Here is a 57,671-nt window from a genome sequence, read left to right on the forward strand (position 1 = left end):
CAGGAAGCACAGCAGATGCTGGTAAAGTGGGAGGAAGGCGACAAAGAAACTGTAGAGTTGTGGCAAAGACTCAATACCTGGGTGTATACAGGTTTTGCCCAGACGTATACCCGCATGGGTGTGGATTTCGACAAAATGTATTACGAATCCAATGTATACCTGCTGGGCAAAGATATTGTAGAAGAAGGCTTAGCCAAAGGAGTGTTTTTCAAAAAAGAGAATGGTTCTGTCTGGATAGATCTTTCGGCCGAAGGGTTAGATGAGAAACTGGTGCTCCGGGCAGATGGCACCTCTGTATACATCACCCAGGATTTAGGTACAGCCGACATCAAATACAAAGATTTTGGCATGGAAAAATCTATTTATGTAGTGGGCAACGAGCAGGATTATCATTTTAATGTGTTGTTTACCATTCTTAAAAAACTAGGCAAACCCTATGCGGATGGCTTGTATCACCTATCGTATGGCATGGTAGATCTGCCTACCGGCCGCATGAAATCCCGCGAAGGTACCGTAGTAGATGCCGACGACTTAATGGAAGAAATGGTGCAAACAGCCACAGCCCGCAGCCAGGAGTTGGGTAAAATAGAAGAGTTTAGCGAAGAAGGTGCCAGAGTTTTATATGAAATGCTGGGAATAGGCGCTCTAAAATATTTTCTGCTAAAAGTAGACCCTAAAAAGCGGATGCTCTTTAACCCGGATGAAGCCATAGAACTGCATGGACATACAGCCACTTTTATACAATATACACATGCCCGAATTTCTACTATCCTGCGCAAAGCTGACCTGATGGATGTGAAACGGGAGGTTAATATACAAAAATTACAACCGGCTGAAAAAGATGTAATTGCCCTGCTGGCTACATTCCCCGACAGGGTAAAAGAAGCTGGGAGAGATTATGCGCCGTCAGTAATATCCCAATATGCCTATGACCTGGCTAAGGAATATAACCGCTTTTTTGCAGAAGTTTCTATCTTCAATGCAGACACTGCCGAAGAAACAGCTTTCCGGGTAGTATTATCTGAACAAGTTGGTAAAACAATCCGCAAGGCAATGAGTTTACTAGGCATCAGTGTACCAGAACGAATGTAGCAGATATGCTGAAACTTTCGTAAATTAGGCATGGTTATGTGCTAGTACATAACCGTCTATACTAAACAGAGCAAATAAACCCTAAACTCCATATACTATGAAACTCTTTTCGTTCACTTTTTTATTGCTCACTTTTTTTGCTGCCCTTTATACCCAGGCCACTATGGACGACAACAAACCTAAGAAAAACCTCTATAGCTTTAAAATGACCTCTATTGACGGAGAAGAAGTAGATCTCTCTCAATACAAAGGCAAAAAGGTATTACTGGTAAACGTGGCCTCTAAATGCGGCTTTACACCACAATACGGCGAATTGCAGGAACTGCACGATAAGTATGGCGATAAAGTAGTGATTTTAGGTTTTCCGGCAAACAATTTTAATAGCCAGGAACCTGGAACCAATGCCGAGATTGCCGAATTCTGCCAGAAAAACTATGGGGTGAAATTCCAGATGTTCGAAAAAATATCCGTTACCGGCCAGGATCAACATCCATTATACCAGTGGTTATCTAAAAAAGAAATGAATGGCTGGAATGATCAGGCACCTAAGTGGAATTTCACTAAATACCTAGTTAACGAAAAAGGCGAACTGGTAAAAATGTTCGACTCTAAAGTGAAACCTATGAGTCAGGAAGTGATTGATGCCATTAATAGCTAATTGAATTGTAATGAGTTAACATAGAGACGCGGGAAACCGCGTCTTTTTTATATATTTTTTGTATGAATCTGCAAGCCTGGCTTTCAGCTATCCGCTTACGTACACTTCCGCTAGCCCTCGCCAGTATAGGCATGGGAAGTTTTCTGGCTGCTTCATTGGGGCTGTTTAGCTTAAAAATTTTTATACTGTGTTCGCTTACTACGATACTGCTGCAAATACTTTCCAATATTGCCAATGATTACGGCGATTCGGTGCATGGAGCAGACAGTGTGGAGAGAGAAGGACCTAAACGTGCGGTACAATCCGGGCTAATTTCCGCCCGGCAAATGCTACAGGCAATTATTCTTCTGGCCCTACTTTCGTTTGGTACGGGTATTTATCTTTTATATGAAGCGCTGCACGATGCTTCCAGGCAAACCATTTTATTCTTTCTGGGCTTAGGGGTTTTATCTATTCTGGCAGCTATTACCTATACCGCTGGCAAGAAGCCATATGGCTACATAGGTCTGGGCGATATATCGGTATTTGTTTTTTTTGGCTGGGTAGGTGTACTCGGTACGTTCTATTTACATACCAAAGGATTTTACTGGCCAAATCTGCTACCGGCTACCAGTTGCGGACTCTTTGCCGTAGCTGTTCTAAATATTAACAATATCCGGGATATAGAATCAGACAGGAAGGCCGGCAAACGCTCTATTCCGGTGAGAGTCGGAAAAGAAAAAGCCGTATTGTATCACTGGGTGTTGTTGGCTTTGGGTGTTGCCGCGGCGGTATGGTATGTGTTACTCACCTATACCAGTATTTTTCAGTTCCTGTTCCTGCTGATTGTGCCATTGCTATGGAAAAATGCCAGAGGCGTGTGGCAAAAGCACAAAGCGGCTGAACTGGACCCCTATCTGAAACAAATGGCCTTAACCACCTTATTTTTTATTCTTACTTTTGGCATTGGCCAACTGATTCATTGGTAATGAACCTATTAAAAAAGTATTTCCATAAATACCGCCCATACATTCAGGTAGATATGCTCTCTTACCTGGTTATTCTGCTGATCATCGGTATATTTTTTATTTTCTTTGCCTAAGCCTACACAAGACACAGACCATAATCTGTTAAATTAAGTCTATCATTTGGTTTTAGGAAAGTAATTTAAGAACTTCCTCCCTCCAAATCTGCCGTATTTAACTCTACTATACAGTTATGAAAAAAATATTAGTGCCTACAGACTTTTCAGAACAAGCTGATAATGCCTTACAAATAGCTGCGGCCATTGCTGCTAAAAATGGAGCCGAAATTCATCTGTTACACGTATTGGATGTTTCGCTGGGAGGAGGCTTTGGGTTCAATACCATGGGTGAACCTACTTCTACAAGTATGATGGATCAGGTGTATATTGTGCAATTGATAGGTATTACTAAGAAACGGCTGGAAGATGTAGCACAAAACCTGAAGGTAGCATCGAATGTTAATGTTTCGGCTGTTGTGCAGACTGGACATATTTACGGAAGCATTAGTGTATATGCCGAGGAAGAAAAATTCGACTTAATTGTGATGGGAACCAAAGGAGCCAGTGGACTGAAAGAGTTATTAGTTGGTTCTAACACAGAAAGAGTGGTACGCAATGCTACTTGCCCAGTACTTAGCGTAAAAAATATCTTGCCGGAATTTACAGTCAATAAAATAGTATTTGCTTCCAATTTTGAGAGTGATCAGCTGGCAGCGGTTGGCCAACTGAAAACCATGCAAGAGTTATTCAATGCACATGTTCACCTGGTATATATCAACGTGCCTAATAATTTTGTAGGTACCCGGGTTATGCGGGCAAAAGCAAATGAGTTTGTGCAACGCTATCAGCTAAGTAAGTATGACTTTACAGTGTATGATGACAATTCGGAAGAAGAGGGCATTATCCATTTTGCTGAAGAAGTAGGGGCCGATATTATTGCCGTTGCTACCCACGGACGTACAGGCCTGGGGCATCTGCTCAGTGGCAGCATCGCCGAAGATATTGTTAATCATGCCAACCGGCCAGTACTGACGTTCAACTTAAAATCGTGAGTAGTGCTGTTTTAGCCTTGTATGTTTGTAGCCGTCGCCTCTTAGGTATACGGCTTTCTCTTTAATAGATATAGTATACATGTTTTTACATATAACAGTCTAATTTTCTTTGACTTGCAGGATATTCAGCATAAAAAAAGGGTACTGTTTGTTGTAAATCCCAAGTCGGGTACCCGCTCCAAAAAAAACATTAGCCAGTTGATAAAAGATAATGTACCATTGGAGTATTTCGATTATCAAATAAGCTTTACCAAAGCTAGGGCACATGCCACCGAACTCGCAGCCCAGGCAGCAGCCAGTGGCGTAGAATATATTATGGCAGTGGGGGGAGATGGCACCATGAATGAAGTGGCCCGGAGCCTGCTATATACGGAAAGTACCCTAGGTATTATACCCATCGGAAGCGGTAACGGACTGGCCCGTGACTTAACTATTCCTCTGGATTTAATGAATGCTATCCGCTTGCTGGTGGAAGGCAGAACAACCACTATAGATTCCTGCACCATGAACGGCCTGCCTTTTTTCTGCACAGCAGGTGTGGGCTTCGATGCGCATGTCGGGCATTTGTTTGCTCAGCAAAAAACCAGGGGATTTCAAACCTATGTTCAAACCACTTTATGGGAATATACCATGTATCAGCCAGAGTGGTATAAGCTTACTATTGGCAATGAGGTAGTTGAAAAACAGGCCTTTCTCGTGAGTTTTGCCAATGCTGCCCAGTATGGAAATAATGCCTACATTGCTCCCCAGGCGAGCATTGATGATGGACTGCTTGATATTTGTCTGATGCGCCCTTTTCCTACGGTGCAAGCCATGAATTTAGGTATTAAGCTGTTTAATAAAACGTTACATGCTTCTACGTACATGGAAACCTGGAAGGCGGCTGGAGCTACCCTAGAAAGAAAAGCACCAGGCCCTGTGCATGTAGATGGTGAACCCCACCAGCTGGGCGAAGTATTAACCGTAGCCATTAAGCCAGGAAGTTTAAAAGTATTAGTGCCCTGAACTAAAAGCAGCTATAAATTAACCAGGAGTTTAAACAGACTATACCCCAGGGCTGGCAAATTTCCGTTATAGGAAACTAGGTTTGTAGTATTATTTGTTATACAGGAGAAAATATAAACGAACATACATACTTTTTAAATATAACGAACATGGGCTTTAACGAACTGATTAATTCTGATACACCTGTACTTGTAGACTTTTATGCAAACTGGTGTGGTCCCTGTAAAATGATGTCACCAATGTTGGAAGAATTGAAGGATAAGATTGGCGAAAAGGCAAAAATTGTGAAAATTGATATAGATAAGAACCCGCAGGCCGCCGATAAATATGGGGTACGGAGTGTACCTACATTGATGGTGTTTAAACAAGGCAAACTGCTGTGGCGTCAATCCGGCGTAGTGCCTGTCCATCAGCTGGAAAGCATTATCGGGCAATATGCTTAAGTGTATATAACCTAATGCCTGTTTACATGAAATCTACCTATAGCTATTATATGGCTAATAGCTATGGGTAGGTTTTATGGGTTATTTTTGAAGCAGGATTAACTACAAATAAATGCCCTCATTTTGCTATTCCAAAGAATGGATATAACTTACCATTTGTAATTATCCATTGTCCAACATGTTTAATTTCTTCAGAAAGAAAAAACAGACTGAAGAGGCAAAAACGCCTCCCCCTCAATTAGCAGATATTAACCAGTTTCCGCTACAAGAAGGAGATCTGGTAGAAGCCCTACGCTACGACCTGGGCAAATGCAAACTGATCCGGGCAGAAAAAGGCTATGTATATGAGTCATTAGCTACCGGACAACAAGTGAGCTGGCTCCGCATGGTAGATGCCATTACCCAGCTGCAAAAAGTGAAGAAAATCATGGAGTAAGCATCTGGTGTTTCCTTAGTAATTGTCTTCTGTTAAATCGGTAAATATATCTACCATTTGTTTGGAAGCTATAGACTGCCATTGGGCAGAATAAATAATTAAATCTTTATGCAATCTGACAAAAAAACAGCTAATCAAGTACATGTAACATCAGAGGTAGGGACTTTACGCAAAGTAATGATTCATAGTCCGGATAGTGGATTGGGCAAAGTAGTACCCTCTAAAGCGCAGGATTGGCTCTTTGAAGACATTGTTCATCTGGACACGATGCGTAGAGGAGAATATGACTATTTCGTAAAGCTGCTTTTATACTTTCTGGATAGAGACAAGGTAAAAGGAAAACTAAAAGAAATAGATGCACTGGCCAACCAGCGAAACTTTTATAAACCGGAACATCCGGATTATTTTAATTCAAATAAGGTAATAGATCCACAGTATTTGCTGGCACATATTCTGGAAAATGAAAGTGTAAAGACTCGTTTGGTGGCTTCTGTATGTGCGGTAGAGCGGTGTTCCTATACCATTCATGAGCAATTGCTTACTTTGCCCCCAACAGAGCTTACCAAAACCCTTATTTCCGGAACTATGCCGGACAAGTCGATGATTTTTGCACCTATTCCTAATTTTATTTTTACCAGAGATATAGGCATTGTCATCAACGATCATATTCTGCTGAATAAACCGGCTAAAATTGCCCGTACCCGGGAGGCTTTATTAACGCAATATATCTTTTATAATCATCCGGTTTTTAAAGACTTACGCGATAAGATTATTGAAATACCCGAAAGTGAACATCATTTCCTGTTGCCAGATGGCGAGAAAGATAGCAAGAGTGTAACCCTGGAAGGAGGCGATGTTATGATTGTGAGCCCAGATCATTTAGTTATTGGTTGCAGCGAACGGACTTCTCCGTATGCAGTAAACCAGGTGATCAAGATTCTTTTCGATAAAAATATAGTAAATAAGGTTTCTGTCGTGTGGATTCCCAAAAAACGGGACTATATGCATATTGATACCATATTCACGCAAGTGAAAAAAGATGTGTGGGTGCTGCTGGGGTCACTTTCCAGGTATGGCGAAGAAATGGAAAAGCAAGATCTGATGGAAAGCCTGATGGATACAAAGGTAAAAGACCGGCTTAAAATTATTCAGTTTATCAAAGGAAAAGAGGACAAACCTATTCATTTCGAATACCTCGAAGATCTGTTATCAGCTATCAGCGAAAATGATCTGAAATCAGGCAAACCTACCAGATTTGTGTATTCCGGAAATAACGAATTTCCTTTTGGTGCCCGCGAACAGTGGACCGATTCCTGCAATTTGCTGGCATTGAAAGAAGGCGTGGTAGTTGGCTACGACCGCAACGATAAAACGGCTGAAGCCTTCAAACAAACTGGTTTTACGGTTATAGGAGCCGCTGAACTGCTAGGCAAGTTTGAGAATGGAGAAACCTCGCCGGAAGAACTGGAGAATACACTTATTTTGTTACCCTCTGCTGAGCTTTCCCGCGCACGTGGTGGCTCTCATTGCATGAGTATGCCTTTGCTGCGCGAAAGCATATAACTTTACACTATTTATATAGCCTGCTTAGGCTATTATTTATATTCATCACGATGCAAACAACTTCACATATATTAATGATTCGCCCGGTACGGTTTGCTTTTAATGAGCAAACAGCCGAAAGCAATGCATTTCAAAACCCGGAATCACCTAAAGCAGCGGCCACCGTGCAGGAAAAAGCACTTCTGGAATTCGACCGCATGGTAGAAGGCCTGCGCAACTTTGGCATAGATGTAACGGTGGTAGAAGATACGCCAGAACCCCATACGCCTGATGCTATTTTTCCCAATAACTGGGTTTCTTTCCACCAGGATGGCAGCGTATGCTTATATCCCATGTTTGCAGCTAACCGCAGGCTGGAACGGCGAGAAGAAATTATTGAAAGCTTGAAAAGAAAATTTAGAGTAGAACGGACACTTGATTTTTCAACATATGAGCGGAATAATTTGTTTCTGGAAGGCACCGGGAGCATGGTACTAGACCGGGTTAATAAAATTGCCTATGCCTGCCTTTCCCCGCGTACAAGTATAGAGGTACTCCAGGACTTTGCTCAAAAATTAGGATATCGGCTGGTGAGTTTTACAGCTACGGACGAAAAAGGTAAGCAAATTTATCATACCAATGTACTTATGTCTATTGCCGATAGATTCGCCGTTGTTTGCCTGGATACAATTGCCGATGCCAATGAACGTGAGCTGGTACTACAAAGTCTACAGGAAAGTGGCAAAGAAATAGTAGAAATTAGTATAGACCAAATGAAGCGTTTTGCCGGAAACATGTTGCAGTTGAAAAACAAACAAGGCGAAGCGGTTCTGGTAATGTCTACGCAGGCCTATAGATCATTAATGCCCGGACAGCTTAAGATACTGGAGAAATATAATCACATGTTTTATTCAGATTTGTCTACGATCGAAAGCAACGGAGGAGGCAGTGCCCGCTGCATGATTGCTGAAGTACACCTGCCAGCAAAATGACATCAGCCAAAAGTTATTATACTAAAAAGGAGCCAGCTAGCAGCTGGCTCCTTTTTAGTAATTCTCTATCCGTACTTATTTATTAGGCCACGAACCAAAAATGCTGCAGTGTGCTCCTAATGCACTGCCATCTAGCTGCCGCTGCACACCACTGTAGGAAGCATTCATAACAGTGCGGGGAGCAAAATGAAGTTTACCATTAGCACTTGTTTCAAATATTTTTCCAAAGTGGCCCATTTCCAATGCATGTCCATTTTCGTGCAAAGCTACGGTTTGTACATCTATTGTATTACCTGCCCCCGTGTTAGACCATGCAAAGCCATCATTATACCAGACTTCTTTCAAAGCGGTGTCTACATATCCATCTCTATCAGCGTCTAGCGGTTGGCCATTTTCATCTACGAAGGTAAGTGTCCAGCAAACAGCTAATACAAAGGGTGCGTCAGCTGGGCCAAATACGCCTTCAAATGCTTCAAAAGGAATAAAACCTGTGTTCACAATATCGGCAACAAAAGGGTTCGCAGGTGTTTTTTCCAGTTCATTTAAAAAAGCAAGCCCGTTAAAAGCACCTAAACTGGCAAATAGCTGCAGAACATAATTAGGATTTGTGGTCTCATTATCTGTTCTTTTTACAATAGGCAAATCAGAGCAGTTGGTAGAAGTATTCCATGTGCTCATGGCCGCGTCTATTTCAGGGGCTGCATTAAAATCTGGGGCAGAGTTATACTTGTTGGCGGTTTGGTAAGTTTTGTCTACCAGATACGTTATATTATTTCCATCGGCAAAGCGGTTCGGATCATTGGGCACCCACTGCGTTGTTAAGCGTTTCTGACGGTCGTTGGCATAAACAATTTGCCCGGCTTGTTTACCGTCCGGACTGGTGAGGTATTCTGCATACAACACCCGGATGCGCGATTTTTGTTTTGTTAAGGAAGAATTTATACTGGCTAGCGCCTGTGGTAGCTTATTAGTAGAGCTGGCACTAATTCTGGCATTGGCATCTGCCGGCGCAGGATGGTGTTCTTTTTCAATGGTACTTGTTTCTTTCTCACAAGAGAAACAAAAAAGCATGGCGAAAAGGCAGATAAAAGCTTGTTTCCGGTTCATAGGTATAAGGTTAAGTTGATAGAAGTAGGTATAACTTCCCGGAAAATATATAAAATATATTGAAAAAGAAACAATTTTTAGCACTTATATCTGCAGTTAGCCTTAGGAAGTCAGCATGTTCTACTCAGCAATTGAAGCACAAACAATGACTGGGAAAATACTGAAAAAAATAAAGCCGGATGTTCGTCCGGCTTCTGGTTACTCATCTCTTCCGTATATCTGCGATGGCGGATAGGTGGCCTCAACAGCCGTAAATGATTCGAGTATTTTGTAAGTATGCCGGGCTCCTTTGGGTACAACATACGAATTTCCTGGCTCCAGCACCACTACTTGTCCTTCGGTATGCAATTCTGCCCGTCCGCTGATTACATAGCCCACTGTTTCATAATCACGGCTTACTTCGGGCTTGGCTTCGTTAGGCTGTTCGTTCTCCCATAAGCGCATAGATATATTCTTGCCAGAGGCCAGATATTTTTCTCCATGTTCTCCTTTGGGTGAATGTGCTGAATCAATTTTAGTTACGGTGGTGTCTCCTTTAGCTTCTTTCATAGTTAGCAGGTTTTAGGTTTATTTACTGGCTTTACGTAGATGTAGGAGATGTGTTACAATTTTACTTTATGTATTGGCCTGGCAACTACATCAGCTGTGATAAGTTGGCTTTAAAGCAGAATATAAATAAAAACAAAAAGCTAAGAGGTATTTCTGCCTCTTAGCTTTTATTATATTGAAAAATATAGTCCCTACTTTTCGTAGCGGTACTGGTCTATGATCTTATAGAGGGCTTTCTGCGTTTCCAGCTCCGGGAAGAATTCAAATAATACCGTGTGCAGATCAAAGTTCAGCACAAGGGCACTTTCCAGGTAATGAAAAGCTTCTTTGTACTTGCCGGAATGAATCAGATAGGCCGTAGCCCGGTAATAAAGCTCTGCTTCGTCTGGTAATTCTTCAATTCCTTCTTCAATCAGATCTATCGCTTTGGTATAATCGCCTTGTTCGTACAACACAAACGACCAGTTAAGCCAAACTTCCGGATTGCCAGGCTCCAGCTGGCTTGCCTGCTCATAGGCTTCCAGACTGGAAACAATATTGCCAATTTGTGCTTCTGCTTCAGCTAACGACAACCAGTACTCGTAATTTTCGGCATGTAAAGCTAATGCTTTTTTGAAATAATGAATTGCCTCATACCATTTGTCTTGTGTATGCAAGCAAGAGCCTATTCCATACCAGCCTTCATCCCACAAACTATCCAGTTTTACGGCCTTCTTGTAATAAGAAATAGCCAGTTCAAACTGGTTCATGCGTTCGTAGGCGGCAGCCAGGCAGCACAATGTTTCCGGATTGGGTTCTTCATGTTCCAGCGTTTTTTTATAACAGGTAACAGCCTGCTGGTAATCTGTCAGATTCATGAAGGCATTTCCCATGTTAAAATGGGCAGAGGCAAAATCATCTTTAATCAGCACGGCATATTCATACGCTTTAATGGCATCTTCAAACCGTTCCAATTTGCTGTAAGCAATGCCAATGTTATACCACGCGTTGTGCGAATAGGGATCGTTATCTATAAACTGCTGGTAATAAGAAAGGCTTTCTTCCAGAGCACCGGTCAAATCCAGGCAGTAGGCTAATTCGTATAAAGCATTTTCGTTGGTAAGGTTATGGTTGATGGCATTTTTGTAATTTTCTATGGCCAGATCAAACTTTCCCCAGCTCTGATACGCCAGCCCTATATTATAGTATACATCGTCTTTTTCTTCCGACCACATCAGTACATTCTCCAGCACTTCCACCGATTTTTCATATTCGCCGGTAAGCGAAAGAATGGTGCCCTTTAAGAATAATACTTCTGTGTCGTTGGGGTTGAATAAGGAAGCTCTTTCCAGCAATTCCAGGGCTTCTTCAAATTTTTGCGTGTTGGCCAGTAGCTGTGCTTTGTCCATCATCAGCTCGGTAGAATAGGGATATTGTTCAAGGGCAAAATTACAGGCGGTGAGGGCTTTACTGTATTTTCCTTCTTCCATGTACTGCCCGATAATTGTTTCATAGGTTTCTATGTCCAGAAAAACAGTTTCGCCGCTTTTGAGCATCTCCTCGAACTGCTGCACCGAATTCCGTCCTTCTTCTTTATCTTTAAATTCCTGTCCCATTCGTTATAAATTAAGGGTGTTACGCAATCTTCTGTCAGAAACAAAAAGATTACAGATTATTTACTGTGTTGAATAAGCTCATTACACGTCCAGGCAATAGTTTCGTCTATTGGGTAGAACGAATAGTGAAGCGTTTGTTTTACCTTTTCATTCATATATATATAATTTTTTCTTGCTGCTTGTGCGGTTTCTCGTGTTATAAGTGGCTCTTTACCAGTAATCAGGCTGCGTATATGTTCTATCCGCCAGGCTACAGAAGCCACTAAGGAATTTACCTGTAGGTAAGGCGGCTTTTTTCCAAAACGGGCAGCGATCTGCTCAAAAAGCTCTTTAATTTTAATACTTCCTCCATTCAATATAAATCTTTCTAACGTAATTTCTGAACGAATCAGCTGAAAAATAATTTGGGCAACATCCCGTACATCTACATAATTGACGGAACCGTCTGTGTAAAAGGCATGTCCGTCCCATACGTATTTAAAAAGTTTTGTGCTGCCCAGCTCCCAGTTACCCGGCCCCAGGATAATAGAGGGATTCACGATCACAGCCGGCAACCCTTCTGCCATTCCACGCCAAACTTCCAATTCAGCCAGGTATTTGGTTTGTGCATAATACGAATTATACGGAGAATGCTCCCATTTAGCCTCTTCATTAATCAGGTGGTCGGTTTTCTTGCGGCCAAGGGCAGCTACAGAGCTAACATAGCATAATTTACTAACACCATTTGCCAGACAAACATTCACTATATTGGCAGTGCCTTCTACATTACTTTTATGCATATGTGCCCGGTCGGCCGGGTTAAACGAGATAACTGCCGCAGCATGAATAACTTCTGTAGCTCCTTGTATGGCCTTGGCAAGCGAAGCCAGATCAAGTATATCTCCTTCTATCCATTCAATGTGTCCGGCTATGTCTTGTACCAGCGTTAAGTCGCTACTGGGTCGTTTAAGTGCCCGTACCTGATACCCCTCCTGTATAAGTTTTCGAGCTACAAAACTTCCTACTAAACCATTACAGCCGGTAATAAATATCATATAAAGTATCTGTCCTAATCTTTAGTGCCTGATTTTTAGCATTATGTAAGCAATACGCCTATTGGGCATCCAAGTTGGTTGTAAAGTTAAGCTATTTCAGCTACTTATTGTTACAAGACAGAGACAAGGCCAATTGAATAGAATGCAGGTTAGTAGGAAGGATAAAATTGAACTACTTTCAGAAAGATAGATGAAGTAAAACCAGTATAATTTGCAAAAGTGCTGGCAGTGTAGATATCTTCCATAAACTTTATAAACCTGTTGCCTTTCTATGCCTGCAAAATTACCGTCTGCTTCTTCTCTTACGCCTTCCTATATTCGAATGAGCCAGGAGTTTTTATATGCGGTGCGTACCGGCAAACCCGCAGATAGCTACCTGTCTGCGTTCAAGATGGCCAACGAAACTTCATTGCTTCAACAGCTGGATGGAGATACTGCCAAAGTGGCTTTTTGGTTGAACGTGTACAATGCCTATGTGCAGGTTTTTCTGAAAAACAAACAAAGCTTATATACGAAAAGAAATCAGTTTTATGCTGCCAGGATGATAGAGTTTACTGGCTATAAAATCAGTCTGGACGATATAGAACATGGAATTTTGCGGCGTTCTATGTTTAAGTGGAGCATGGGCTACATCCGGAATCCATTTCCTGCGGCTTTTGAAAAAAAGTACCGCGTAACCCAGCCAGACTGCCGCATCCATTTTGCCCTCAATTGCGGAGCGGCCAGTTGTCCGCCCATTGCATTTTATAAGCCCGAAGATTTACCAGGCCAACTAGATATAGCAGCTGCAGCGTATTTATCCGGCGAATGTACATATGATGCGCTGCAGAACAAAGTGACGGTTCCCAGGATACTCTTATGGTTCCGGGGCGATTTTGGCGGATCTACTGGAATACGGCAGCTCTTGCAGAAGCATGAAATAATCCCGGCTGATTCTACACCAGCTATCCGCTACAAAGACTATAACTGGGATATGCAACTGGATAAGTACTACTAGGCACTTATAGCCGGCGTATTCCAGATAGGTGATTTTTTCCTTGCGGCTTGTTTAGTAAGTTTACATATCAATGGAAGTAACATTTCCCTTACCCGGATGGATTACCAAGAAACCTTAAGCTATTTATATAACCGGCTCCCTATGTTTCACCGCTTGGGGAAAAAAGCCTATAAAGCTGACTTACACAACACACTTGCTTTATGCAATCACCTGCAAAACCCGCAGAACCACTTTAAATCGATACACATAGCTGGCACAAATGGTAAAGGGAGCACCTCCCATATGCTGGCGGCTATTTTACAATCGGCTGGCTATAAAACGGGCTTGTACACCTCACCCCATCTTAAGTCGTTCACCGAGCGCATTCGTAACAATGGACAGGAAATAAGTCAGGAAGCAGTAGTACGGTTTGTAGAAAAGAATAAAGAATTTATAGAACAGTTGCAGCCCTCATTTTTTGAAATGACTGTAGGAATGGCCTTTGATGAATTTGCCTCGCAGCAAGTAGACATAGCGGTAGTTGAAGTAGGGCTTGGCGGCCGGCTGGATTCCACGAATATTATTACCCCTCAGGTATCGGTTATAACTAACATCAGCTGGGATCATCAGGATATTCTGGGAGATACATTACCCCAGATTGCTTCAGAAAAGGCCGGTATTATTAAGCCTGGTATTCCAGTAGTTATTAGTGAATATCAACCGGAAGTAGCAGCCGTTTTTAAGGAAAAAGCTTTTTTACAACAAGCTCCTTTGTATTTTGCCAGCGAAACCTTTACTGTTGAACTAAAAGAATATACATCTGAAGGCATTATTGTCGATATATGGAAGGATAAAAGCCTGTATTTACCTAACCTGCTAAGTCAGCTTGCTGGGGAATATCAGCTAAAAAATCTGGCAGGGGTGTTGCAAACAGTAGAAGTACTCAAAGCACAAGGGTATGGTATAACTGAAGAGCATATACGGAAGGGGATAGGACAGGTAAGCACCTTAACTGGGCTAAAAGGAAGATGGCAGATTCTGGGCCGCAATCCTATGATTATCTGCGATACTGGGCATAATGAAGCAGGCATTAGGCAGGTTATGGGCCATATCAGTAAGTTATCGTATAAGCAGCTCCATATTGTACTCGGGGTGGTAAACGACAAAGACTTAAGCCATGTGCTACCGCTTCTCCCTAAAAATGCCCACTATTATTTTTGCCAGGCACAGATCCCCAGAGCCTTACCGGCAACGGCGTTACAAGCCCAGGCCGTAGATTTTGGTTTGCAGGGTGTGATTATACCTTCGGTAGCCGAAGCAGTAAAAAGAGCGCGTAGCCAGGCTTCGCCAGATGACTTACTATTTATTGGTGGCAGTACCTTTGTGGTAGCAGAAATAGAAGAGTTATAATAGTCCCTCGCATCATTTGTCAACTTAACCTTACCGGCCTATTGCCGTTAACACCATACAGAACAATGGCTAGAAAAAAATTGATACGATTTCAGGAAAATACAGAAAAACCTAACTTACTGGAACCCGGAAAACCCTTGTATGAAACCATTAAGGGTAACTGGCATACCGCTTATTTTAATAATGAGCACCCAATTGTTGTAGAGCTGGCTTGTGGCAGAGGGGAGTATACCACCGGGTTAGCCGCCCTGATACCTTCTAAAAACTTTATTGGGGTAGATGTAAAAGGCGACCGTTTATGGAAAGGAGCCGTAGTGGCAGAGTCGCAAGGGCTACAGCAGGTAGCTTTTTTGCGTACCCAGATTCAGCAACTGGATAACTTTTTTGCTCCGGAAGAGATCAGTGAAATATGGATTACCTTCCCAGATCCACGGCCCAAAGACCGGGATGATAAACGGCGGCTGACGCATCCGAAATTTTTGCAACTCTATCAGCAATTATTGGCTCCGGATGGATTGGTGCACTTAAAAACAGACAATGCAGATTTATTCGCCTTTTCGTTGCAAGCAGTAAAAGAATTCGGAGTAAGAGACCTGCAGTTTACAGAAGACCTCTACCAATCCGAATTAATGACTTACCATTATGGCATAAAAACCAAATATGAACAGAAGTATGCATCAGCAGGAGTGAAAATTAACTATTTGCAATTCAGGTTCAAGTAACACGGATAGCATAAGTTAATCAATGCGTTTTATATAAACTCTATCTATACCAAAACGTACTTTCCCTGAAATGATGCAAATCATCAGCAGCATGAACTATATTTTTACACCTATTTAGTTTGTTTTATACTCAACCACTTAAAATTAACAGCTATGAATATGAATAAAACCGTTGCAGGAGTATCCGTAGGAGCACTGGCAGGTCTTGCCTTAGTGGCCTATGTACGCCGGAAGGAAGAAAATAACTATCCAACTTTACCTGTGGCCCGCTATGTAGACCTAACTAAATATGCAGGCGATTGGTATGAAATTGCCAGAATGCCTGCCCGTTTTGAGAAGGAGTGCTATGCTTCCAAAGCCCATTATACACTCAACGAAGATGGTACAGTAAATGTGCTCAATACTTGTCACAAAAAGGGGGTGCAGGGAAAGGTGAAAAAAGCTACTGCTAAGGCATATGTAGTAGACCCGGTAAGCAATGCAAAGCTGAAAGTGCAATTCTTCTGGCCTTTTTCTGGCGATTATTGGATTATGGATGTAGGCGACCAGTATGAGTATGCATTGGTGGGCGAACCATCCAGAAAATATCTGTGGATCCTTAGCCGCACGCCGCAACTGGATAATACAATCTTAGATAGTTTGCTGGATAAAGCTAAAAAGCAAGGTTTCGATATAAGCAAGCTTATTCATACCAAGCATTTTGATTAGCATTTGATAGAAGTAGCATTTCTGCCTCTCACTTACAATTAAACAAAAAAGGTGCTTTACAGGAGCACCTTTTTTGTTTAAAGAAAGCATAGTGGCTTTAATTGTATTTACTTAAAATACATCTGTTATCTTATAAGACCTGTCTCTGAAGTTAAAGGATTCCCCTTTTTTCAAACCTACCATTGCCTGAAATATAGGGGCAGAGGTAGATATGGTAAAGTAGGTTTTTCCATCTACGGTAACTTTACCAATGCTTACCGCTATAAAAAAATTCTGTTTATCGGTTACGACTACAGCGCCATTTTCTATAGTAGGTGTCAGGGAATTTGCCGGCACCTGCTGCAACGTCTCCAGGTCGTTGAGTGTATTCTGCAATTGCATGGTAAACATATCACGGGCATGCTGTAGTTGCTCCCGGTAAGAGACAAAGCCCTCTTCCATGGAGTCGTCACTCGTGTTGGCATTTTCCTGCGCTTCCTTTACAGCCATCCTGGCATTTTCTACCATCTGGTTCTGCATACGCAGGGCTTCGTTGTATACTTTCGTTTTCAGCGATAACTTATCTTCCATCTTTTCTGTTCTTGACGATTGGGATTGAGACATCTCACAATTTATTAAATTTTGTTAATCAATTTATCTCTTTCTATGATTATTTGACTATATGCTTCATCGCAGCCTTGTTTTAGCTGTGCTAGCATGGCCGATATTTTTTCCAGATTAACTCGATCTTTGGCAGATTCTTCGATGACAAGCAGTTCCTTTTGTAAGTGGATAAGGCCCATGCACGCAAATACAGACTTTATGCGGTGTGCCACAAAACATACAGCCTCCCAGTTCTCTATCTCTAAAAACTGATCCATTTGCACCAGGGCCTCCGGCGTTTTTTCCAGAAACATATTCATTAACTGGATCATAAAGTCGGGTTCGCCCAAACCTGCCCTTTCTACGTGTGCAATTTCAAACTTGTTGCCTCTCAATGAACGCCTGTCGGCTGATATCGGCAATTTTTTTATTTTTCCAGCCAGGGTTTCTATATCAAAAGGCTTGGATACATAATCGTTCATGCCGGCAGCTATGGCTTTTTGTTCATCCTCTTTCAAGGCTCCTGCTGTCAATGCAATTATAGGAATATTTTTTTTCGAAACATCCATTTTCGTCCGGATATAGCGGGTAGTTTCATAGCCATCCATTTCCGGCATTTGTATGTCTACCAGCATCAGGTCGTAATTTTGTTCCTTCAATTTGTCTATTCCTTCTTTTCCATCGCCAGCTACATCTATTTTTATATCGGGCATCCACTTTTGTAAGGTATTTACTGCCAGTATCTGGTTAATAGGATTATCTTCTAACAACAGGATGCTCAGATTGTTTGGTAAAGTATGAGTAATAGATGCATTTCTTGCTTGTACATGTTCACCGGTAATTCCTTTTTGGAAATGCAGGTATACCGAAAAAGTAGAGCCTTCATCCGGATAGCTTTCTACAGTTACTTTGCCGCCCTGTAGCTCTACCAACTGTTTAACAATACTCAGCCCCAGACCAGTACCTCCATATTTTCTGGTAGTTTGGTCACTTGCCTGGGAAAAGCTGTCGAAAATCACCTGGAGTTTATCTTCCGGAATGCCTATACCTGTGTCTTTTACCTCAAAATGCAGATAAATCTGCTCGGTTGTTTCCTCCACCAGCTGTATTTTTAAAAAAACACTTCCCTGATCGGTAAATTTTACGGCATTGGTAAGCAGATTTAATAAAATCTGCGTAAGCCGTGTAGGGTCACCTAGAAATACGGTAGGGATACGGTCGTCTATATAATATCCCACTTCCAGGTTTTTCTCAGCAATGCGCAGTTGCAGGGTATCTATAATTGAATGGCAAAGGGTATCCAGGTGAATATTTACTTTCTCCAGCACAATTTTTCCGGATTCTATTTTCGAGAAATCCAGGATGTCATTAATAATTACCAGCAAGTTTTCGGCTGATGTTTTTATCAGGCGCACGTACTCCTGCTGCGGAGCATCCAGGTCTGACTGTTCCAGCAAGCGGGTAAACCCTAAAATGGCATTCATCGGGGTCCGGATTTCGTGGCTGGTGTTGGCCAGAAACTGATCTTTAAACCGTTGCGATTGCTCGGCTTTCAGCAATTTTTTTGTAATGCTATCCTGGTTTTCGGTAAATACATTAATCCGCTGTGCCAGTACCGTTGCAAGAATAATACTGTGCAGCAAAGCAAATACTAAATACAGGTGCACAGTTACCGCGTGTACAGGTATCCAGGCCAGATAAATACCCACCATCAGCAGCAGGCTGATCAGCAGAAAGATACTTCCCCAAATAAAGGAAGTCATTGAATTTTTTCGCTGAAAAATAGATGGAGTATATGAAATTAAAACGATACACATAACCAGCAGCAAGAGCAGACTAAAAAAACTGCCTACCCAGCTATTGAAGGCAAATAGCACAACGGTTACAAAAGCCGCGCCTACAAAAATCTGAATAAAATGCTTGCTAACTACAGCAGGTAATTGCACAGCTGGCAAGCCTTCTTTAAACAATTTATAGTTTTCGAATATGGCCAGCAACGAAAAAACCATAATACCTGCTTGTAGCCATTTTTGCGTAGTGTAAGATTCACTTGCCGGTATAGCCTCGCGGAAGTACAATAAAAGCATCCCCAGGCTTAATACATATAACCCATAATACAAGTAGGCCGAATATTTAACGCGGATAATCAGAAATAACAGCACATGGTATACACCTAGCACAAACAACCCTCCACTATAGAGTGCCGTAGTCCAGAACGCTACATTTTCCGGGGGCAAAGCCGAAAAAAGTGGCAGAAAACCCAAGGAGCCGGCAAAATAAGGAAAGGGGATAGAAGCAGAAATACGAGAGATAAAGGGAGTAAAGGAATATAATCCACTTGCCTGGCAAGCAGAAGATATAAGTAGCAACAAGAGTATTGGCAAGCCTATGGAGAAGGCCGGGCATACAAAGAGTTTTTTATACATTTACTAGTTAAAAGTAATCAGTCCTTTTGCGGTATGTATACAAATATCAAGCAAAATTCAAAAAAAATAATAAAATAATGAAAATATTACTCTAATTAGAAGGCAGGCGGTTCCTTAACAAAGGATTCATTCAGAAAGCTACTAAATCAACTATCCGGAGAAAATAAATGCTGTTAGTATTAAAAATAATCCCGTAATTTGAGGGTTTAACACAGTTTTTATAAGGACAACAGACTATAAAGCCATCGCTCAATTTATGACAGAATCCCAGGCCCAGGAACGGATTTCTCAATTAACAGACCTGATCAATCATTATAATTATCAATATTATCAGAATAGCCTTTCTGAAATATCAGATTATGAGTTCGATATGCTGCTGGAAGAGTTGATACGGCTGGAAGCTCAATATCCACAGTTCAGGCATCCTTATTCGCCTACGCAGCGGGTAGGAGGTACAATTACCAAACAGTTTGCTACCGTTATTCACAAATATCCCATGCTCTCGCTGGGCAATACCTATTCAGAAGCCGACTTACAGGAGTTTGATGCCCGAATCAAACGATTAATAGGGAATGATTTTGAATATTTCTGTGAATTAAAGTTTGATGGAGTTGCTGTAAGTCTTACCTATAAAAACGGGTTACTGCATACGGGAGCCACCCGGGGCGATGGTGTACGGGGCGATGACATTACCAACAATGCCCGCACAATCCGCAGCATTCCTTTAGATATACGTACCCGGGCCAACGATATACCAGAAGAATTTGAGGTAAGAGGCGAAGTATTTATGCCGTTTGAATCGTTTCAGCGCTTAAACAAAGAACGGGAAGATATTGGCGAAGCCTTACTGGCGAACCCCAGAAACGCAGCTTCCGGTACTTTAAAAATGCAAGATTCCGGTGTTGTTGCCAAGCGGAACCTGGATTGTTATATGTATTTCTTACTGGGAGACAACCTGCCTTACCAGACGCATGAAGAATCTGTTAAACAGATGGAAAAATGGGGATTTCATGTATCCAGAACTTACCGGAAATGCCCGAATATAGACGAAGTATTCCAGTATATCCGGGATTGGGAAACCGAACGGTTTAAACTCCCTCTGGGTACAGATGGTATTGTTATTAAAGTAAATAATTTCAGTCAGCAAGAAGAACTGGGCTATACGGCCAAAAGTCCCCGCTGGGCCATTGCCTATAAATACAAAGCAGAAGCATCGGTTACCCAGCTACAATCCATCCTTTATAATGTAGGCCGTACTGGTGCTGTTACGCCTGTTGCCATGCTGAGTCCGGTATTACTGGCCGGTACAACCGTGAAGCGGGCTACCCTGCATAATGCCAACGAAATAGAAAGGCTAGGCCTACACGAAGGAGATTATGTATTTATCGAAAAAGGCGGAGAAATTATACCCAAAATTACCGGGGTAGACCTTTCCAAACGCCAGCCAGACAGCAAAGTTATTCAGTACCTTACTCACTGTCCGGCTTGTGGTACCCAGCTGGTCCGGCAGGAAGGAGAAGCTGCTTATTACTGTCCGAATGAACGCTCTTGCCCTCCGCAAACTAAAGCCAAAATTGAGCATTTTATTCAGCGGCGGGCTATGAACATCGAGAACCTGGGTCCCGAAACCATCGACCAATTGTTGCAAAAAGGGCTGATCCGGACGCCGGCAGATTTGTATAGTCTCCAGTACGAACAATTGCTGACCCTGGAACGAATGGGGCCAAAATCGGCTAAGAATATTATTGAGGGAATAGAGCAATCTAAAAAAGCACCCTTCAAGAATGTACTTTTTGCCATTGGTATCCGTTTCGTAGGAGCTACTGTGGCTGAAAAACTCGCTGCTTATTTCGGCAGTATAGAAGCTATGCAGCAAGCTAGTTTTGAAGAATTGTTAGCAGTACCGGAAATAGGCGAACGGATTGCCAACAGCATCGGGCAGTTTTTTGCTGATCCGGCCAACAAACAATATATAGAACAATTGAAACAAGCAGGTTTGCAGCTACAAAGCGACAAGCAACCTGTAGAAAAAGAAAGTACTAAACTGGCCGGGAAGACTTTTGTAATTTCGGGGGTATTTGTTAACTATGAACGCGACCAGCTCAGAGATAAGATAGAAGCGAATGGTGGCCGGGTATTGTCGGGAATTTCAGGTAAATTAGACTTTTTACTGGCAGGCGATAAGCTTGGCCCTTCTAAGCTGGAAAAAGCCCAAAAGCTGGGCGTAACTATACTGTCGGAACAAGAATTTGAAAAAATGTTATAACCGTCCCAGCGGGTAGTTCACTAATTACACATGGGTACTAATCAAAAGCAGGTTCTTTATCCATTCGTGGACTATTGCCAGTGGACTAACTAACATAGCTATGCAAAAGAAAATACAGTCTTTTTTTCTGAATCTGAAGAATAAAAAAGCAGCAGCTGAGAAAACGACACCCCGGAAAAACGTGCCGTATTCGCAAGCCAGGCAGGTGGGTATTTTATTTATGAATGAGCGGGAAGAAGACTATGCAGCTATTAATAAATTTGTGCAGAAGCTGATCAGAGAAGGCAAAAAAATAACGGCCCTTACCTATTTTGAGCATATACAGAGTAATGGCTATGACTTTTATTTTGATTCCTTCACCAAAGAACAGATTTCGGCTACCGGCGTAATTACTTCGGATAAAGTAGAACGGTTTATCGAATCTGATTTTGATTACGTATTTTGCATCAACAAACATTCATTTTTGCCTTTTGATTATATTTTGCTGCGAAGCAAAGCAAAGTGCCGGATCGGAATGTACCTGGAAGAAAAACCAGAGTGTTTTGAGCTGATGATTAAGCCAAAACCGGAAGATACTTTAGAGAGTCTGTTAGACCAATTGTTAAAATATTTGCAAGCATTAATACCGGATGGAAAATAAATTTGCAGGAACAGGTGTTGCCCTGGTTACCCCTTTTAAAGAGAACCTGGAGGTAGATTATACGAGTCTTAGCCAATTAGTAAGACATGTGTCGCAGGGCGGAGTCGAGTATCTGGTTGTACTTGGTACCACTGGCGAATCGGCTACGTTATCAGCAGAAGAGAAAACGGAAGTACTGGCTTTCATAAAAAAGAACAACCCAGCCAGATTGCCCATTATGTATGGCTTAGGTGGAAATAATACCAGAGAAGTCCTGGACCAAATAAAACATACCGACTGGCAAGGAATAGAAGCGGTGCTTTCGGTAAGCCCGTATTACAATAAACCTTCACAAGCCGGCATATATGAGCATTACAAAGCCATTGCTGATGCTTGCCCGGTACCAGTAATGCTGTACAATGTGCCGGCACGCACCAGTTCAAACATAACAGCCGCCACAACACTTAAACTGGCAAAACACCCGAATATTATTGGCACCAAAGAAGCATCAGGCGACATGTTTCAGTGTATGGAGATTGCCAGAAGCAAACCGGACGATTTTTTATTGATCTCCGGCGACGATCTGCTTGCCCTGCCCCTGATCTCTTTCGGAGCTGTTGGCGTAATATCTGTACTCGCCAATGCGTTTCCGGCACCCTTCTCACAAATGATACGCAGCGCCCTGGCTGGCGATTTTGTAGAAGCTAGACACGGATTATTTAATTTTTTACAGATCAATCCGCTAATGTATGAGGAAGGCAATCCGGTGGGTTTAAAACAAGCCTTACAACAATTAGGTATATGTGCTAACCATGTACGTTTGCCCCTGGCACCAGCTTCAGGCCCGCTCAGCAGCCGTATACAAACCATACTGAATGAAGAAAAAGCGTTAACAGCGGCTTTATCACAATAAGCAACATGGCTACTTATTTATTGGGAAGCTAACCGGCTTAATTTTTATCTTTTATCCGGATTTGGAGGCCAGGGAGAGTAAGTTTGGTACAAATACCAGCGGGTAGTTTTATATTTCCATGATAGCGGAAAAAATAGTTGTTTTCTTAGCCAATTTGCCAACGTATGTGCCTGAAAGCAGGGATCTACCTATTTTCAATTATTCCGCTTATCTTGCACAAATTCAATTGATAAAAAAACCGGCATACTGAACTAATTAGGATATTTTTAGTTCTATGAACGTGCCCTTAACTTACGATAACCGTACTACCAGAGACCAATTTTTTTCTGGGTATACCTATGTTAGATAAACTTTCGCTGAACAGGTTTTTACTCACCCTGCTTTTTAGTGGTTCATTACTGCTCCTCCTGGCCATTGGTCTTCTTTCGTACAACACTACCCAGCTATGGATAGCTAACCGGCAGAAGGCAGCTACCCTACGGCAGAGTTTATTTCTGTACGAACGCCTGTTTTCTTTATTAAAAGATGCAGAAACCGGTCAGAGAGGATATATTCTTACCAACGATAGTACATACCTAGCCCCTTATCAGTCTGCTATAGATACTATAAAAAATTATCAGCAGGCAGTGTTGCAAATGCCCTTGGAGGAAGAAGAAAAAGCTGAGGTGGCTTCTATTAATAACCTGATTAATAGCAAATTAGCTAACCTGAAGAGTACGCTTGAAATACGCCAGACCCAGGGAATGGCTGCCGGCATAGCAGCTATGCAGAACACAAATGGCCGTTTGCTAATGGATAGGCTCCGGTCTGGCATTACAGAACTTCAGCAAGATGTAACCAGGCAGATACGCACAGCCGACCGTACCATGATTCTCAAAAGCCAGCAAGTGGTGTACTTTCAAATAGCTGGTTCGATCTGTAGCATTCTGCTGGTAGCATGGGCTTTCTGGTTAATATTCCGGCAAATGAAATACAGGCAGAAAGCCATGGAAGAACTGGAGAATTTAAATCTTAATCTGGAGCAGCGGATTTCCGAACGGACTAATGAGCTGCAAGCAGCTTTAGAAGAATTAAATGCCAGTAATGAAGAGTTGAACGCCAGCAATGAAGAACTTTTTACCAGCAACGAGCACCAGAGCGTGCTGCTGGATAAGTTGAATCAGACACAGCAGGAACTACAAATGGCCCTTCGTGCCGCCCGGATGGGAAGCTGGCAATGGCACCTGAACACTGGGGAACTGCACTGGTCAGCCGGGCTGGAAACTATCTATGGTTTACAGCCGGCAACCTTTGATAAACTGTATGGAGGTACCTTCGACGGCTGGAAAACATTCATTCATCCTCAGGATATTGATTCTTTTCAGGCAACTATTACTGAAACTATTCAAGAGAAAGGTTCCTATTCCCTGGACTTTAAAATAATAAAGCCAGATGGAAGCATCAACTGGGTAAATAGCCAGGGAAAAGTGGTGACTGATAGTTATGGAGAACCTGTACGGATGATTGGCATAGATACAGATATAACAGAGCGTAAAACAACTGAGGAGAAATTACAGCAAAGCGAAGAACGCTTTCAGATAGCTATTAAAGATTCGCCTATTTTGGTGTTTAACCACGACCAGCAACTCCGCTATACCTGGATATACAACAACCCTGCTATAGGCCGTTCGGAAGAATACATGCTCGGAAAAACAGATCAGGAATTACTCATGCCAGAAGAAGCGGAGCCCATTGTAGCCTTAAAAAAAGATGTGCTGAAGACTGGCATAGGTAAGCAAGCTGAAATGAAAGTAACCTTAAATGGGAAGCCTACTTATTTCAGCATGACCATAGAACCCTTAAAAGATGCAGATAATGCCGTTATCGGATTAACATGTGCCGGATATGATATTACTGCCCGTAAGGAAGCGGAAGAACAGGTATATAAAAGTGAGCAGCTGAAGAAAGCCATTTTTGAAGGGTCGGCGGATGCTTTGTTTTTGGTAAATGCCCAGACAAGTACTATTGAAGACCTAAATAAGCAAGCCATGCAATTGTTTGGCTACAAAAGCAAACAGGAGGTTATTGGCAGGCAGGGGGAGGCACTACAGAAATATCCTTATACGGAAGAGCAGATACAAGAAATTATGCGGGAGATACAGATGAAAAAATTCTGGTCCTCTGAGATAGAATATATTAGTAAAACAGGACGGGAGTTCTGGGGAAATGCCGCAGTTTCGCTCATATCTGTAGACGATAATTCTTATTTCCTGATCCGAATAAGAGATATTACAGACGCGAAGATATGGGAGCGGGCTATTGCACGCGGGCAGCAGGAATTATTGCGGCAGAAGCAGAAAACCGAACAAGTACTGGCTATTCTGGAAAAAGACAACGAACGCAAAACCAAAGAGCTTGAAGAAGCCCGTGCCTTACAAATGTCTATGCTGCCCCAGAAGCCGCCTCAACTGCATAACCTGGATATGGCCATGTATATGAAAACCAGTGTGGAAGTGGGTGGCGATTATTATGATTACAAGGTAGAAGCAGATGGTACCATTACGGTTATTGTTGGCGATGCAACCGGGCATGGCTTGCGGGCAGGTATTGTGGTGGCTACCGTAAAAAGTTATTTTCAGACCCTGGCCAGCCAGTGTACCGTAAGTGAATTGTTGCATCGCATTTCTGAAGGTATTCAGAATTTGCAGATCCGGGGTATGTATATGGGTGTGACAGTCATTAAAATTAAAGAACGGAATGTATCTATTGCCTCCTCTGGTATGCCTCCCTTATTTCTCTACAAGCAAGAGGTATATGCCGTAGAACGCATTATGTTAAAAGGATTGTTTCTGGGCTCGGCTCTGGAGTTTCCCTACCAGTACACATCCATGATTTTTGAACCTGGCGATACCTTGCTGGTTATGTCAGATGGGTTGCCTGAGTTATTTAATGCCGGAAGGAAAATGCTCGATTACGACCGCATAGAAGACCACTACCGGCAGGTAGCACATTTATCTGCCCAGCAAATTGTAGACAACCTGGTACAGCTGGGCCATCAATGGGCTCCCGAAAAAGACAATGAAGATGATATTACGTTAGTGGCCATTAAAGCCAGATAAACTCTATCTAGAGCCATATCCTTTATCCATGTGAGAATATGCGTATTGGAGCAATGAATAGGACTGGTTCTCCTGAACACAAGGATACCTGAGACAAAGCTTTGGCTCAGGCCGGAAAAAGTAATTTGAAAATAGTGCCTTCCCCCTTCGTAGATTGAACGGTAATATTCCCTTTGTGCAGCAACATAATCTGCTTGGATAAGCTAAGCCCGATACCAGACCCCTTCTTTTTCGTGGTAAAAAATGGCACAAACATCTGCTGCTCTACCTGCTCATCCATTCCTGTTCCGTTATCTTTTACCTGTAGCACTGTTTGGCCGCTGCTATTGATACTGGCCGTTAGATCAATCGCCGGATTGGTTTTCAGTTCTACGGCATCTATGGCATTTAATAAAAGATTAATTAATACTTGTTCCACTAATTCAGGATCAGCTGTGAAATGCAAGTTTTCCTGCAAAAGCAGCATGGTAAATTTTATATGCTTCTTTTCTATCGTAGGACGGAGCAAGGTATATACCCGGGTAAACAACGATGCTACCGGCACCACCTGCATTACTGGTTTAGCTGTCTGGGTGAAGCTAGAGTAAGCCCTTACAAAATTTACCAAACCCTTACTCCGGTTCTCAATGGTTTGCAGGCTGTTGCGGATTTCTTGTTCCTCTTCATCATCCTGGTAGATAAGATGCGGATTCCGGATGGCTCTTTCCTGCAACATTTCATTAATTACCGAAGAAAGCGTAGCAATGGGAATAACCGAATTCATAATTTCATGGGTAAGCACCCGGATCAACTTTTGCCAAGATTCCACTTCCTGTGCTTCCAGCTCACTGCCAATATCCTGGAAAGACACCAGCTTATAGGATTTCTGCCCTAGTTTAAACGCAGTTGCCTGCACCGATAAATGCAATGTGGTACCTTGTTTTGTTATTTTGATAAGTTCTTTCTTTCCTGCGGCTAAACTTCGAACGGTTTCCAATAATTGTTTATCAATTTGCTCCAACGCTTTTATGTTCTTGATGTAGGGCTTGCCAAAAAGGGTATAGGCTGCCTCATTCATCAGCTGTACGTCTTCTGCTTCGTCATAACAAATAAGGGCTACTTTTACATGTTCTACTACGGTCTGTAAATATTGGTGGCCAAATTCTTTTTCGCTTCGTAAGTGTTGAAATACCTTTAATATCTCGGAGTAAGCTTGTTTTAAGCCATCGTTCGAACCCTTGTTTCGGAGGCTTGGGAATAAAGTAGAAAAATCGCTTTGCCGGATAGATAATAGGAAGTTCTCCAGGTCTTTATGAGACCGTTCGATGAAATAGATAAGTTCAGAAATAAGCAGGATAATAGCCAGACCTATCCAAAAAGCTACCAGCCAGAAATGAGTCTGCGTTAGAATATAAAGCATGGCATGGCCCAGTGCCAGTATCAGCAGTATCCGGAAAATGATATGTAAGCGGAATTTTCTGAACATTAGAGATTTAAGTCAGTATAGTATATTAAATACCTTTTTTATTGTAGCCACTTTCTACAACCCATATTTCTCCATTCTCCTATACAAAGTGCTTCTGCCAAAACCTAACTCTTTAGCTGCTAAAGAAAGATTACCCTGGTGTTTTTTAATTGCCTGTTGAATAGCCGTTTTTTCGATTTCCTCCAGATTATATGTCAGGTTCTTTTCATCCAATTTTTTGGAAGGAGCGGTAAGCAGAAACTCATCTAGTGTCAGTTCATAAGAATCACTCATGATTACGGCTCTTTCTATAGCGTGCTGCAGTTCCCGGATATTTCCCGGCCAGCTATAGTGCTGTAGTTGCTTAATGGTTTCTTTGCTGATGCGCATGCCAGGCTTCCGGTATTTTTGAGCATATAGGTTCAGGAAATGTGTAGCCAATACAGGTATATCTTCTGTACGTTCCCGCAAGGGAGGCAACTTAATTTCTACCGTATTGATGCGGTAGAGCAGATCTTGCCGGAAAGTGCCGTCGGCAACCATAGCATATACCGATTGATTGGTAGCACATATCAAGCGGATGTCTATTTTAATAAGTTTGTTGGAACCTACCCGCGTGATTTGCCGGTTTTGCAGAGCAGTCAGTAGTTTAGCTTGTAAAGGCAGAGGCAAATTGCCAATCTCATCCAGAAACAAGGTACCTCCGGAGGCTATCTCAAAGCGGCCGGCCCGTTCTTCTTTGGCATCTGTAAAAGCTCCTTTGGCGTGGCCGAAAAGTTCTGATTCAAATAAAGTTTCTGAAATAGCACCTACATCCACTTTTATGAAATCTGCATCGTCCCTGGGCGATTGCCTGTAAATGGCCCTGGCTACTAATTCTTTCCCAGTGCCATTCTCCCCTAAGATCAACACATTCGCATCGGTGGCGGCTACTTTCTCGATGGTAGCAAATACTTTCTGCATAGAAGCCGATACAGCAATCATTTCCGGAAACTGGCTAGCGGCATCTTCACTCAATAAGCGTTGCTTATGTTTGAGCTGCTTTACTTCTTTCTTCGATTGGCTTAATTGATATACAGTCAGGACACTCGACAAGAGTTTCTCCTTCTCCCATGGTTTTACCAGAAAATCAATAGCTCCCTGCCGCATAGCTGTTACGGCCAGGCCAATATCCCCGTAAGCGGTGTTCATCATGACGTGTGCAGTAGGGTCTATTTTCAAGATTTCATTCAGCCAGTGCAAACCTTCCTGTCCGCCGGTTTGCCCATAAGTAAAGTTCATATCCAGAATAATGACATCAAAGGTTTCCTTTTGCAGGAGTTCGTATATGTTGCCCGGATCAGATTCGGTACGAACGATGGAAAATTGTTTTTTCAAAATCAGGCGGGCTGTGTGCAATACATCTATATCATCATCGATAATGAGTATCTTACCAGTAAGTTGAGACATGAGGAAAGGAGTAGAGAATAATGATTATTGACGAATAACTAGAAATTTGATGTAGACTATTGGGTGTGAACTAATATACGTATTGTTTCAATCTGATACAATTTTATGTGCCAGGATGAAACATAAAGCGATAGTAAATTCTGTTGCTATTAATTAATATATTGATAATCTGTAGTTTATATTTTTGGTATACTTGTTGGATTTCTGGGGCCAGGAGCAGCTGGCATTGTGCATGTTAATTTTATGCGCCATGCCCTTTGCATAAACCTATATATCCTATACGTATTCATTCGTCAATAATCATTACTCTTCTCTCATATGTTCCGCAACCACCTGACCATCGCCTGGCGAAATTTTAGCAAACACAAAGCATTTTCATTAACCAATAGCCTGGGCCTGGCAGTTGGCATGGCGGCTTGCTTACTGGTATTGCAGTACGTAGTATTTGAGATGAGCTACGATACCTTTCATAGCCAGGCTGACCGTATTTACCGGGTAGCTGGCAACCGATATGTAGCCGGACAACTGGATGGGCAGACCGCGCAAAGTTATCATGCGGCTGGCCCGGCCATGAAAAGAGAGTTTCCTGAAGTAATGCATTATACGAGGCTTAGGCCCTGGTATGGCAATACGATGGTAAGCCATACGGCAGGTATGGAGGCAAGTTTTCTTCAACCAGTTACTATCCGTACCAAACGGTTTGCCGATTCTACCAAGGTTTCTCTAGCCGGCGATTTTAACGGGTGGAACCCCAACCTCCAACCCATGACTAGAGAAGGGGATGAATGGGTTGCCAAGCTTACCCTGACGCCAGGCCGCCACATGTACAAGTTTGTGGTAAATGGCAATTGGCTTACCGATCCGGATAATCCTTTGGTTGATACGGCTGATCATGATAACTCTATTTTTATGGTTGCGGAAACAGAAGCTTACAAAAAAGCGGCCCAGGCTTTCCGGGAAGTAACTTTTAAAGAAGAAGGTATTTACTTCGCTGATCCTACTTTTTTTAATGTATTCTCTTTTCCATTAACTCAGGGGAATCCGGCTACGGCTCTGATAGGGGCCAATGCAGTGGTATTATCAGAATCTATGGCCAGGAAGCATTTTGGCAAAGAGAATGCTATGGGGAAGCTCATTTATTTGCAGCAAGGCAACCGGTCTGAGCCTAAGCTAATAACTGGCATATTTAAAGATGTGCCGGCCAACTCCCACCTTCAAGTTAATTTTTTGCTATCATATAAAGCGCTGGGAATGGAAATGGATACAGAATGGCGAGGCTTTCAAACATATACATATCTTTTACTATCTCCACAGGTATCTCCAACTGCGTTGGAAGCAAAGTTTGCTGATTTCATTCAGACATATAGGGGCAAAGATCTGGCTGCTGAAAATGCCCGGGAAGAATTGTTTTTACAACCGCTGCAACGCATACATCTGTATTCTGATCTGAGGAATGAAATTAGTGTAAATAACAGTATCCGCACGATCTACTTCCTCCTGATTATTGCTGCCTTTATTCTGCTACTGGCTTGGGTAAACTATATAAATCTCTCTACGGCGCGTTCTATCGAAAGAGCCAAAGAAGTAGGGGTCCGTAAAGTAGTGGGAGCCAGCCGCTGGCAGTTGATCCGTCAGTTTTTAACAGAAGCTCTATTGCTAAATACCATAGGTGCCATAACGGCTATTACCCTGGTACAACTGGCGATGCCTTATTTCAATGACTTTACCGGTCAGCAAATACAGATTACCTTCTGGAAGAGTTCCTACTTCTGGCTGCTATTTATAGGACTATTCATCAGCGGAACCATACTGTCGGGCTTATATCCTGCCTTTGCGCTTTCCTCCTATAAGCCGGTATTGGTAGTAAAAGGAAAATGGCGGAGTTCGGCTAGTGGTATTCTCCTAAGAAAAGGCCTGGTTATATTCCAGTTTGTCGTTTCTGTATTACTTATAACCGGAACTTTTGCCGTATTCCGCCAGATACAATTTATGCAAGAGCACGACCTTGGTCTGAATGTGGAGGGTGTGCTAGTGGTAAAAACTCCCTTCATTATAAAAGATTATGCCCAGTTTGATACTAAACTGGAATTGTTCCGCAATAAAGTCCGGCAATACCCGGCGGTGAAAAATGTAGCTACTACCGATGTAGTTCCTGGGATGGAGAATATGTATTCAGATAATGGCATTAAACGGGAAGGAAGCAACGATAACGGCATATCTATGTTCAGCCTCATCTGGGCAGATTATGATTTTGTAAATACCTATTCCATCCCTTTACTGGCTGGCCGGGCTTTCTCTAAAGCCTATTCAACAGATAATAAAGGAGCTATTATCAATGAAGCAGCTGCAAAAGCATTAGGCTTTAAGAACCCGCAAGAAGCTGTAAATAGTAAAATTACGTATGGAAAAGATTTTCCCTATACGGTTATAGGCGTGGTGAAGAACTACCACCAGAAATCGTTGAGAAGTGATTATGTACCCATGATTTTTATACTGAATCCGAATGCTGGCCGTTGCTTTTCCCTGAAACTGGACATGAAAGATGTACCAACTACCATCAAGGCTATTGAAGAAACCTATCAATCTGTTTTTCCTGGTAATCCTTTCGAATACTTTTTCCTGGATGAATTTATTGATTCACAATATAAAGCCGATCGTCATTTCCGTCGGATATTTACCTTATTTGCTCTGCTGGCTATATTTATCGCCTGCCTGGGTTTGCTGGGTCTCGCCTCCTTTGCTACCATCCAACGCACCAAAGAAATAGGCATCCGCAAAGTGATGGGGGCTTCTGTAGACCAGATGATCTACCTGCTCTCCAAAGATTTTATGCAATTGGTGCTAATAGCTAACCTGATTGCCTGGCCACTGGCTTACTGGAGTATCCGGCAATGGTTGCAAAACTATACCTTCCGGATAGATATAAGTCCCTGGTTGTTTCTGCTTCCTAGTATACTGGTTATTGTCATTGCCCTACTAACTGTAAGTATGCAAACCATCCGCTCGGCAAAAGCAAATCCTGTAAAAGCCTTACGGTATGAATAATGTAACCCGGTAAGCACATACTCATTCAGACAGTTCACTAATTATTTTTCTATGCTTCGCAACTACCTTATTATCACCTGGCGAACTTTATTAAAGAGTAAGGTCTTTTCGTTTATTAACATTGTTGGCTTTGCAGCTGGTATAGCCGTTTGCCTGCTCATTTTGCTCTACATTGTAGAAGAAACCCGTTTCGACCGTTTTAATAAGAATTTTCACACCCTTTACCGGGTAGCCCAAGAGCAAAACCAGTCTGGTATATGGTATAATGTTGGCCGTACGCCTGCACCCTTAGCAACTGCCCTCCAGCAAGACATTCCAGAAGTGGTGAATGCTACCAGGTTTGCCTTGTGGGGAGATGTGCTGCTGAAATATGGAGACAAACTGATTGAAGAACCTAGCGGAATATATGCCGAAAAGAGCCTATTTCAAATGTTTGATTTTCCGTTTGTACAAGGCACTTACACTACAGCCTTCACACATCCGCATTCTATTATACTCACCCAACGCTTGGCCAGTAAATACTTCGGCAGCGATAATCCCATAGGCAAGCAAATTCAAATAAATAATCAGTATACATTGGTGGTAACAGGGGTAATTAAAGATATTCCGGCACATTCGCATCTGCAGTTTGACTTTGTTATTCCTTTTGAGTTTATCAAAGAGTACGGAACAGATTTAACCAAGTGGGGAGCCAATGCTTTTTATACCTATGTTCAGCTTTCAGAAGAAGCTACTATAGAAGAGGTACAAGCTAAAATACGGAATTATTTTCACACGAAGCCGGATAGAAATGAGGAGATATTGTACTTACAAGCCCTTAAAGATATACACTTGTATTCACAATTTGATTTCAATACCGATTTTGGTGTACGGGGCGATATCCGGTATGTCCAATTCTTTTCACTCACGGCTGGTATTGTATTGCTGATTGCCATATTCAACTTCATGAATTTGTCTACGGCCAAAGCTACACGCCGAGCTAAGGAAGTAGGCTTACGCAAAGTGGTAGGAGCAGACCGAAAACAATTAATTTTTCAGTTTTTAGGTGAGTCGCTACTATTTTCGCTGATTGCAGGAATACTTTCGCTTACGGTAGTACAACTAGCTTTGCCTTTTTTTAATGAACTAACCGGAAAGCAGCTGACCATCACTACTTTTGACCCCACATACTTGGGGTTATTCAGCGGGCTAATTATTTTAGTTGGCCTTGTGGCGGGTATATATCCTGCCTTTTACCTGTCTGCTTTTTCGCCAGCCAAAGTGCTAAAAGGACAGCCACTTTCGGTTTCAAAAGGGGTTTTTCTCCGGAAAGTATTAGTAACAGGGCAGTTTAGCCTGTCTATCATTATGATTATTGGCACCATCCTTATTAACCGCCAGTTGCAGTATATCAGCACAAAAAAGCTAGGCCTTACTAAAGATGACCTGGTATATGTAGAGATGAGAGGCCAGTTGAAAGACAACTATTCTCTGGTAAAAAATGAGCTGCTTCAAAATACTGCTATTCAAGCCGTGTCAGGCACCAACTATTACAGCATGCCATTCAAATGGGTAGGTTCAGATGGAAGCGGAGGAATTGAGTTTCCAGGCAAAAATCCAGATGATCATTTTATGATCCATAATTTCCGGGTGCAATACGATTTTATTGAAACACTACAACTGAAGATAAAAGAGGGTAGAAGTTTGTCTGCCAGTATACCCACCGATACAGCCAGCTTCCTGTTAAATGAAGCCGCTGTGCAGCGAATGGGGCTGACTAATCCTATTGGCCAACCCATTTCTTTTTATGACAAAAAAGGAATAGTTGTGGGTGTTGTCAAAGACTTTCATTTTACTTCTATGCAAAAAGAGATAGAGCCAGCCCTTATTCATGTAAGCCCTCAGGATATTTCGTATCTGCTTATCCGGATTAAACCAGAACATACCAAAACGGCCCTGGCAAGTATAAAAAAAATAGTAGATAACTATAGCCAAGATTACCCAGTAGATTATCATTTTATGGATGATGCGTATGATGCGTTGTATAAGGCGGAGCAACGGATGAGCTCATTATTTAATGCTTTTGCAATACTGGCCATTGTTGTATCTGGCCTAGGACTATTCGGGTTAGCTTCATTTATTACAGCAGGCCGCGCCAGAGAGGTAGGGGTACGCAAAGTTTTGGGTGCTTCGGTTCCGAGCATTCTGCTGCTACTTTCTATGGATTTTATCAAGCTGCTTTTAGTGGCTAGTTTGCTGGGATGGCCACTGGCATTTTTAGGTTTAAGACAATGGCTGCAGAACTATGCCTTTCAGACAGAAGTAACCGTGTGGCTGTTTGTTTTGCCTAGCTTGGCTGTTTGCTTATTAAGCATAAGTATCATTAGTTTCCATACATGGAGAGTAGCCCGCGCCAATCCAGCCTATGTACTGCGGAATGAGTAAAAGTGGCGTGCAGGAGTAGCAAACAGTATTTAAAATTTATACTGCTTCTATACGTGCTGCGAGATACTCCATACAAAATCAATCATTTTTTAACTAGTCATTAATCATTACTCATGCTTCGTAACTACCTTATTATCACCTGGAGAAACCTACTAAAAAATAAGTTGTTCTCTGCTGTCAATATTACAGGATTGGCTATTGGGATGGCTGCCTGCTTGCTTATTCTGCAATATGTAAGCTTTGAACTGGGGTATGATAGTTTTCATAAACAGGCTGACCATATTTACCGGATTGAATCTGAACATTTTCAGGAAGGTATAGTAACCCAGAAGCGTGGAACTGGTGTGATTGAAATCGGTGATGAACTAAAAAAAACGTTTCCTCAAGTACAGGAAGTAGTCAGGGTTTCTACCTGGACAGGTGTAGTAACTGCCCCTAGCACAGAAGGTATTTTAACTGCTTATAATGAAGATCAAGTATTGTTTGTTGACGCCTCTTTCCTGCGAACTTTTTCTTTTCCATTAGTAAATGGCTCACCTGATGTACTGGACGAGCCTCATGCTGTGATAATTACCCAAAGCGCCGCCTTGAAATATTTTGGTAAACAAGATCCCATAGGCAGGGAAATTATCATGGAAAACCACAACCAGGGGCATAAATTATCGGGTATTGTAAGAGGGATTTGCCAAGATGCGCCGCTTCAATCACATTTGCAATTCAACTTCCTGGTTTCGCGCAATACGCCAGGCCAGGCCGGGGGGCCTAAAACCTGGGATGCTTTTACCTATTTGTTAGTATCGCCTGGCACTAATACACAGCCATTACAGGATAAATTAGCATCGTTCATTAAAACACATCAAGATGGAGGGACTTCGTCTATTAACTACTTCTTGCAACCTTTATCGGCTATTCATTTATATGCTGGCTTAGCCGAAGATATCAGCCGGCAGGGAGATAGCAGGATCGTCTGGTTTCTGGTGTGTATTGCGGTATTAGTGTTATTTATTGCCTATATTAACTATATCAATCTGTCTACGGCTAAAGCGCTAGAGCGGGCTAAAGAAGTAGGCATCCGGAAAGTAATGGGTTCGATGCGGATTCATTTGATGAAGCAGTTTTTCCTGGAATCATTGCTGCTAAATTTGCTAGGCTTAATTTTCGCTTTAACCATTGTTCAATTTACTTTGCCTTGGTTTAAAGAACTTGTAGGAATAGCCATCCCTTTTACCCTTTGGCAGCAATACCCTTTTATACCCATACTCTTGCTATTCACCTTCATTGGCGCTTTGTTATCCGGGTTTTATCCGGCACTCATACTTTCCGCTTACCAGCCCATGCAAGTATTAAAAGGGCAGTTGTATAAGACAGGGAAAGGCTTACGGTTAAGAAAAGTGCTCGTATTCTTCCAGTTTGCAGCTTCGCTGGTGCTGACGATTGGTACTTTTGCTGTTTACCGGCAGGTAAGCTACATGCATGCCAAAGATTTGGGAATGAACATAGAACAAACCTTAATTGTAGCAGCTCCTCAAAGCAGGCGCGATAGTCCGGAAGAGGAAAGCAAGTTTCTGCGGAAACTTGCAAACTTTCAGACGCAGGTACGTACGTATGCGGGTATTAGCAGCTTTACTACGTCTTCTACCATTCCGGGGAAAGAAGTAAGCTGGTATAACCGGATTATCCGGAGACCAGATGCCCCTGATGAAGAAGTGGTACGCTACCACACACTTGCCATAGGCCCGGAGTTTATTGATCAGTTTGGTATAAAACTTATTGCCGGAGAAAAATTTTCTGTCAATAGTGTTAAGAGCGAAAACAGTATAATTCCTATTATGATTAATGCAGCTGCTCTGGCACCCTTAGGTTTTGTTACACCAGCGCAAGCTATTGGGCAAAACATTTATTCGCGGAACGGCCGGGGTAGAACTTTCAAACTGGAAATTATAGGCGTACTGCAGGATTTTCATAACCGTTCCTTGAAAGAAAAGCATGAGCCAATGATTTTTTACAGCCAGGACGGCTCGAGTATAGAGTATTTTGCAGCGAAAGTAAATCCTGAAAACATTAAGCAAACCGTTCAGCAGCTAGAAACAACGTTCAAAAATACCTTTCCCAGTAGCCCATTTGAGTACTTCTTCCTGGATGAGTTCTTTAACCGGCAATATCAGCAAGACGAACAATTTGAAAAGGTGTTTTCCTTTTTCTCAAGCCTTGCTGTATTAGTGGCCTGTATGGGGCTGTTTGGCTTATCTTTATTAACTACCAGGCAGCGTACGAAAGAAATAGGCGTACGCAAAGTATTAGGTGCTTCAGTTTATAGTATTCTTTCACTCCTAACAAGCGACTTTATAAAGTTGATTCTGTTGGCCAATGTATTTGCCTGGCCAGTGGCTTACTGGGGAATTAGCAGGTGGTTAGAGAATTATGCCTTCCGCATAGAAATCAGTGCTTTTCTGTTTATTCTGCCTACCTTACTGATTTTAGTAACAGCTTTGGTAACAGTAAGTATACAAACGATGAAAGCGGCCAGAGCTAATCCGGCAAAAGCGCTTAACTATGAGTGAGGCATGGTATAAAATATTCATTCATCAACAGTCATTAATTATAAATTATGCTTCGTACCTATCTCGCAAGTGCCCAGAGAATCCAGTAAATCCCGGTAACCTATGAATACTCCCTTGAACGGGTGGCAATAAGCGTTATATTTAGAATAAAACAGATTTTTTATGACAGGTAAAAAGTACGTAAAATGTTTACTACTGCTGCTGTGTACAGGCATTTTTTTGACTAGTTATAGTCAGCCTACTAGTACAAGCTCTATTAATAAAGCGCAGGTAGCAGCCAAGCTTGAAAAACGAATACCTCAGCTGTTAGATAGTGCTGTTATTCCAGGTATTGCACTGGCAGTCATTAGTGAGGGCAAAGTGATCTATACAGGCGGGTATGGGGTAAAGAGTGCAGAAACCAAAGAGAGGGTAACGAATACTACCGTGTTTGATGCAGCTTCTTTAAGTAAACCTGTTTTTGCCTATGCTGTGTTGAAATTTGTAGAGTCTGGTTTACTGGAGTTAGACAAACCCTTGTATCAATATTTGCCCTATGAGGATATACAGCAGGATAACCGGTACAAGCAAATTACTGCCCGCATGGTGTTGAGTCATTCTAGTGGTTTCCCCAACTGGCGGGGTGGAGATTCGCTGCGGATTCATTTTGAGCCAGGCAAGCAGTTCCGGTATTCCGGGGAAGGATTTGTGTATTTGCAAAAGGTGATAGAAAAACTTACCGGTAAGGCGCTGAATGAAGTAATGGCGGAAAACGTATTTACACCCTTAGGCATGAGCCGGAGTAGCTATGTATGGAAGCCGTTGCTGAATGATGATTTTGCCTTGCCCCACGATGGTTTTCTGAAGGTGATGGACAAAAACAAACCTCAGCAGGCAAATGCCGCCTATTCTTTGCAAACAACGGCTGGCGATTATGCAAAATTTATAGTAGCCATCCTTAATGAGACCGGTCTTAGCAGGCAGACTGTGCAGGCTATGGTGTCCCCTCAGATACAGGTCCCGGAAAAAGCTTTTGATGCTTCCTCCCCTATGTCTAAATCTATTTCCTGGGGCTTAGGTTTTGGTTTGCAACAAGCTACCGATGGCAGTGCTTTCTGGCATTGGGGCGACAACAATACCTTTAAATGCTATGTGGTAGCGTATAAGCAAAAGAAAACAGGCGTACTATACTTTACGAATGGCTCTAATGGATTAAGCATTATTAAAGAAATAACCGGGCTAACTGTTGGAGGCGAGCAACCTGCGGTGGATTTTTTAGCTTACGACAAGTATACCGATCCAGGTATGTTATTCATAAAAAATATTCCCTCTAAAGGGGTAGCAAAAGCGATAGAGCCATTCTTGAATGCTGCCAGGAAATCTATAATAGCAGAGGAGAAAATGAATGAAATTGGCTATTCTTTGCTGCATGCCAAGAAAGTACAACAAGCCAAAGAGGTATTCAAATTAAACGTAGAAGCCTATCCTCAGTCGGCTAATGCGTACGATAGTTATGCAGAAGCCTGCCTGATGAATGGCGATTATAAAGCAGCGGCAGATAATTATCTGAAGTCTTTTGAACTGAACCCTAAAAATGAAGGAGCTAAACAGTTAGCCGATCAATTGCTTGCTCCGGAGTCGCAGAAGGGCAACACTACGCTTACTTTGAAAGGTTATCCGCAGGCAAAGCTTATCACCCTGGCAGGCAGTTTTAATAAATGGAATGGATTGCATACCCTGTTTTTCCGCAAAGGCAACGAATGGTTATGCAAGGTAGATTTACCTCCGGGAACCTATCAGTACAAACTTGTGGTAGATGGCGAATGGATACTGGACCCTGCTAACAAGGCTACCGCCACGGAGAATGGCTATACAAATTCTGTATTAGTTGTAAAATAAGCATTACTTACCTATACTTTAGTCCTTACTCTCTTCATGCTTCGCAATTACCTCTTTACTGCTTCCCGGGCTTTGCTGCGTTACAAATCGTTTTCTGTTATTAATGTAACAGGCTTGGCAGTTGGCATGGCGGCTTTTCTGCTGATTGTGCAATACATCCGCTACGAACTCACCTACGACGCGTTTCATGAGAAGGGTGAGCGGATATACCGGGTGGGTACTAATTTCTACCGCGAAGGTATACCTGCTCAATATGCAGCTACCTTTCTGGGACTCGGGCCGGCTATGAAAGCAGATTTTCCGGAAGTAGCGGCCTTTACCAGACTAAGCTTCCGCAGAAGTATTGTATCCTACCAGAATCAGGCATTCACTGAAGAGAATTTATTCTTTGCAGATGCAGACCTTCTGAACATATTCACCTTACAGATGCAGCAGGGGAGTAATGCACCAGGCTTACAAGCTCCTAATGAAATTCTGCTTTCCCAGTCTGCGGCTAAAAAATATTTCGGAAAGGAGCAGGCAGTAGGGAAGGTACTTACCCTAAAAACTCGGTTGCTGGAGCAGGATGTAACAGTGAAGGGTGTGTTTGCCGATTTGCCCTCTAATTCACATGTCCCTATTGATTTCCTGGTTTCCATACAAACATTGGCAAGCCATATAGGCAACGAACGGTTAAACGGGTGGGATAGTATCGATCATTTCACCTATATCCTGCTGGCTCCCGGCACAGATGTGCCAAACCTACGTGCTAAGCTTCCCGCTTTTATTGATAAATACTTAGGCAAAGTTTGGAATGAAGGTCCAGGATTGGGTATCGGGCAGAACCGGACTGAGCTTGTGTTGCAACCGCTGCTGGATATACACCTGCACTCCGACCTGCAAAATGAAGCAGAGGCCAATGGAAATATAGCTACTGTCCGCCTATTGATGCTGGTGGCCTTTTTTATTCTGCTATTGGCCTGTATAAATTACGTCAATTTATCTACAGCCCGTGCCTTGGAGCGGGCCAAAGAAGTAGCTGTACGGAAAGTAATTGGAGCCAGCCGTAAGCAGCTAAGCAGTCAGTTCTTCTTTGAAGCGCTGCTACTAAACTTTGCCGCCCTTTTGCTGGCCTTTACTTTGGTACAACTAGCCGGTCCCTGGCTAAATAAGGTAGCTGCCAAACCTTTCTATGTGTTCAAATGGCTGGATACAGGTTTGTGGCTTTCCTTGAGTGGAGTATTCTTAGCCGGATCTTTTTTGTCTGGTATGTATCCGGCTTACCTGCTTTCGTCCTTCAAACCAGTACTGGCCCTTAAAGGAAAAATGCACCAGTCATTCAGTATATTTTCATTCAGACGGATATTGATTATGCTGCAATTTGTAGTAGCCGTGCTGATGGTGGCCGGAACGTATACTGTTTACAGGCAAATGCAGTTTATGCAGACATCCGACCTGGGTATGAACATAGACCAGCTGCTGGTAGTAAAAGCTCCTTCGCTGAAAGTAGCCGATTCTGTAGCCGGTAACAAGGCGGCTGTGTTCAAACAAGAGCTTCTTTCGCAGGCTGCCATTGCTACCGTTACGGTTTTTTCTTCTGTACCTAACGCCGGTATGTATGGTACCATTGGTGCCGTTGGCAGGGTAGGCACTGTGCCGGCAGAGGTAGGACATATGTTTCATCATGTACAGGCAGATATTGATTTTATGCGTACTTATGCTATGAAGTTACTGGCCGGCAGGAATTTTACTAAAGACCTGTCTACCGAAAAAAACAGCCTGATTTTAAGCGAAGCAGCTATAAAAGTATTGGGCTTTCAAAGTCCGGCAGAGGCAGTAAACCAGCGGATACTTTATGAGGGTGAAAAAACTATTATAGGAGTTATCAAAGATTTTCATCAGTATTCTTTAGCGAAAGAAGTAATCCCTATTATCCTGGAGCTAAGTGCCACCAACGCAAAATACTTCTCTGCTAAAATAACTCCCCATCTTCTTCCGCAGACTATAGCATCCATCGAGCAAACCTATAAAAAGCTTTATCCGGACAGCCCTTTTGAGTATTTTTTTATGGACGAACATTTTGCCAAGCAATATGAGGCAGACAAGCGGTTTGGATATATTTTTAGCTTATTTTCAGGGATGGCTATTTTTATTGCTTGCCTGGGATTATTTGGACTTGTTTCCTATGCTTCCATTCAGCGAAATAAAGAAATAGGTGTACGGAAAGTATTAGGTGCGTCTGTTTCTTCTATTTTACTATTACTAGCCAAGGATTTTATGAAGCTGGTGTTATGGGCAAACCTAATTGCCTGGCCTATTATCTACTGGAGTATATACACATGGCTTTCCGGGTATGCGTACCATACACCTATTCATGCAGGTTTTTTTATTATACCTAGCCTGGCAGTTGTACTAATTGCTTTTCTGACTATTTTCTACCAAACTTTAAAATCTGCTAAAGAAAACCCGGTGAAAGCTTTGAGAGATGAGTAGAAGAGTGAAATGAATGTACCTAGAAATTCAACAGGCGGGTTTAGTTATAAAATGCTTACAATAAAAAAGGCTGCAATAAACACTTGCAGCCTTTTTACAATGGTAGCTTTATTAAAATTTGATACCCATTTTCTTGGCCATATCTATAAACATTTGCGGATCATAATTTTCAGCACCCGGTGAATTTAGCTGGGGTTCTTCCTCTAACACAGGCGGTGCAAACGTCTCAGGATGTCCGATTACAAACTCCAATGGCTGACCATCTTCCGGATGTGGACCATTAAATATTAGCCCAGCTTGCTGATAGTCTGACTGGCTGAAAGAATAGAGTTTCAGATGCTCTTTGTTTTTCATAAACTGTAATGCTTCCGGAAACGCATCATTCTTAAGCTCTGGTACAGGCACCAGTTTCCTTACTTCTACACCAGTGAGTTTTTCCAAGGCAACTGCATAGGCAACCACATGCACACCTCCACGAACCAACAAATAGCCTAACATCTGACGGGCCGTAGGGTCAGAAACCATTTCGTAAACCCGCATTTTGTTAGCTCTGGCACCACACTCCAGGAAGAAGTTATGTAGCAAATCCAATTTCAGGTTACCACTGGAAAATACATTTGCCCCAGTCCAGAAGTCACCCATAGAATCCATAGGAAGAGCCGCTTGTCCGCTGGCAATGAAGTGCCGCGTATTGCGGGCATCTGTGGTGTCAGCCAAAGGCGTTTTAGTTGGATCGGTACCTCTTTTGGAAGTTCCGGTCAGAAGCAAATTAATAGCATAAGAAACAGCCTCGATGTGGCCGTATTCTTCAGCCGCAATACTGGCAATCAGATCATAAAATGGCCTAAGCCGGTCGCGGCCTCGGAAATTAAACGATTGAAAGGTGTAATTCATCAGAGTAGACATTTCTCCGAATTTACCGCCAAGTAATTCTTGAACGGCTGCCGCATCATTTGGCGACGGATTTTTGGGTTTTGGCAGGTCAACAGCCAGCCGGTCCATGCGTGAAATCATAGGAAAGTGGTTTGTTTGATTGAGGTGGTTTTAGGAGTATTACTTAATTAAACTTGGGTAAGAGATGCTTTCGAAAGGTGTACGGCATGGAAAAGAGAAATGTTGGAGGTTTCACCTAAAATATGTGCATTTACTAATTATTTTTTTGTAAGGCTATTTTTAATGCTATAAAGGAATAGTAGAACTAAAATGGTTTGTTATTTTTTGCAAAAGCCGGTTATGCTACTATACACTTACACGTAGTCTTTAATCAGCCGGCGTAGGATAAACAATATTCATTGGGGAGATACGCACAATTTTAAAGGGTTTGTTTTACTTTGATACAATGCGCTGTGTCATTCTGATACAATCTCAGCCAAATCTTAGTATGTTTATATATTAAGCTGCTGATATATAGATAATTGTATACATGGTATTATTCTAGCTACGTACTACCTGTGGCTTGCTTAGTGTATGGAAGTATGCCTGTAGTAAGGTATCTTGTACACATAGTTGAGCAGCCCATTATTTGTTAGTTGTAATAAAAATAATCCCCATGTTTCATAATTATCTCATTATTGCCTGGAGAAACATACAGAAGAACAAGTTGTTTTCTCTGATAAATATCCTTGGGTTGGCTCTTGGTATGGCGGCTTGTCTATTAATTTTAGAATATGTCGTTTTTGAAACAAGCTATGATACTTTTCATACAGAAGGCAATCGTGTATACCGGGTAGTTGTGCAATCGCCGGAAGACGAAACGTATGTGGCAACTGCCAGTGCTCCCCTGGGGCCTTTGTTAAAGTCGCGTTTTCCAGAAATAGCCAGCGTAGCCAGATTTTTATATACCAGCGGCGTAGTGCGTATTGCTCAAGCACAGGCAGTTTATAATGAAGAAAAATTTGCTTATGTAGATGAGGATTTCTTCCAGGTGTTTTCTTATCCCTTACTTACTCCCCAGTTCCCCGGCTTATTAAGCGAACCTAATACGATCGTGATCAGCCAGACGTATGCAAAAAAGTATTTTGGTAGTGAAAAAGCGGTAGGCAAAACACTTACGTTTTATGACCAGTTTGGCGAACATACCTGTACGGTTAGCGCAGTACTACAAGATGTACCCATAAACTCACATTTACAATTTCATGCTTTACTTTCTATTTCTACACTGAACACGACGAGCCAGTTCTGGGCTAAACTCAGCAACTGGAGCTGGACTAGTTTTTATACCTATGTGCAGTTAACCAAAGAAGCCAGTCCCCAGCTACTGGCAGACAAGTTTCCGGGATTAATCAAACAAGTAGGGGCAGATGAGAAAAGCAAGCTGGCGTTACAGCGCATGACAGGCATTCACTTATATTCCAATCTTCCGGCAGAAGCCGGCACCAATGGGAACAGCAAGCTAGTGTATTTCCTTACGACCATTGCCCTCTTTATACTTCTGATTGCTTGGGTAAATTATATTAACTTGTCTACCACACGGGCATTAGACCGGGCAAAGGAAGTAGGGATACGGAAAGTATCTGGTTCCAGCCGGCCGCAGTTAATCGGGCAATTTCTACTGGAAGCTCTTTTACTGAACCTATTAGCTATTGTTCTTGCCGTTACATTTGTACAACTGTGTCAGCCATTATTTAATACACTTACTGGCAAACCTTTGTCCATTGCCTTGTTACATACACATACACTGTGGCTCTTTCTTTTATTGTTGTTTATTGTAGGTGCGTTTTTAGCTGGTGCCTATCCGGCCTTTATTTTATCGTCTTTTAAACCCGCGCAAGTATTAAAAGGTAGTTATTCTAAAAATTTACGTGGAGCGAGCTTGCGCAAAGCCTTAGTCGTAATTCAATTTGCTGCCTCTGTTACTATTCTCACCGGCACATTTACCATATATAGCCAGCTCATGTACATGCGCAACAAAGAGCTAGGCATTAATTTGTCTCAACTCCTGATAATTAAGGCGCCATCTGTTCAAGGAGATGAAAAAGAGTTTGTCAAAAATGTGGGCGTATATAAAAATGAAATGAAGCGGTATCCGGCAGTAAGCCAGGTAACGGCTTCGCAAAGCATACCAGGCAGAGGGTACAACTGGTATTCTACCGGCTTCCGGCAACAAACCCGCAAAGCAGACCCTACCCGGAAATACAATGTGTTTTATGTAAATTCTGATTTTTTTGAAGCGTATCAAATCCAACTGCTGGCCGGGCGGACATTTTCTTCGGCAAGCCCAACCGATGGAGAAAATAAGGAGGTAATAGTAAATGAGATTGCCCTTAAACAACTGGGATTTGCAACCCCAGGCGAAGCTATCAATCAACCAATCTATAATGGCGATACCAGGGAAGGACGCATCATTGGCGTGGTAAAAGCGTATCATCATGAATCCTTAAAAACTACCTTGGAGGCGTTAATTGTCTTTCGCAGTGAGTGGGCTAACTATTTTACGCTGCGTATTAATTCTAACGAGCAGGCTGTGCAACAGATAGCGGCAACCATAGCAAATGCAAAAAAACAATATCAGGCTTTATTTCCAGGCAATCCTTTTGAGTACTTTTTCTTAGATGACTATTTTGACCAGAAATATCAGGCCGATCGTCAGTTCGGGCAAGTATTTGGCTTGTTTGCCCTGCTGGCAATTATCGTAGCTTGTCTGGGGTTATTTGGCCTGGCATCGTTCACTATCACGCAACGGACAAAAGAAATAGGCATCCGTAAGGTATTAGGAGCGTCTGAGAAGGGTATTTTATTGTTGTTATCCAAAGATTTTATTAAGCTGGTATTAATAGCCAACCTGGTTGCCTGGCCACTTACCTACCTAGGTATGCAACAATGGCTACAAAATTATCCGTACCGTATTGAGCTAAATGCCTGGTTGTTTATACTACCGGCTCTGTTGATCTTGTTGCTTGCTTCACTTACCATTAGTATCCAGACGATTAAAACAGCCAAATCTAACCCAGTTAGCTCCCTCCGAACCGAATAAGATAACTAAAGCTTACCATTCCTTATAGCTAATATGTAGATAAGCTATGTACCAGCTGGTTTGCCTGCAATAACTCCTTTATTTAGCATTACTTATGAAACAACTTTCTTTCCTTTTTTTAGCAGTAATTGTAAGCTGTTCAGAAAAGCAATTGTACGAGTCTTCCATACCGGCATCGGGTTCCGCAGCCTATGAGCAGTTGCCTGCTGAAATGGTAACGTATGATGCATTTGTAGGTGAGTATCAAATGCAGGGTGCAGATTTTGATAAAGTCCTCATTACGCAGGAAAACGGAAAACTCTATGTACAGGCAACCGGAGAACGGAAAGTAGAAATGTATCTGCAAGGAGAAAACTCTTTCAATGTGCCTGCTTTTCATGCACTTATCACCTTCAAGGCTTTGGCAGACAGCAGTTTTTCTGACATTCGCATCCTCTTAAACGGAACAGAGTTCATTGGTAAAAAACTATAAGTATGAGACATCTGCAGCTCTTTTCTACACTAGTGTCTGCTTTAGTGGTTATATGTATACTGGCTAGTTGCCATATCCCTTATCCGGAAAGCATGAGTAAAGCTGAACGTAAAAAGTACTATGATGCATATAACCAAGCGTATCAACCGAAGAGTGAAGGTAATACAGTACCGTCGGATACATTGCCGCCGGCCTCTCAAATAATAGCATCGGCAGAGGAATTATCTTCTGTTGCATTCAGCATTCAAAACAATAGTATTTGGCCACAACAGATAGAAATAAGTGGCAACATACTGGCATTTAATCCTTTGGAGACCCGGTATGTAGGCTTTGCTGCCGGCACAAAAGTTTATCAGTATAACAAGAAAAAGCCATTGGGAAGAGGAAAGTTTTTGTTTGAAATAACCGAACAAGACCTGAATAAATGTTTTGCCTTATTTAACTGATCCAGACAACACCCTTTGAAAGCAAGCTGGTAAGTAGCATTGTGTATATTCATAGAGCTTGCCAGCTTATCTGCATTTACTTCCACCTCATACATCATTTTTTATTTTAGCTTTCATTAAGCGCCTGTTTTATAAAGGCTTACCTATTGTTTTTGTAATCCGGTTATAAAGATTCCGGTATATCCGCTTTTTTGCGCTTTGCCGTAACTTGAATATGCTTTTTTATTTTGACAGATATTGATCTTCTCGTAGAACTTTATAGTACAAAATAATGTACTATAAGTAGAAGCAAATGGAATATAAGATATACTGGCTTTTTTAGTTTATTATTTGGCATGAAGGCATTAGAGCAAAATAAAAATAATAACAAACATAGTAACTTTATATTTCTTGAATTATCCCTACCAGTTCTGGTAGTGATTTGCAGAGGGAATCATCCTTTTATCCCTTATTCGCCAGTAGTTTTCTAAAAAGTCTTTTGAGTTGCTTACTGCCAATAAAATATGAATTATTTTATCGGTGAAGCAAATATTGTTTTGGTAAATTTGAAAAATACATAATTTTATTCAGTAGCAAACAGGTTTTTTCTGTTAGTGGCATTAGAATTGATGAAGTATTAGTAAATAAAGTACAGATAAAACTTAATAAAATACAGTACGTTTAAAGGGTTTTGTTTATAAAACAGATTTATTACTCATTGCTTATGAAAAGATTGCTGTCTGTGATATTGCCTTTGATTTTTATTTTTCTTGCTTCCCAATTCAAACAAGAGTATAATCTCAGGTCTGTATTGCAGGCAAGAACAGGAAAATTATGGACCGCCTGGTTCAGCAAATCAGATTCAGCTTCTCCTTTCGCCAGCCCGTATGCGCTCATAAAAGATACAAAAGAGCAAGTACTCCAGTACCTGAACAATACTAACTTATTTACCGCAGAAAGTCTCAGCTGGCAGTTGCCTTTTACCGGCGATACCACAGCTGAAGTAATTGTGCCCTTCCGGATTAACATGCAGGGCACTCAGCTGGCTGCTAAAGAAGTGCAATCCAAAGATGTAAAGCCTGCCACTATGCCGATTGTGGTTAAGCAAATAGTAAGTCCGCAGGTGAAGGCTATGGATTTTGAGTTGTATGAAAAAGCCATTACCGTAGTTAATAACAAACAAGGGTTACTCCCTTTCCGCAGCCTGGACACCTTGTCTTTTGCTTCTCTTACCATTGGTGAAGCGAAAGGGAATACTTTTCAGGAATACCTGGATAAGTATACGACGTTCCAGCATTTTGCCATTGCCCGGAAAGATACTTCCTCCAGTGCCTATGAATCTCTGCTAACAAAGTTGGCCGATTACAAAGTAGTAGTAATAGGCTTACATGGGCTCAATACTTCTGCCAGTCAGGCATATGGCATTCCTCAGTCTACCCGTACTTTTCTGGAAAGGCTCCGGAGCAAAACTACTGTAGCGTTGGTCGTGTTTGGTACACCCTATAGCTTAAAATATTTCGACCGCATAGACCATCTCCTGTGTGCATATGAAGATACGGAAGTTACGCAGACCCTTATTCCTCAAGTTCTTTTTGGTGCCGTTTCTGCTACCGGACGTTTACCTGTAACCGTGAGCCAGGCGTTGCCCGCAGGTACCGGTGAAACTACTCAAACCCTTAAGCGGCTTGGCTACACCGTTCCCGAGCGTTTAGGTATGCATACCCCTACCTTACAACGTATCGACAAAATTGTAGAAGCCTGCATTAAAGACAGTGTAATGCCTGGAGCCCAGGTTCTGGTTGCCAAGAATGGAAAGGTAATTTATGAGAAAGCCTACGGCTACTTAACGTATGACAAGAAAGAACAGGTAACCAAGAAAACTATTTATGACCTGGCTTCTGTAACAAAAGTGGCTGCTACCTTGCAAGCAGTGATGGCATTACAGGCCAAAGGGATGCTGAATGTGAAAGCAAAAATAGCCGACTACTTACCCGAACTAAAAGGAACGAACAAAGAACATATTGTTATTCAGGATTTATTGCTTCATCAGGCAGGGTTGCTTGCTTTTCAAGATCACTGGACGCGTACAAAAGTTGAGTCAGAATTCGACACTACGTATTATAGCTATGAGCTGGACGAAATGCATCCACTAGTAGTAGCTACCGGCTTGTATGGGGTGGCTACCCTAAAAGATTCCTTATGGAACTGGACTATCCAATCCAGATTGATGAAAAAGCCACAGCGTCAGAAATCGTATGCTTACCGCTACAGTGATATAGGTTTCGATATTCTCCAGCAACTGGTAGAGCGGCAAACCAACATGTCTCTGGATGCCTATGTAGATAAATATTTTTATCATTCCTTGGGCCTGGATGAACTGACCTTTAATCCGCTGAAAAAATTCAAAGAAAGCTATATTGCTCCTACCGAACTGGATAACAGGTTCAGAGGTAAACTGGTACGTGGAACCGTACACGATCAGGAGGCAGCTTTGATGGGTGGCGTAGCTGGCCATGCCGGGCTTTTCGGTAATGCGAATGATCTGGCTGTGCTCATGCAAATGAACTTGCAGAAAGGATATTATGGAGGCAAACGGTACTTCCCTGACAACACGATTCCTACATTTACCAAAACATACCAGCCTAAAAACCGCCGTGGCTTAGGATGGGACCGCCCTGAACCAGATGGCGGTGGCGGTGTATCGGATCTGGCTTCACGTAACTCATTCGGGCATACAGGTTTCACTGGTACTTGTGTGTGGATAGACCCCGACCAGGAGCTAGTATATATCTTTTTGTCTAACCGGGTATATCCTAATGCGGAGAATAATAAGTTAGCCCGCTACAAAGTACGGGAGAAGATTCAAAGTGTCGTATATGAATCTATGTCTACACCCAAAACTCTGGTGGCTGATGTAAAAGGAAATAAGCCCGAAACAAATTAGTTTGTTAAGGTTAGGGGAAGATAATCAACAGATGGTCTGCTTAGTCACTATCTGCTGCCGATTGCCAAGCTACCTTTCCTTCCAACGCATGCAATACTGTCTTTTTATAGGTGCGGCTAATAGGCAAGGTTATATCTTTTATCCGAAGTTGCTCACTGTTATACGATTGAATTTTACCGCTGTTTACAATGTAGGAACGGTGTATCCGCAGGAAAGAGGCAGGCAGCCGCTCATTCAGCTTACTTATTTTTTCCTTGGTCAGTAAGGGCCTGGTGGCCGCCGTCATAATTTTTACATAATCTCCCAAACTCTCCAGATAGGCAATTTCATCTTGCATTACTCTAACCGTTTGGCGGTCTACCCGCAGCAGTAAAAAACCGGTCTGTTGCTTGGCCATTTCTGCTTCAAAGCCCTGGATAACCCGTTGATTGGCAAACGACCGCCGGACAAGCAAAATAAATCCATATAAAAAAACAATGCAATACAAGGCAGTAGCCAACACAAATACATTAGAGGCAACTGGATTCATGTTCTTATACTGATAATTCGCCAGGAAAATGAATGCCAGGGTTATAACGATCATTTCCAGATATAGTGAAACAATAAGCAGGTAGATAGAATACAGAATAAACCGGAAAGTCTTTCGCTTGAACAAAAAGTGTGGTGCCAGATAATTATTAAAAAAATAGGCTGTCCCGACCACTACCGGTAACAGCATGGCTACAAAGTAAAACGATTCTAGATAATTACCATTTACACTGCCAAACACGATGGTGAGTACACTTAGGATAGCAACCCAGAACAATACATGCTTGAGTATCTTCATAAGAATAATTTTACCTTAAAAATGGTATTTGTTTCGTAAAATAGATAGAATAATCGATGAAATACAGGTTTCGGACCGGATTTTACATTGACAAAGCTATGCGTAGGGTCTTAGTTTTGGCCTAGATAAATTTTAATTAAACTGTAAAACTATGTTAGATCTATTGTTCCAGGGAGGAATCTTATTCATGGGTATTCTTACGCTGATACTGCTTGCTGTTTTTGCCATTACAGTAATATTGGCCTTACAACTTGTGGCGGGTAAAGTAAACTTACCTGACAAAACCCGCCACCAGTTAACGTATATTAAATCTGTAGGATTGTTTGCTTTTATATTCGGAATATTTGGGCAAGCCATTGGTTTGTATCAGGCATTTATTGACATTGAGAAAATGGAAAGCATTTCGCCTGCTTTGCTAGCTGCCGGGCTGCGGGTTTCGTCTATTACGAGTATCTATGGAATCATTATTTTTCTGCTTTCCTATTTACTTTGGTTTTCGCTGGAATCCCTATTGAACCAGCGAACAACGAATGTTAACGGAATTGGATGAGGTAAAAACAGCTATGGCAAGCATAGAACAAGAGCAGATCAAAGATACGTTTGCCTATCCATATTGATTTGCTCTTGTAAAAAATATACTCTCCTGAGAAGAAAACGATGGGAAAGACGTATCGCTTACTTCTTTTGGGCTTTATTACTTTCTACTTTTCCAGTATAGGTAAACCCTAATTTGTCCAGGCCTCTTTTTACATCAGGTGAGCTCATAAACAATTTCCAGATCAGGCCGGTACGGTGGTTTTCAATCATCACAATAATGGGGCCCTGGTCAATAGCCAGATGCGATTTGGCATACCAGTTATGGTGTTCACTAAAGGCATCTATAAATCCATATTCCGACCAAAGTTTATCGCCCAAATCGAAGTAGAAATGTTTCAGGGCTTCCATGGAGTATTCGGGCGTATAAGGGAAAGCTGATAAGGCTGCGGTAGGGGTTATAACACCCAGATCTTCTGCAGGTGAATGGGCTGCATACCCTACGTGGCTATCGCTGGCGGTAAGTCCCCAGCTGTTTTTGCCATACCCTTTGTATTTTTTAGGATTTTCCAGGCAGTGTGCCCGGTTTATTAAGGTATGATTGAGATTTTGTTGCCAGTAATCTGCATAGTTATCTTTTAATCCTCTGGGATCTAACCCCAGAAAAGAATAATGAGAAAAGAACAAAGGGCCTCCATAGTCGAAACCTAAGGGTAGTTTAATACCATAAAATTCCCGTTCATTCCGGAAGTGGGTACTGGCTGTCCAGCCCTGGTGGTATACATTCGGTTCAATAGAAAATTTCGGAGAAGAGGCCGCCAGTACATAGGTGATCAAGCATTCGTTCCAGCCACGTATTTGATGGTTCATGCTCCAGCCATTATTAGGACTCCAGTGCCAGTATAGTACATTCTGGCCACCTTGCGTATGCCAGTTCCATTCTACGCCTTCCCACATCCAGAGAATCTTATTGCGCAATTGTGTTTCTGTAGGGGTATCAGCTGTAAAATATTGTCTGGCACAAATCAAGCCCTGAAACAAAAAGGAAGTTTCTACCAAATCTCCTCCATCGTCTTTCTGGCTAAAACGAATTACTTTACCTGTTTCGCCATTCAACCAGTGCGGAAATACCCCATGAAAGCTATCTGCTTTCCAGAGAAAATTCACAATTTTTAATACCCGTTCAGCGGCTTGTTCCCGGGTAATCCATTTTCTTTCAGCTGCAATAATGATAGCCATCAAACCGAAGCCTGTTCCACCAGTTGTTACTACTTCTCCTCCATACTCAAAAGCCACGTTGCTGCGCTCTCTGGCCATGCCACTCACCGGGTGCCCAAAATCCCAGAAGTACCGGAACGTTTGCTTTTGTACCAGTTCCAGAAGCTCGTCGTCGGTTAATTTTTTAGGCCGCTGGGTAGCTGTATTTTGTGCAAAGCTGACACTTACAGTACATATTATCAGACAGATAGCCAAAAGAAGGAGATAGTTATTTTTCATTGCCGATAGGTGATGGAGCTTCTGCTGGCAATACGCAGTATACCACAGGTATACAGTCAACAGAAACATTAGTTCAATTTACTGTATTTCACGAGTAATCGGAGCATCAGGTTGTTCAAAGGCTCATCCGTGTACGTACTGATGGTAGATAGGGGATTGCTAAGGCCCTCTTCCGGGTGTGTAACAAAAATATAGGTGCCATTGGTGCGGATTGCCAAAGAGCGCAGCAATAATTCGCCGGATAGATTCATGCTACCCATGCTGACAGGAATAATCCGGATACCTTGCCTGGCTGCTTCCCTGCTTAGGCTACTTAACCGGGTGATGGTGCCAGGATCTTGTAGAAAGGGCGTGTCTAACAATAAAAATAGAAGGCGGCTACTGGCATTTTTCGCCCAGGCTTGCCGGTATATTGCCTCTTCCAAAGCCAGATCAATTGTCTCCGGAGAATGCGTTACGGTGGTATAGGGTTTGGTAAAGGTGAGCAGGGTAGGCTCAGGCTGAAGAATGAAAGGGTGGGTGCGGATAACAGAATTACCGGCATGTAGGCCATAGAAAATACTGCCAAGTCTAATATGTAACGTAGAGTCTGATTGACTTTTTGTTTTGTTTATGATCTCTTTTAATTCCTTCTGCAGGTATACTAGTTTGTCTGCAGTGGCAAGGCTGGTATTTGCTACAAAGAGTATATCCATTACTGGCGATACATTTCTCTGAATATTTAATTGTTTTTCGATACGCCCGTTTTGTGGATTGAGGTCGCCTATGTAAAATACCTGATCAGCATACACAATTTTAAGCCGAAGGTCTTCCGGTTTGGTAGGAGCCGTAAGAAAAAGATAGCTAACACCATTATTATCAGTGCGGCTCTCGTCCAGAAGTGTGCCTTGTGAGGTTTCCAGGGTAATTCTTGCATCAGTTATTCTTTTATGTAAGCTATCGGTTAGCACGACAGTATATCTATGCTGCAAGGCGAAATGCCATTTCTCCTGCACAAGCCTGCCTGCTCCCAGTTTTAGTTGAGGTGTCCACAGTTGCCAGTTAGCTAAATCATTCCATTCAGCAGCCGTTAAGGTACTGGCTTTTTGCATCGGTTCTGTGCTTAAAGCTGGGTAGGTATACGAAATTTTACTTGCCTCCTGCATCAGATTTTCTGCCGGGCTGGTATCTTCTTCTTTGGTACACTGGGCTAAGAACAAGATACACAGCAAGAGTAAAGGTAGTAAATGATGGCTTCTCATGGGAGGTTACTTTAAAGGGCTTTCTTCATAAACTATGACCCTAAATCATGCAATAAGGTTGCAAGACCAATGGCTAGATCATCTACAGAAAAAAAGTTATATAAGCTTGCTGCCTATTGATTAAGAGGCACTTACATACAAACTACACAGATTTATCATGAAAAAAATAGGTATATTAATTTTATTTTTCTGCTGGTATTTGCCAGCCAGTGCTCAAAGCCTGGATACAGGCTATAAACCTAAACTGGATTCATTGCCCAAACCCTTGTTTATTATTAAATGGGCTCCCTTAGGTATAATAGATTTTGACCCAACCATGCAATTTGGGTTGGAATACCTGCCCTCCGGCATGTGGAGTGTGCAACAGGAAGTGGGCTATGGCCGCTTTGGGTACAGTGGGTTTTTTACTCCAGATGAAGAAGATATGCAGCAGAAAGAAGTATGGCGTTTCAGAACAGAAGCCAGAAAGTATTTAAGCCACAACCGGCCAAAACCTACTGGTGCTTATCTGGCCTTTGAAGTGCTATACAAACGTGTAAACTATAAAGGTAATGAAGAAATTGGCCGGAATTGTGTAAATGGCAGGTGCGAATACAGGGAACTGGTACAGAATAAAATTTTTAAAGATGCCCTTGGTTTTCATATTAAATTCGGTGTACAGACCCGGATTGGTAAACGTGCACTCCTGGATTGTTATATGGGTATTGGAGGAAGAAATGTACATGTAAAAGCAACTAACAAAGAACTGGAAGAGTTCTGGAAAGACGATCATACAATGTTGGTGGCTAATCCACAGCGGCCAGGTAATTATGGGCTTGTCAGCGGAAATTTAGGCTTTAAACTTGGATATCTGCTTTACAAACAATAAGCTGTGCAGGGCTTGTAGATTGACTTATCATTGGCGCAGCAAGTTCTAGCCATTCACTCTACTTCTATAGAATTTATTTACAATTTCATAACAGGCTCTTGTTCAAAAGCATAAAATAAGTATGTATATTCATAAGGCTTCTCACTAACCATTACATGTTCAAACGATACCTATCTTCAAATGTAGCAGGCGTAATTATAGCTATGTTGCTGGCTTCACTTGCAGGCTGTACATCCGAACCGGAGGAAACTCTGGAAAAAAAGGAAGGATATAGGCCTATTTATATGCCCTATGAGCAGATACGGCAGTTCTCAAGTACTTCTCCCAGACCTCTGGAGCATGCGGGTAAAATTTATATCAAAGGCAATTATGTATTCATTAATGAACTAAATAAAGGAATTCACATCATCAACAACCAAAATCCGGCAAGTCCGCAACCTGTCAGCTTTGTTTCAGTGCCAGGGAATGTAGATATAGCTGTGAAAGGGAATGTGCTGTATGCGGATAATGCAGTGGATTTGCTTGCGCTGGATATTAGTAATCCGGTAGATGTAAAACTGTTGAAGCGGATTGAAAATGCCTTTCCCAATCAGGTTTTCCCACCACATACAGGAGTTAGTTTCGAATGTGCCGATCCTGCAAAAGGGGTAATTGTAGGCTGGGAAAAGGTAATGCTGGAAAACCCGAAATGCTATCGATAAGGGTTGCCGCCAGGGTAAACGTCTTAATCTATTACAGCATTAGAAAAACAACTAGTCAAGTATTCAAGAAACGTAGTACCTATGAAGATAATGTTCAAACAATTATTTGTACTAAGTCAGTTATGTTTAGCCACCCTGTGGCTCGGCAGCTGTAGCATGGATTCTAGCAATGCGCCTGTGTCTCCTGGCAACAATGGCATAGGCGGCTCTATGGCCAGGTTTGCTGTGGTAGGGAATCATTTATATACGGTAAACAATACAAGCTTGCAGATTTACGACATCAGCCAACCTGCCGATCCCATAAAAGGAAATGTAGTAAAATTAGGTGTAGGCATAGAAACCATTTTTCCCTATGCTAACCAGTTGTTTATCGGCTCTCAAACGGGTATGCACATTTATGACAATCAGAATCCGGACCGTCCTACGCTGGTTTCCCGCTACGACCACGTACAGAGCTGCGATCCGGTAGTTGTGCAGGGTAATTATGCATACGTAACTTTGCGGGATGGCAATACCTGCCGCACCGGACAAAACCTGCTTGATGTGGTAGATATCAGTAATTTAAGTGCGCCGAAACTAGTACAGTCTTACCCAATGAAGCACCCGCATGGGTTAGGCATTGATGGAGATATATTGTTTGTATGTGAAGGCCAATTTGGTTTGAAAGTGTTTGATGCGTCCGATCCTGCTAATCTGGTGCAAACGCAATTTATTCCTGGGGTTAAGAGCTACGATGTAATTCCGCATAACCAAGTCTTGTTACTAACAGGCGAAGATGGCCTGTATCAATACCGCTACACAGATCCACAACATCTGGAATTATTGAGCAAAATACCGGTCGCCGTACAATAAGATTCTCTAACGTATAACTTGCGTATGCCTTTTGCATCCATTTTTTGTTTGCACATAAAAAAGACTGGAATATGTATCTTATGCCTGCTGTGCTACATTGCGGGAAAAGCTCAATCTTCAGTCTACAACATTGCTGATTCTATGCACATACCTAAGCCTGCCTACATTATTAAATGGGCGCCTTTCAGTGCAGTAGATATTGACCCTACCATCCAGTTTGGGTTAGAGTATTTGCTGAAAGGTAACTGGAGTCTGCAACAGGAGCTGGGATATGGGCATTATACCCACAGTAAGTACACGATCAACGGCGACGATTTGTGGAATAAAGAAGTATGGCGTTCCAGAAGTGAAGTACGACTGTACCTGGGAAATTCTCGTAAACCAGCGGGCGTATATACGGCTTTTGAAGTATTATACAAACGTGTCAATTTTAATCAGAAGGCCACCCTTGGCCGTGAATGTGCAGATGGCATGTGCAATTATTTTGAAGAGGTAGCATACAAAGTGTTACGGGATGTAGTTGGCTACCATGTAAAAATTGGTGGCCAGGCCCTTCTGGAGAAACGGATTGCTTTGGACTTCTATACAGGCCTGGGCTTCCGGAACATTTATGTAAAAACGCCCGGCAGTGGTGATGATGGCCAGTGGCGGGATAATGAAATTCTATTGGAAATTTACCCAACGCGCCGGGGAAATTACAGGCTCATTAGCATGAATATGGGCTTTAAAATGGGATACCTTCTATACCGCAACTAGCAAACTGGCTCTTCTGCTTTTACTTCCCGGCCATTAGTTGCGCATAATAATTAACCTGCTGGTAACGTATCCATTCAACGAGACTACCTTTAGTATGTAAACTCCTGCAGGTAAGTGCTGAATATGTATTACGCCGTCGGCATGACCTGAACTCTGGAGTTGCTTGCGGATGAGAAGTTGCCCTTTAATGCTCCAAATTTCTGCTATTGTTTCAGTAGTTGATTCGGGTACATTGATATATAGTTTGTCATCAGCCGGATTCGGATAGATAGTAAATGTGCGTTCTTCCGCGGTAGGTGGAGTAACCGGACTGGAGCCAGTTACCGAAATTTCTATATCTCTATAGGTTAAACCTATCTTCACACCTTGCCGCCATTCTTCTATCTGCACTACTAGTACATATTTCCCAACATAAACCGGCATATCCCAGGTGATAGTTCCGGTAGAAGGGTTTATGTCAAATGTGTTTCCGGTATTGCCCCCTGCTTCATGCGGAAATACATAGCCTGCTACAGCCGGTGGAGTAACTAATTTATATACTAGACTATCTCCTTCAGCATCAATGGCTCCATATTCATCAGTGAATTTTTCTCCAGCAGTGGCAGAGAACTTAGGGGGAGTAGAAAAAACAGGTGAACTGTTCAAGCCTATCACCTGGTTAATAAACAACGGTAATTCTATATAGAACCTGGTGGTGCTTCCATCTGTCATGTTCACTACATGATTCCGGCTGCCACCTGTATAAGAAACCAGATATATGCCAGCAGCAGCATAGGTATACGTAGCTGTATAAATTATTTTTGCCAATCCTTCATCCAGCTTCTCTTCCGAAATAAAGGTGAGTGGCACTTCAACGCCATTTTCTACAGCTAATGTATTAGATCCTTCGTTTACGCCTACTCTTTCTCCATAGAAAATTAAGGTAAATGTATAGGTAAATGAACTACCCAGTATGGGCTTGGCTGTTAATTCAGCACCTTTCAGATGGGTACCATACGTTGAGAAGGAACAGGCTACGGTGCAGATAAAAATGAAGAAAAAAGATTTCATAGTGGTTAGTTAAAAGTTTAGATAACTTACA

The 57,671-nt window shown here is 42.2% G+C and carries 44 protein-coding genes (1 of these 44 cut by a window edge); 31 read left to right on the forward strand and 13 right to left on the reverse strand.

The window, feature by feature from the left end; translation table 11 throughout:
- The 9 genes from argS to ctlX form a co-directional block, all read left to right on the forward strand.
- A protein-coding gene (gene argS / locus Q0590_RS12955) for an arginine--tRNA ligase (RefSeq protein ID WP_302037972.1) crosses the window boundary here: on the forward strand, nucleotides 1-1,092 show its 3' portion. The gene continues 687 nt to the left of window position 1, outside the view; only the last 1,092 of its 1,779 coding nucleotides appear in the window; its start codon lies beyond the left edge, outside the window; it ends in the stop codon at nucleotides 1,090-1,092.
- Nucleotides 1,093-1,189: 97 nt separating this feature from the next.
- Nucleotides 1,190-1,750, forward strand: a complete 561-nt coding sequence (locus Q0590_RS12960) for a glutathione peroxidase (protein WP_378410473.1) — start codon at nucleotides 1,190-1,192, stop codon at nucleotides 1,748-1,750.
- A 62-nt stretch (nucleotides 1,751-1,812) separates the two neighbouring features.
- Nucleotides 1,813-2,718: a 1,4-dihydroxy-2-naphthoate polyprenyltransferase gene (locus Q0590_RS12965; RefSeq protein WP_302037973.1), complete on the forward strand. Its 906-nt coding sequence runs from the start codon at nucleotides 1,813-1,815 to the stop codon at nucleotides 2,716-2,718.
- A gap of 229 nt (nucleotides 2,719-2,947) precedes the next feature.
- Complete coding sequence (locus Q0590_RS12970) at nucleotides 2,948-3,805, forward strand: universal stress protein (protein ID WP_302037974.1); 858 nt, start codon at nucleotides 2,948-2,950, stop codon at nucleotides 3,803-3,805.
- 114 nt (nucleotides 3,806-3,919) lie between these two features.
- A complete protein-coding gene (locus Q0590_RS12975) occupies nucleotides 3,920-4,810 on the forward strand; it encodes a diacylglycerol/lipid kinase family protein (RefSeq protein WP_302037975.1) in 891 nt (296 codons plus the stop codon).
- A 149-nt stretch (nucleotides 4,811-4,959) separates the two neighbouring features.
- Complete coding sequence (gene trxA / locus Q0590_RS12980; RefSeq protein ID WP_302037976.1) at nucleotides 4,960-5,253, forward strand: thioredoxin; 294 nt, start codon at nucleotides 4,960-4,962, stop codon at nucleotides 5,251-5,253.
- Between the two features lie 178 nt (nucleotides 5,254-5,431).
- A complete protein-coding gene (locus Q0590_RS12985) occupies nucleotides 5,432-5,689 on the forward strand; it encodes a hypothetical protein (RefSeq protein WP_302037977.1) in 258 nt (85 codons plus the stop codon).
- A 108-nt stretch (nucleotides 5,690-5,797) separates the two neighbouring features.
- Nucleotides 5,798-7,252: an arginine deiminase family protein gene (locus Q0590_RS12990; RefSeq protein WP_302037978.1), complete on the forward strand. Its 1,455-nt coding sequence runs from the start codon at nucleotides 5,798-5,800 to the stop codon at nucleotides 7,250-7,252.
- A 50-nt stretch (nucleotides 7,253-7,302) separates the two neighbouring features.
- Nucleotides 7,303-8,223 (forward strand): citrulline utilization hydrolase CtlX, encoded by a 921-nt coding sequence (ctlX, locus tag Q0590_RS12995; RefSeq protein ID WP_302037979.1) that lies wholly within the window; start codon nucleotides 7,303-7,305, stop codon nucleotides 8,221-8,223.
- A gap of 75 nt (nucleotides 8,224-8,298) precedes the next feature.
- Here the strand turns inward: ctlX and Q0590_RS13000 are convergent, their stop codons facing one another.
- The 4 genes from Q0590_RS13000 to Q0590_RS13015 form a co-directional block, all read right to left on the reverse strand.
- Nucleotides 8,299-9,330: a hypothetical protein gene (locus Q0590_RS13000; protein ID WP_302037980.1), complete on the reverse strand. Its 1,032-nt coding sequence runs from the start codon at nucleotides 9,328-9,330 to the stop codon at nucleotides 8,299-8,301.
- A 198-nt stretch (nucleotides 9,331-9,528) separates the two neighbouring features.
- Nucleotides 9,529-9,879 carry a cupin domain-containing protein gene (locus tag Q0590_RS13005; protein ID WP_302037981.1) on the reverse strand — a complete coding sequence of 117 codons (351 nt, stop codon included), beginning with the start codon at nucleotides 9,877-9,879 and terminating at the stop codon, nucleotides 9,529-9,531.
- Nucleotides 9,880-10,070: 191 nt separating this feature from the next.
- Nucleotides 10,071-11,474: a tetratricopeptide repeat protein gene (locus Q0590_RS13010; protein WP_302037982.1), complete on the reverse strand. Its 1,404-nt coding sequence runs from the start codon at nucleotides 11,472-11,474 to the stop codon at nucleotides 10,071-10,073.
- Nucleotides 11,475-11,530: 56 nt separating this feature from the next.
- Nucleotides 11,531-12,508 (reverse strand): NAD-dependent epimerase/dehydratase family protein, encoded by a 978-nt coding sequence (locus tag Q0590_RS13015; RefSeq protein ID WP_302037983.1) that lies wholly within the window; start codon nucleotides 12,506-12,508, stop codon nucleotides 11,531-11,533.
- Between the two features lie 271 nt (nucleotides 12,509-12,779).
- Here Q0590_RS13015 and Q0590_RS13020 point away from each other — a divergent pair, with 271 nt between their 5' ends.
- The 4 genes from Q0590_RS13020 to Q0590_RS13035 all read left to right on the forward strand — a co-directional run bounded on the left by Q0590_RS13020 (nucleotide 12,780) and on the right by Q0590_RS13035 (nucleotide 16,324).
- A complete protein-coding gene (locus tag Q0590_RS13020; protein WP_302037984.1) occupies nucleotides 12,780-13,505 on the forward strand; it encodes a DUF547 domain-containing protein in 726 nt (241 codons plus the stop codon).
- 96 nt (nucleotides 13,506-13,601) lie between these two features.
- Nucleotides 13,602-14,894: a bifunctional folylpolyglutamate synthase/dihydrofolate synthase gene (locus Q0590_RS13025; protein ID WP_302037985.1), complete on the forward strand. Its 1,293-nt coding sequence runs from the start codon at nucleotides 13,602-13,604 to the stop codon at nucleotides 14,892-14,894.
- A gap of 65 nt (nucleotides 14,895-14,959) precedes the next feature.
- On the forward strand, nucleotides 14,960-15,616 hold the full coding sequence (gene trmB, locus Q0590_RS13030) for a tRNA (guanosine(46)-N7)-methyltransferase TrmB (RefSeq protein WP_302037986.1): 657 nt from the start codon (nucleotides 14,960-14,962) through the stop codon (nucleotides 15,614-15,616).
- Between the two features lie 159 nt (nucleotides 15,617-15,775).
- Nucleotides 15,776-16,324, forward strand: coding sequence for a lipocalin family protein (locus tag Q0590_RS13035; protein ID WP_302037987.1), 549 nt, complete (start codon nucleotides 15,776-15,778; stop codon nucleotides 16,322-16,324).
- Between the two features lie 111 nt (nucleotides 16,325-16,435).
- Here Q0590_RS13035 and Q0590_RS13040 read toward each other — a convergent pair whose 3' ends face one another.
- The gene (locus tag Q0590_RS13040; protein WP_302037988.1) at nucleotides 16,436-16,927 is read right to left on the reverse strand and encodes a hypothetical protein; all 492 of its coding nucleotides are present in this window, start codon (nucleotides 16,925-16,927) and stop codon (nucleotides 16,436-16,438) included.
- A gap of 11 nt (nucleotides 16,928-16,938) precedes the next feature.
- Nucleotides 16,939-19,332: an ATP-binding protein gene (locus tag Q0590_RS13045; protein WP_302037989.1), complete on the reverse strand. Its 2,394-nt coding sequence runs from the start codon at nucleotides 19,330-19,332 to the stop codon at nucleotides 16,939-16,941.
- 256 nt (nucleotides 19,333-19,588) lie between these two features.
- On the opposite strand from Q0590_RS13045, the gene ligA reads away from it, so the two are divergent.
- The 4 genes from ligA (at nucleotide 19,589) to Q0590_RS13065 (ending at nucleotide 26,228) form a co-directional block, all read left to right on the forward strand.
- Nucleotides 19,589-21,598, forward strand: a complete 2,010-nt coding sequence (gene ligA / locus Q0590_RS13050) for an NAD-dependent DNA ligase LigA (protein ID WP_302037990.1) — start codon at nucleotides 19,589-19,591, stop codon at nucleotides 21,596-21,598.
- Between the two features lie 100 nt (nucleotides 21,599-21,698).
- Entirely contained in the window at nucleotides 21,699-22,238 is a 540-nt protein-coding gene (locus Q0590_RS13055; RefSeq protein WP_302037991.1) for a DUF6913 domain-containing protein, read from the forward strand.
- Nucleotides 22,228-23,130: a 4-hydroxy-tetrahydrodipicolinate synthase gene (dapA, locus tag Q0590_RS13060; RefSeq protein ID WP_302037992.1), complete on the forward strand. Its 903-nt coding sequence runs from the start codon at nucleotides 22,228-22,230 to the stop codon at nucleotides 23,128-23,130. Before Q0590_RS13055 ends, dapA begins: the two co-directional genes overlap by 11 nt.
- A 338-nt stretch (nucleotides 23,131-23,468) precedes the next feature.
- Entirely contained in the window at nucleotides 23,469-26,228 is a 2,760-nt protein-coding gene (locus Q0590_RS13065; protein ID WP_302037993.1) for a PAS domain S-box protein, read from the forward strand.
- A 106-nt stretch (nucleotides 26,229-26,334) separates the two neighbouring features.
- On the opposite strand, the gene Q0590_RS13070 is transcribed toward Q0590_RS13065, so the two are convergent.
- Both Q0590_RS13070 and Q0590_RS13075 read right to left on the reverse strand, forming a co-directional pair.
- Nucleotides 26,335-27,693, reverse strand: a complete 1,359-nt coding sequence (locus tag Q0590_RS13070; protein ID WP_302037994.1) for a sensor histidine kinase — start codon at nucleotides 27,691-27,693, stop codon at nucleotides 26,335-26,337.
- Between the two features lie 54 nt (nucleotides 27,694-27,747).
- Complete coding sequence (locus Q0590_RS13075; protein WP_302037995.1) at nucleotides 27,748-29,121, reverse strand: sigma-54-dependent transcriptional regulator; 1,374 nt, start codon at nucleotides 29,119-29,121, stop codon at nucleotides 27,748-27,750.
- 318 nt (nucleotides 29,122-29,439) lie between these two features.
- Here Q0590_RS13075 and Q0590_RS13080 point away from each other — a divergent pair, with 318 nt between their 5' ends.
- From Q0590_RS13080 to Q0590_RS13100, 5 genes are all read left to right on the forward strand, one after another.
- On the forward strand, nucleotides 29,440-32,166 hold the full coding sequence (locus Q0590_RS13080; RefSeq protein ID WP_302037996.1) for an ABC transporter permease: 2,727 nt from the start codon (nucleotides 29,440-29,442) through the stop codon (nucleotides 32,164-32,166).
- Between the two features lie 51 nt (nucleotides 32,167-32,217).
- Complete coding sequence (locus Q0590_RS13085; RefSeq protein WP_302037997.1) at nucleotides 32,218-34,590, forward strand: ABC transporter permease; 2,373 nt, start codon at nucleotides 32,218-32,220, stop codon at nucleotides 34,588-34,590.
- Between the two features lie 113 nt (nucleotides 34,591-34,703).
- Nucleotides 34,704-37,151: an ABC transporter permease gene (locus Q0590_RS13090; RefSeq protein ID WP_302037998.1), complete on the forward strand. Its 2,448-nt coding sequence runs from the start codon at nucleotides 34,704-34,706 to the stop codon at nucleotides 37,149-37,151.
- Nucleotides 37,152-37,313: 162 nt separating this feature from the next.
- Nucleotides 37,314-39,029: a serine hydrolase gene (locus Q0590_RS13095; RefSeq protein ID WP_302037999.1), complete on the forward strand. Its 1,716-nt coding sequence runs from the start codon at nucleotides 37,314-37,316 to the stop codon at nucleotides 39,027-39,029.
- Nucleotides 39,030-39,065: 36 nt separating this feature from the next.
- Nucleotides 39,066-41,501: an ABC transporter permease gene (locus tag Q0590_RS13100; protein ID WP_302038000.1), complete on the forward strand. Its 2,436-nt coding sequence runs from the start codon at nucleotides 39,066-39,068 to the stop codon at nucleotides 41,499-41,501.
- Between the two features lie 111 nt (nucleotides 41,502-41,612).
- Here the strand turns inward: Q0590_RS13100 and Q0590_RS13105 are convergent, their stop codons facing one another.
- Nucleotides 41,613-42,515 carry a manganese catalase family protein gene (locus Q0590_RS13105; RefSeq protein WP_302038001.1) on the reverse strand — a complete coding sequence of 301 codons (903 nt, stop codon included), beginning with the start codon at nucleotides 42,513-42,515 and terminating at the stop codon, nucleotides 41,613-41,615.
- A gap of 535 nt (nucleotides 42,516-43,050) precedes the next feature.
- On the opposite strand from Q0590_RS13105, the gene Q0590_RS13110 reads away from it, so the two are divergent.
- The 4 genes from Q0590_RS13110 to Q0590_RS13125 all read left to right on the forward strand — a co-directional run bounded on the left by Q0590_RS13110 (nucleotide 43,051) and on the right by Q0590_RS13125 (nucleotide 49,315).
- The gene (locus tag Q0590_RS13110) at nucleotides 43,051-45,474 is read left to right on the forward strand and encodes an ABC transporter permease (protein ID WP_302038002.1); all 2,424 of its coding nucleotides are present in this window, start codon (nucleotides 43,051-43,053) and stop codon (nucleotides 45,472-45,474) included.
- Nucleotides 45,475-45,568: 94 nt separating this feature from the next.
- The gene (locus Q0590_RS13115; protein WP_302038003.1) at nucleotides 45,569-45,946 is read left to right on the forward strand and encodes a hypothetical protein; all 378 of its coding nucleotides are present in this window, start codon (nucleotides 45,569-45,571) and stop codon (nucleotides 45,944-45,946) included.
- 2 nt (nucleotides 45,947-45,948) lie between these two features.
- Nucleotides 45,949-46,392, forward strand: a complete 444-nt coding sequence (locus Q0590_RS13120; RefSeq protein WP_302038004.1) for a hypothetical protein — start codon at nucleotides 45,949-45,951, stop codon at nucleotides 46,390-46,392.
- Between the two features lie 703 nt (nucleotides 46,393-47,095).
- The gene (locus Q0590_RS13125) at nucleotides 47,096-49,315 is read left to right on the forward strand and encodes a serine hydrolase (protein WP_302038005.1); all 2,220 of its coding nucleotides are present in this window, start codon (nucleotides 47,096-47,098) and stop codon (nucleotides 49,313-49,315) included.
- Nucleotides 49,316-49,355: 40 nt separating this feature from the next.
- On the opposite strand, the gene Q0590_RS13130 is transcribed toward Q0590_RS13125, so the two are convergent.
- Nucleotides 49,356-50,141: a LytR/AlgR family response regulator transcription factor gene (locus Q0590_RS13130; protein WP_302038006.1), complete on the reverse strand. Its 786-nt coding sequence runs from the start codon at nucleotides 50,139-50,141 to the stop codon at nucleotides 49,356-49,358.
- 151 nt (nucleotides 50,142-50,292) lie between these two features.
- Here Q0590_RS13130 and Q0590_RS13135 point away from each other — a divergent pair, with 151 nt between their 5' ends.
- Nucleotides 50,293-50,691 carry a MotA/TolQ/ExbB proton channel family protein gene (locus tag Q0590_RS13135; protein WP_302038007.1) on the forward strand — a complete coding sequence of 133 codons (399 nt, stop codon included), beginning with the start codon at nucleotides 50,293-50,295 and terminating at the stop codon, nucleotides 50,689-50,691.
- A gap of 125 nt (nucleotides 50,692-50,816) precedes the next feature.
- Here the strand turns inward: Q0590_RS13135 and Q0590_RS13140 are convergent, their stop codons facing one another.
- Both Q0590_RS13140 and Q0590_RS13145 read right to left on the reverse strand, forming a co-directional pair.
- On the reverse strand, nucleotides 50,817-52,172 hold the full coding sequence (locus tag Q0590_RS13140; protein ID WP_302038008.1) for a glucoamylase family protein: 1,356 nt from the start codon (nucleotides 52,170-52,172) through the stop codon (nucleotides 50,817-50,819).
- 68 nt (nucleotides 52,173-52,240) lie between these two features.
- Nucleotides 52,241-53,413, reverse strand: coding sequence for a hypothetical protein (locus Q0590_RS13145; protein WP_302038009.1), 1,173 nt, complete (start codon nucleotides 53,411-53,413; stop codon nucleotides 52,241-52,243).
- Between the two features lie 157 nt (nucleotides 53,414-53,570).
- On the opposite strand from Q0590_RS13145, the gene Q0590_RS13150 reads away from it, so the two are divergent.
- The 4 genes from Q0590_RS13150 (at nucleotide 53,571) to Q0590_RS13165 (ending at nucleotide 56,590) form a co-directional block, all read left to right on the forward strand.
- A complete protein-coding gene (locus Q0590_RS13150) occupies nucleotides 53,571-54,281 on the forward strand; it encodes a DUF3575 domain-containing protein (RefSeq protein ID WP_302038010.1) in 711 nt (236 codons plus the stop codon).
- A gap of 155 nt (nucleotides 54,282-54,436) precedes the next feature.
- A complete protein-coding gene (locus Q0590_RS13155; RefSeq protein WP_302038011.1) occupies nucleotides 54,437-54,982 on the forward strand; it encodes an LVIVD repeat-containing protein in 546 nt (181 codons plus the stop codon).
- Nucleotides 54,983-55,072: 90 nt separating this feature from the next.
- On the forward strand, nucleotides 55,073-55,834 hold the full coding sequence (locus Q0590_RS13160; protein WP_302038012.1) for an LVIVD repeat-containing protein: 762 nt from the start codon (nucleotides 55,073-55,075) through the stop codon (nucleotides 55,832-55,834).
- A gap of 141 nt (nucleotides 55,835-55,975) precedes the next feature.
- Nucleotides 55,976-56,590, forward strand: coding sequence for a DUF3575 domain-containing protein (locus Q0590_RS13165; RefSeq protein WP_302038013.1), 615 nt, complete (start codon nucleotides 55,976-55,978; stop codon nucleotides 56,588-56,590).
- A gap of 33 nt (nucleotides 56,591-56,623) precedes the next feature.
- Here Q0590_RS13165 and Q0590_RS13170 read toward each other — a convergent pair whose 3' ends face one another.
- A complete protein-coding gene (locus tag Q0590_RS13170; protein ID WP_302038014.1) occupies nucleotides 56,624-57,640 on the reverse strand; it encodes a T9SS type A sorting domain-containing protein in 1,017 nt (338 codons plus the stop codon).
- Nucleotides 57,641-57,671: the final 31 nt, after the last annotated feature.

Source organism: Rhodocytophaga aerolata, assembly GCF_030503435.1.
GTDB classification, from domain to species: Bacteria; Bacteroidota; Bacteroidia; order Cytophagales; family 172606-1; genus Rhodocytophaga; species Rhodocytophaga aerolata.

Bases quoted from the DNA above. Each gene is read 5' to 3' on its own strand.
- Q0590_RS12960 (WP_378410473.1), top strand. From the start codon at position 1,190: ATGAAACTCTTTTCGTTCACTTTTTTATTGCTCACTTTTTTTGCTGCC.
- Q0590_RS12965 (WP_302037973.1), top strand. From the start codon at position 1,813: ATGAATCTGCAAGCCTGGCTTTCAGCTATCCGCTTACGTACACTTCCG.
- Q0590_RS12970 (WP_302037974.1), top strand. From the start codon at position 2,948: ATGAAAAAAATATTAGTGCCTACAGACTTTTCAGAACAAGCTGATAAT.
- trxA (WP_302037976.1), top strand. From the start codon at position 4,960: ATGGGCTTTAACGAACTGATTAATTCTGATACACCTGTACTTGTAGAC.
- Q0590_RS12985 (WP_302037977.1), top strand. From the start codon at position 5,432: ATGTTTAATTTCTTCAGAAAGAAAAAACAGACTGAAGAGGCAAAAACG.
- Q0590_RS12990 (WP_302037978.1), top strand. From the start codon at position 5,798: ATGCAATCTGACAAAAAAACAGCTAATCAAGTACATGTAACATCAGAG.
- ctlX (WP_302037979.1), top strand. From the start codon at position 7,303: ATGCAAACAACTTCACATATATTAATGATTCGCCCGGTACGGTTTGCT.
- Q0590_RS13000 (WP_302037980.1), bottom strand. From the start codon at position 9,330: ATGAACCGGAAACAAGCTTTTATCTGCCTTTTCGCCATGCTTTTTTGT.
- Q0590_RS13005 (WP_302037981.1), bottom strand. From the start codon at position 9,879: ATGAAAGAAGCTAAAGGAGACACCACCGTAACTAAAATTGATTCAGCA.
- Q0590_RS13010 (WP_302037982.1), bottom strand. From the start codon at position 11,474: ATGGGACAGGAATTTAAAGATAAAGAAGAAGGACGGAATTCGGTGCAG.
- Q0590_RS13015 (WP_302037983.1), bottom strand. From the start codon at position 12,508: ATGATATTTATTACCGGCTGTAATGGTTTAGTAGGAAGTTTTGTAGCT.
- Q0590_RS13020 (WP_302037984.1), top strand. From the start codon at position 12,780: ATGCCTGCAAAATTACCGTCTGCTTCTTCTCTTACGCCTTCCTATATT.
- Q0590_RS13025 (WP_302037985.1), top strand. From the start codon at position 13,602: ATGGATTACCAAGAAACCTTAAGCTATTTATATAACCGGCTCCCTATG.
- trmB (WP_302037986.1), top strand. From the start codon at position 14,960: ATGGCTAGAAAAAAATTGATACGATTTCAGGAAAATACAGAAAAACCT.
- Q0590_RS13035 (WP_302037987.1), top strand. From the start codon at position 15,776: ATGAATAAAACCGTTGCAGGAGTATCCGTAGGAGCACTGGCAGGTCTT.
- Q0590_RS13040 (WP_302037988.1), bottom strand. From the start codon at position 16,927: ATGTCTCAATCCCAATCGTCAAGAACAGAAAAGATGGAAGATAAGTTA.
- Q0590_RS13045 (WP_302037989.1), bottom strand. From the start codon at position 19,332: ATGTATAAAAAACTCTTTGTATGCCCGGCCTTCTCCATAGGCTTGCCA.
- ligA (WP_302037990.1), top strand. From the start codon at position 19,589: ATGACAGAATCCCAGGCCCAGGAACGGATTTCTCAATTAACAGACCTG.
- Q0590_RS13055 (WP_302037991.1), top strand. From the start codon at position 21,699: ATGCAAAAGAAAATACAGTCTTTTTTTCTGAATCTGAAGAATAAAAAA.
- dapA (WP_302037992.1), top strand. From the start codon at position 22,228: ATGGAAAATAAATTTGCAGGAACAGGTGTTGCCCTGGTTACCCCTTTT.
- Q0590_RS13065 (WP_302037993.1), top strand. From the start codon at position 23,469: ATGTTAGATAAACTTTCGCTGAACAGGTTTTTACTCACCCTGCTTTTT.
- Q0590_RS13070 (WP_302037994.1), bottom strand. From the start codon at position 27,693: ATGTTCAGAAAATTCCGCTTACATATCATTTTCCGGATACTGCTGATA.
- Q0590_RS13075 (WP_302037995.1), bottom strand. From the start codon at position 29,121: ATGTCTCAACTTACTGGTAAGATACTCATTATCGATGATGATATAGAT.
- Q0590_RS13080 (WP_302037996.1), top strand. From the start codon at position 29,440: ATGTTCCGCAACCACCTGACCATCGCCTGGCGAAATTTTAGCAAACAC.
- Q0590_RS13085 (WP_302037997.1), top strand. From the start codon at position 32,218: ATGCTTCGCAACTACCTTATTATCACCTGGCGAACTTTATTAAAGAGT.
- Q0590_RS13090 (WP_302037998.1), top strand. From the start codon at position 34,704: ATGCTTCGTAACTACCTTATTATCACCTGGAGAAACCTACTAAAAAAT.
- Q0590_RS13095 (WP_302037999.1), top strand. From the start codon at position 37,314: ATGACAGGTAAAAAGTACGTAAAATGTTTACTACTGCTGCTGTGTACA.
- Q0590_RS13100 (WP_302038000.1), top strand. From the start codon at position 39,066: ATGCTTCGCAATTACCTCTTTACTGCTTCCCGGGCTTTGCTGCGTTAC.
- Q0590_RS13105 (WP_302038001.1), bottom strand. From the start codon at position 42,515: ATGATTTCACGCATGGACCGGCTGGCTGTTGACCTGCCAAAACCCAAA.
- Q0590_RS13110 (WP_302038002.1), top strand. From the start codon at position 43,051: ATGTTTCATAATTATCTCATTATTGCCTGGAGAAACATACAGAAGAAC.
- Q0590_RS13115 (WP_302038003.1), top strand. From the start codon at position 45,569: ATGAAACAACTTTCTTTCCTTTTTTTAGCAGTAATTGTAAGCTGTTCA.
- Q0590_RS13120 (WP_302038004.1), top strand. From the start codon at position 45,949: ATGAGACATCTGCAGCTCTTTTCTACACTAGTGTCTGCTTTAGTGGTT.
- Q0590_RS13125 (WP_302038005.1), top strand. From the start codon at position 47,096: ATGAAAAGATTGCTGTCTGTGATATTGCCTTTGATTTTTATTTTTCTT.
- Q0590_RS13130 (WP_302038006.1), bottom strand. From the start codon at position 50,141: ATGAAGATACTCAAGCATGTATTGTTCTGGGTTGCTATCCTAAGTGTA.
- Q0590_RS13135 (WP_302038007.1), top strand. From the start codon at position 50,293: ATGTTAGATCTATTGTTCCAGGGAGGAATCTTATTCATGGGTATTCTT.
- Q0590_RS13140 (WP_302038008.1), bottom strand. From the start codon at position 52,172: ATGAAAAATAACTATCTCCTTCTTTTGGCTATCTGTCTGATAATATGT.
- Q0590_RS13145 (WP_302038009.1), bottom strand. From the start codon at position 53,413: ATGAGAAGCCATCATTTACTACCTTTACTCTTGCTGTGTATCTTGTTC.
- Q0590_RS13150 (WP_302038010.1), top strand. From the start codon at position 53,571: ATGAAAAAAATAGGTATATTAATTTTATTTTTCTGCTGGTATTTGCCA.
- Q0590_RS13155 (WP_302038011.1), top strand. From the start codon at position 54,437: ATGTTCAAACGATACCTATCTTCAAATGTAGCAGGCGTAATTATAGCT.
- Q0590_RS13160 (WP_302038012.1), top strand. From the start codon at position 55,073: ATGTTCAAACAATTATTTGTACTAAGTCAGTTATGTTTAGCCACCCTG.
- Q0590_RS13165 (WP_302038013.1), top strand. From the start codon at position 55,976: ATGCACATACCTAAGCCTGCCTACATTATTAAATGGGCGCCTTTCAGT.
- Q0590_RS13170 (WP_302038014.1), bottom strand. From the start codon at position 57,640: ATGAAATCTTTTTTCTTCATTTTTATCTGCACCGTAGCCTGTTCCTTC.